Source organism: Actinomadura sp. ATCC 39365 (assembly GCF_054392275.1).
Genome location: NZ_CP184335.1, coordinates 9506543 through 9563195, shown reverse-complemented (window position 1 = coordinate 9563195; position 56653 = coordinate 9506543). Strand labels below are relative to the sequence as shown.

General features: G+C 72.2%; 52 protein-coding genes and 1 riboswitch (2 of these 53 cut by a window edge). Of the genes, 33 read left to right on the top strand and 19 right to left on the bottom strand.

From position 1 onward, the window contains the following. Positions 1-63, top strand: the end of a protein-coding gene (locus ACNF49_RS45755; RefSeq protein ID WP_482941642.1) for an AbeC-like domain-containing protein. Its footprint begins 1716 nt before the window's first position; 63 of the gene's 1779 nt are visible here — the last part of the coding sequence; its start codon lies beyond the left edge, outside the window; the stop codon is at positions 61-63. Beyond that, on the top strand, positions 60-422 hold the full coding sequence (locus tag ACNF49_RS45750) for a hypothetical protein (RefSeq protein WP_357979551.1): 363 nt from the start codon (positions 60-62) through the stop codon (positions 420-422). Before ACNF49_RS45755 ends, ACNF49_RS45750 begins: the two co-directional genes overlap by 4 nt. Before the next feature lie 37 nt (positions 423-459). Here the strand turns inward: ACNF49_RS45750 and ACNF49_RS45745 are convergent, their stop codons facing one another. The 5 genes from ACNF49_RS45745 to ACNF49_RS45725 form a co-directional block, all read right to left on the bottom strand. Then, positions 460-1098 (bottom strand): GOLPH3/VPS74 family protein, encoded by a 639-nt coding sequence (locus tag ACNF49_RS45745; RefSeq protein WP_482941641.1) that lies wholly within the window; start codon positions 1096-1098, stop codon positions 460-462. Continuing rightward, positions 1095-2492 carry an APC family permease gene (locus ACNF49_RS45740; protein ID WP_482941640.1) on the bottom strand — a complete coding sequence of 466 codons (1398 nt, stop codon included), beginning with the start codon at positions 2490-2492 and terminating at the stop codon, positions 1095-1097. The genes ACNF49_RS45745 and ACNF49_RS45740 overlap by 4 nt, the downstream gene beginning before the upstream one ends. A gap of 221 nt (positions 2493-2713) precedes the next feature. Next, complete coding sequence (locus tag ACNF49_RS45735; RefSeq protein WP_482941639.1) at positions 2714-5008, bottom strand: chitinase C-terminal domain-containing protein; 2295 nt, start codon at positions 5006-5008, stop codon at positions 2714-2716. 120 nt (positions 5009-5128) lie between these two features. Continuing rightward, positions 5129-6172, bottom strand: a complete 1044-nt coding sequence (locus ACNF49_RS45730; RefSeq protein WP_357979559.1) for a PP2C family protein-serine/threonine phosphatase — start codon at positions 6170-6172, stop codon at positions 5129-5131. Positions 6173-6332: 160 nt separating this feature from the next. Then, the gene (locus ACNF49_RS45725) at positions 6333-8291 is read right to left on the bottom strand and encodes a glycosyl hydrolase family 18 protein (protein ID WP_357979561.1); all 1959 of its coding nucleotides are present in this window, start codon (positions 8289-8291) and stop codon (positions 6333-6335) included. Positions 8292-8533: 242 nt separating this feature from the next. Between ACNF49_RS45725 and ACNF49_RS45720 the strand changes: the two genes are divergently transcribed. Together ACNF49_RS45720 and ACNF49_RS45715 are read left to right on the top strand one after the other, a co-directional pair. Then, positions 8534-8881 carry a luciferase domain-containing protein gene (locus ACNF49_RS45720; RefSeq protein ID WP_358292351.1) on the top strand — a complete coding sequence of 116 codons (348 nt, stop codon included), beginning with the start codon at positions 8534-8536 and terminating at the stop codon, positions 8879-8881. A 261-nt stretch (positions 8882-9142) separates the two neighbouring features. After that, positions 9143-9281, top strand: a riboswitch (cyclic di-AMP (ydaO/yuaA leader). Positions 9282-9294: 13 nt separating this feature from the next. Next, on the top strand, positions 9295-10008 hold the full coding sequence (locus ACNF49_RS45715) for a CHAP domain-containing protein (RefSeq protein ID WP_357979565.1): 714 nt from the start codon (positions 9295-9297) through the stop codon (positions 10006-10008). Positions 10009-10061: 53 nt separating this feature from the next. On the opposite strand, the gene ACNF49_RS45710 is transcribed toward ACNF49_RS45715, so the two are convergent. Further along, entirely contained in the window at positions 10062-10610 is a 549-nt protein-coding gene (locus ACNF49_RS45710; protein WP_482941638.1) for a TetR/AcrR family transcriptional regulator, read from the bottom strand. Between the two features lie 97 nt (positions 10611-10707). Here ACNF49_RS45710 and ACNF49_RS45705 point away from each other — a divergent pair, with 97 nt between their 5' ends. From ACNF49_RS45705 to ACNF49_RS45670, 8 genes are all read left to right on the top strand, one after another. Next, positions 10708-11205: a nuclear transport factor 2 family protein gene (locus ACNF49_RS45705; RefSeq protein WP_482941637.1), complete on the top strand. Its 498-nt coding sequence runs from the start codon at positions 10708-10710 to the stop codon at positions 11203-11205. Positions 11206-11215: 10 nt separating this feature from the next. Next, positions 11216-12439 carry a Tm-1-like ATP-binding domain-containing protein gene (locus ACNF49_RS45700; protein WP_482941636.1) on the top strand — a complete coding sequence of 408 codons (1224 nt, stop codon included), beginning with the start codon at positions 11216-11218 and terminating at the stop codon, positions 12437-12439. Further along, on the top strand, positions 12439-13254 hold the full coding sequence (locus ACNF49_RS45695) for a phosphoenolpyruvate hydrolase family protein (RefSeq protein WP_482941635.1): 816 nt from the start codon (positions 12439-12441) through the stop codon (positions 13252-13254). Before ACNF49_RS45700 ends, ACNF49_RS45695 begins: the two co-directional genes overlap by 1 nt. 16 nt (positions 13255-13270) lie before the next feature. After that, entirely contained in the window at positions 13271-13684 is a 414-nt protein-coding gene (locus ACNF49_RS45690; RefSeq protein WP_357979575.1) for a cupin domain-containing protein, read from the top strand. Positions 13685-14368: 684 nt separating this feature from the next. Next, positions 14369-15778 carry a hypothetical protein gene (locus ACNF49_RS45685; RefSeq protein ID WP_482941634.1) on the top strand — a complete coding sequence of 470 codons (1410 nt, stop codon included), beginning with the start codon at positions 14369-14371 and terminating at the stop codon, positions 15776-15778. Continuing rightward, entirely contained in the window at positions 15775-17076 is a 1302-nt protein-coding gene (locus ACNF49_RS45680) for a VWA domain-containing protein (RefSeq protein ID WP_357979581.1), read from the top strand. The genes ACNF49_RS45685 and ACNF49_RS45680 overlap by 4 nt, the downstream gene beginning before the upstream one ends. Before the next feature lie 14 nt (positions 17077-17090). After that, the gene (locus tag ACNF49_RS45675; RefSeq protein WP_357693738.1) at positions 17091-18203 is read left to right on the top strand and encodes an ATP-binding protein; all 1113 of its coding nucleotides are present in this window, start codon (positions 17091-17093) and stop codon (positions 18201-18203) included. After that, on the top strand, positions 18200-20953 hold the full coding sequence (locus ACNF49_RS45670; protein WP_482941633.1) for a DUF5682 family protein: 2754 nt from the start codon (positions 18200-18202) through the stop codon (positions 20951-20953). The genes ACNF49_RS45675 and ACNF49_RS45670 overlap by 4 nt, the downstream gene beginning before the upstream one ends. A gap of 163 nt (positions 20954-21116) precedes the next feature. Here the strand turns inward: ACNF49_RS45670 and ACNF49_RS45665 are convergent, their stop codons facing one another. From ACNF49_RS45665 to ACNF49_RS45650, 4 genes are all read right to left on the bottom strand, one after another. After that, the gene (locus ACNF49_RS45665; RefSeq protein ID WP_482941632.1) at positions 21117-22376 is read right to left on the bottom strand and encodes a lamin tail domain-containing protein; all 1260 of its coding nucleotides are present in this window, start codon (positions 22374-22376) and stop codon (positions 21117-21119) included. Positions 22377-22500: 124 nt separating this feature from the next. After that, on the bottom strand, positions 22501-23967 hold the full coding sequence (gene hpaE / locus ACNF49_RS45660; RefSeq protein ID WP_357979587.1) for a 5-carboxymethyl-2-hydroxymuconate semialdehyde dehydrogenase: 1467 nt from the start codon (positions 23965-23967) through the stop codon (positions 22501-22503). A gap of 67 nt (positions 23968-24034) precedes the next feature. Next, entirely contained in the window at positions 24035-24877 is an 843-nt protein-coding gene (dapA, locus tag ACNF49_RS45655; RefSeq protein ID WP_482941631.1) for a 4-hydroxy-tetrahydrodipicolinate synthase, read from the bottom strand. Between the two features lie 20 nt (positions 24878-24897). After that, complete coding sequence (locus tag ACNF49_RS45650; protein ID WP_482941630.1) at positions 24898-26298, bottom strand: fumarylacetoacetate hydrolase family protein; 1401 nt, start codon at positions 26296-26298, stop codon at positions 24898-24900. 162 nt (positions 26299-26460) lie between these two features. Here ACNF49_RS45650 and hpaD point away from each other — a divergent pair, with 162 nt between their 5' ends. The 4 genes from hpaD to ACNF49_RS45630 all read left to right on the top strand — a co-directional run bounded on the left by hpaD (position 26461) and on the right by ACNF49_RS45630 (position 29435). Then, complete coding sequence (gene hpaD / locus ACNF49_RS45645; protein WP_357979593.1) at positions 26461-27321, top strand: 3,4-dihydroxyphenylacetate 2,3-dioxygenase; 861 nt, start codon at positions 26461-26463, stop codon at positions 27319-27321. A 14-nt stretch (positions 27322-27335) separates the two neighbouring features. Continuing rightward, the gene (locus ACNF49_RS45640) at positions 27336-28115 is read left to right on the top strand and encodes an alpha/beta fold hydrolase (RefSeq protein WP_482941629.1); all 780 of its coding nucleotides are present in this window, start codon (positions 27336-27338) and stop codon (positions 28113-28115) included. Beyond that, entirely contained in the window at positions 28112-28777 is a 666-nt protein-coding gene (locus ACNF49_RS45635; RefSeq protein ID WP_482941628.1) for a GntR family transcriptional regulator, read from the top strand. Before ACNF49_RS45640 ends, ACNF49_RS45635 begins: the two co-directional genes overlap by 4 nt. Positions 28778-28847: 70 nt before the next feature. Then, the gene (locus ACNF49_RS45630; protein ID WP_352352627.1) at positions 28848-29435 is read left to right on the top strand and encodes a TetR/AcrR family transcriptional regulator; all 588 of its coding nucleotides are present in this window, start codon (positions 28848-28850) and stop codon (positions 29433-29435) included. 51 nt (positions 29436-29486) lie between these two features. On the opposite strand, the gene ACNF49_RS45625 is transcribed toward ACNF49_RS45630, so the two are convergent. After that, entirely contained in the window at positions 29487-30476 is a 990-nt protein-coding gene (locus tag ACNF49_RS45625; RefSeq protein ID WP_357979609.1) for a methyltransferase, read from the bottom strand. Between the two features lie 214 nt (positions 30477-30690). Here ACNF49_RS45625 and ACNF49_RS45620 point away from each other — a divergent pair, with 214 nt between their 5' ends. The 4 genes from ACNF49_RS45620 to ACNF49_RS45605 are packed head-to-tail and all read left to right on the top strand — an operon-like array spanning position 30691 to position 35951. Further along, complete coding sequence (locus ACNF49_RS45620; protein ID WP_357979611.1) at positions 30691-32427, top strand: dipeptide ABC transporter ATP-binding protein; 1737 nt, start codon at positions 30691-30693, stop codon at positions 32425-32427. A gap of 57 nt (positions 32428-32484) precedes the next feature. Further along, on the top strand, positions 32485-34089 hold the full coding sequence (locus ACNF49_RS45615) for an ABC transporter substrate-binding protein (protein WP_357979613.1): 1605 nt from the start codon (positions 32485-32487) through the stop codon (positions 34087-34089). 9 nt (positions 34090-34098) lie between these two features. Further along, complete coding sequence (locus ACNF49_RS45610) at positions 34099-35043, top strand: ABC transporter permease (RefSeq protein WP_482941627.1); 945 nt, start codon at positions 34099-34101, stop codon at positions 35041-35043. Beyond that, positions 35040-35951: an ABC transporter permease gene (locus ACNF49_RS45605; RefSeq protein WP_357979617.1), complete on the top strand. Its 912-nt coding sequence runs from the start codon at positions 35040-35042 to the stop codon at positions 35949-35951. Before ACNF49_RS45610 ends, ACNF49_RS45605 begins: the two co-directional genes overlap by 4 nt. A gap of 100 nt (positions 35952-36051) precedes the next feature. Here ACNF49_RS45605 and ACNF49_RS45600 read toward each other — a convergent pair whose 3' ends face one another. Then, entirely contained in the window at positions 36052-37023 is a 972-nt protein-coding gene (locus ACNF49_RS45600) for an aldo/keto reductase (protein ID WP_482941626.1), read from the bottom strand. Between the two features lie 114 nt (positions 37024-37137). On the opposite strand from ACNF49_RS45600, the gene ACNF49_RS45595 reads away from it, so the two are divergent. Further along, on the top strand, positions 37138-37884 hold the full coding sequence (locus ACNF49_RS45595) for an SDR family NAD(P)-dependent oxidoreductase (RefSeq protein ID WP_482941625.1): 747 nt from the start codon (positions 37138-37140) through the stop codon (positions 37882-37884). A gap of 41 nt (positions 37885-37925) precedes the next feature. Here ACNF49_RS45595 and ACNF49_RS45590 read toward each other — a convergent pair whose 3' ends face one another. Beyond that, positions 37926-39308, bottom strand: coding sequence for an amidohydrolase (locus ACNF49_RS45590; protein WP_482941624.1), 1383 nt, complete (start codon positions 39306-39308; stop codon positions 37926-37928). Between the two features lie 83 nt (positions 39309-39391). Here ACNF49_RS45590 and ACNF49_RS45585 point away from each other — a divergent pair, with 83 nt between their 5' ends. Genes ACNF49_RS45585 through ACNF49_RS45570 form a run of 4 tightly spaced genes read left to right on the top strand, consistent with a single transcriptional unit; the run spans position 39392 to position 43719 of the window. Next, positions 39392-39817 (top strand): alcohol dehydrogenase catalytic domain-containing protein, encoded by a 426-nt coding sequence (locus ACNF49_RS45585; protein ID WP_482941623.1) that lies wholly within the window; start codon positions 39392-39394, stop codon positions 39815-39817. Then, the gene (locus ACNF49_RS45580) at positions 39814-40494 is read left to right on the top strand and encodes a zinc-binding dehydrogenase (RefSeq protein ID WP_482941622.1); all 681 of its coding nucleotides are present in this window, start codon (positions 39814-39816) and stop codon (positions 40492-40494) included. The genes ACNF49_RS45585 and ACNF49_RS45580 overlap by 4 nt, the downstream gene beginning before the upstream one ends. A gap of 10 nt (positions 40495-40504) precedes the next feature. After that, on the top strand, positions 40505-41458 hold the full coding sequence (locus ACNF49_RS45575) for an aldo/keto reductase (RefSeq protein WP_482941621.1): 954 nt from the start codon (positions 40505-40507) through the stop codon (positions 41456-41458). After that, positions 41455-43719 (top strand): arylsulfatase, encoded by a 2265-nt coding sequence (locus ACNF49_RS45570; protein ID WP_482941620.1) that lies wholly within the window; start codon positions 41455-41457, stop codon positions 43717-43719. Before ACNF49_RS45575 ends, ACNF49_RS45570 begins: the two co-directional genes overlap by 4 nt. 4 nt (positions 43720-43723) lie before the next feature. Here ACNF49_RS45570 and ACNF49_RS45565 read toward each other — a convergent pair whose 3' ends face one another. Next, a complete protein-coding gene (locus tag ACNF49_RS45565) occupies positions 43724-45049 on the bottom strand; it encodes a glutamine synthetase family protein (protein ID WP_357979632.1) in 1326 nt (441 codons plus the stop codon). A gap of 127 nt (positions 45050-45176) precedes the next feature. On the opposite strand from ACNF49_RS45565, the gene ACNF49_RS45560 reads away from it, so the two are divergent. From ACNF49_RS45560 to ACNF49_RS45545, 4 genes are read left to right on the top strand one after another with little or no spacing between them, the layout of a single operon-like run. Continuing rightward, complete coding sequence (locus ACNF49_RS45560; RefSeq protein ID WP_482941619.1) at positions 45177-45983, top strand: acetoacetate decarboxylase family protein; 807 nt, start codon at positions 45177-45179, stop codon at positions 45981-45983. 25 nt (positions 45984-46008) lie between these two features. Beyond that, positions 46009-47469: an aldehyde dehydrogenase gene (locus ACNF49_RS45555; RefSeq protein WP_357979636.1), complete on the top strand. Its 1461-nt coding sequence runs from the start codon at positions 46009-46011 to the stop codon at positions 47467-47469. Further along, positions 47462-48370 (top strand): 3,4-dihydroxyphenylacetate 2,3-dioxygenase, encoded by a 909-nt coding sequence (locus ACNF49_RS45550; RefSeq protein ID WP_482941618.1) that lies wholly within the window; start codon positions 47462-47464, stop codon positions 48368-48370. The genes ACNF49_RS45555 and ACNF49_RS45550 overlap by 8 nt, the downstream gene beginning before the upstream one ends. Next, a complete protein-coding gene (locus tag ACNF49_RS45545) occupies positions 48363-49211 on the top strand; it encodes a fumarylacetoacetate hydrolase family protein (RefSeq protein WP_357979640.1) in 849 nt (282 codons plus the stop codon). Before ACNF49_RS45550 ends, ACNF49_RS45545 begins: the two co-directional genes overlap by 8 nt. Positions 49212-49244: 33 nt before the next feature. On the opposite strand, the gene ACNF49_RS45540 is transcribed toward ACNF49_RS45545, so the two are convergent. The 3 genes from ACNF49_RS45540 to ACNF49_RS45530 are packed head-to-tail and all read right to left on the bottom strand — an operon-like array spanning position 49245 to position 51872. Further along, positions 49245-49685 (bottom strand): GNAT family N-acetyltransferase, encoded by a 441-nt coding sequence (locus ACNF49_RS45540; protein WP_482941617.1) that lies wholly within the window; start codon positions 49683-49685, stop codon positions 49245-49247. After that, complete coding sequence (locus ACNF49_RS45535) at positions 49663-50397, bottom strand: gamma-glutamyl-gamma-aminobutyrate hydrolase family protein (protein ID WP_482941616.1); 735 nt, start codon at positions 50395-50397, stop codon at positions 49663-49665. Before ACNF49_RS45535 ends, ACNF49_RS45540 begins: the two co-directional genes overlap by 23 nt. Beyond that, positions 50394-51872 (bottom strand): aldehyde dehydrogenase, encoded by a 1479-nt coding sequence (locus tag ACNF49_RS45530; protein WP_482941615.1) that lies wholly within the window; start codon positions 51870-51872, stop codon positions 50394-50396. Before ACNF49_RS45530 ends, ACNF49_RS45535 begins: the two co-directional genes overlap by 4 nt. A 227-nt stretch (positions 51873-52099) precedes the next feature. Here ACNF49_RS45530 and ACNF49_RS45525 point away from each other — a divergent pair, with 227 nt between their 5' ends. Further along, entirely contained in the window at positions 52100-52726 is a 627-nt protein-coding gene (locus tag ACNF49_RS45525; protein WP_357979648.1) for a hypothetical protein, read from the top strand. Continuing rightward, a complete protein-coding gene (locus ACNF49_RS45520; protein WP_482941614.1) occupies positions 52723-52971 on the top strand; it encodes a hypothetical protein in 249 nt (82 codons plus the stop codon). Before ACNF49_RS45525 ends, ACNF49_RS45520 begins: the two co-directional genes overlap by 4 nt. Here the strand turns inward: ACNF49_RS45520 and ACNF49_RS45515 are convergent. Then, complete coding sequence (locus tag ACNF49_RS45515; RefSeq protein ID WP_482941613.1) at positions 52935-53780, bottom strand: polysaccharide deacetylase family protein; 846 nt, start codon at positions 53778-53780, stop codon at positions 52935-52937. The two genes, ACNF49_RS45520 and ACNF49_RS45515, sit on opposite strands and share 37 nt — an antisense overlap. A gap of 236 nt (positions 53781-54016) precedes the next feature. Between ACNF49_RS45515 and ACNF49_RS45510 the strand changes: the two genes are divergently transcribed. Next, on the top strand, positions 54017-55195 hold the full coding sequence (locus ACNF49_RS45510) for a L,D-transpeptidase (RefSeq protein WP_482941612.1): 1179 nt from the start codon (positions 54017-54019) through the stop codon (positions 55193-55195). Between the two features lie 81 nt (positions 55196-55276). Continuing rightward, the gene (locus tag ACNF49_RS45505; RefSeq protein ID WP_357979657.1) at positions 55277-55966 is read left to right on the top strand and encodes a hypothetical protein; all 690 of its coding nucleotides are present in this window, start codon (positions 55277-55279) and stop codon (positions 55964-55966) included. Positions 55967-56011: 45 nt separating this feature from the next. Here the strand turns inward: ACNF49_RS45505 and ACNF49_RS45500 are convergent, their stop codons facing one another. Beyond that, positions 56012-56653 carry the 3' end of a glucodextranase DOMON-like domain-containing protein gene (locus ACNF49_RS45500; RefSeq protein ID WP_482941611.1) on the bottom strand. It continues 2628 nt past the right edge of the window, so 642 of the gene's 3270 nt are visible here — the last part of the coding sequence; its start codon lies beyond the right edge, outside the window — the gene reads right to left on this strand; its stop codon occupies positions 56012-56014.

The window sequence follows — 56653 nt, the reverse complement described above, 5'->3', positions numbered from 1 at the left end:
CCGGTCGCCTTCGGGCACCAGGCCGCGGCGACGGTCAACAACCTGGGAGGGCAGGGCGCGTGACGAACGAGGAGACCCCCATGCCGGGCTCGTACGGCGTGCACATCAGCGGCGGCGAGGTGAGCGGCCCGATCGCGGTGGGCCCGCACTCCCGCGCCACGGTCAACAACCTGGGCGGCGCGGCCCCCGGCGAGGCGGCCCGGCTGCTCGACCGGCTCGAACGCCTGCTCGCCGAGCACGAGGCGCACGTGACCGAGCCCGCGCGGGCCCGCCGGGACGTCGCCGACGTGCGGCAGGAGATCGAGCAGGCCGACCCCGACCGCTCCCGCGTCATCGACGCGCTCAAGCGGCTGTCGGCCCGCGCGGCCGAGGTGTCGGTGATCGTGGAGGTCGTCGGCCAGATCCGCGAGCTGTTCGGCTGACCCCGGCGGCCCCGCCCGGAGAGCGGGCCGGGCCGGGTCAGCGGAAGACCGCGACCGCGGCCTCGCCGAGCATGTCGTCGATCAGCTGCACGACCTCCCTGACGACGGGGGAGTGCTCGCCCGCGATCTCCCGGAGGCGTTCGACGAGCCGGGCCGAGGGCTGGTCGAGGTAGAGCTCGGCCTCCAGCCGCAGCGCCCCCACCAGCCCGCACAGCGCCGCGCCGCGCCCGTCGGGCTGCTTCCAGCCCTCCACGGCCGAGCGCACCCCGGCCGAGGCGCGCACCACCGAGGCGATGTCGGCGAGCTGGTAACGCGTGTACGGCAACATGCCCATGCGCCGCCTGGTCACCATGACCAGCACGCCCGCGGTGACCAGGCTCTGCCGGGTGCGGTCGTAGGCGTCCTCGGCCAGCTTCTTGATCCAGAACCTGGCCTCCCCCTCGGCCCGGTCGCGGGCCATCAGCGGGACGAGGGAGTCCACGACCACGTCACCGACCGGGGTGGGGTCGGTGACGGTGATCCGGCCCTGCCCGACCGTGACGCGCCCGCTCAGCGCCAGGTCGAGCAGCACCGCCCCGGCCAGCCCGAGCGCCATCGAGTGCTGGTGCACCAGGGGCTTGCCGGACTGGTCGTGGCCGATGAGGAACAACTCGTGGTGGAGCGGTGGCCGCGTCACGGTGACCGGATCTCGGTCAGGCCGGCCTTCTCGTCGCCGTCCAGCACCGGGCGGCGGCCGCGGGCGTACAGGATGCCGAGGACGACGACGCCGACGGCGAGCCAGATCAGGCCCACCCGCTGGGCCAGGATGTTGGCGTTGACGATCACGAAGATCAGGATCGCCATGCCGATCAGCGGCGCCACCAGGTGCGACCAGAAGTCGGACGAGCGTTGCCTGACCCGGTAATGGACGATCACCGACACGTGCAGCACGACGAACGCGATCAGGCCGCCCATATTGACCAGGCTGCTCAGCAGGCCGACGCCCTCCTTGAGCTGCGAGGCCCACACGCCGATGCCGACGGACAGGGCCGAGACGAGCAGGATGGCGTTGGCCGGGACCGAGTGCTTGATCGACACCTTGGCGAGGAAGGCCGGCAGTTGCCGGTCGCGGGCCATGGCGTACAGCAGGCGGGACACGGCGACCTGGGCGACCAGCGTGTCGGCGAAGCCCCAGGAGATGGCGGTGGCCGTCGAGGTGACGTGCCGCAGCCACTCGCCGCCCGCCGAGGCGGCGGCGTCGTAGAAGGCGGTCTCCGAGCCGGTGTTCAGCAGGCCCGCCGGGTCGGGCACCACCAGCGCCGCCACCCAGACCTGGGCGATGAACAGCAGCCCGGCCAGGATCAGCGCCAGCCGCATGGCCCGGGCCACCTGGGCCGACCCGCCCGCGGACTCCTCGACGAGCATGCTGATGCCGTCGAAGCCGAGGAAGGACAGCACCGCGACGGAGACCGCGGCGAAGATCACCGGCCAGGAGAAGGTGTCGGGGTTGAACAGCGGTGAGAGGCTGAACCCGTGGCCCCTGCCCTGGAGCAGGGCCCAGATCCCGATCAGCACGAACAGGCCGAGCACGATCAGCTCGCAGGTGATCAGCACCTTGGTGAGGGTGATCGTCATTCGGATGCCGCGCAGGTTGACCACCGTGTTGACGGCCACGAAGATGAGCAGCCACCCCCAGACCGGCACCCCCGGCACGCTGTTGTTCATGGCGATCGAGGCGACCAGGTAGAGCAGGCTCGGCACGAGCAGGTAGTCGAGCAGGATCGCCCACCCGGTCATGAAGCCGACCGACGGGGCGATGCCGCGGCCCGCGTAGTTGTAGACCGACCCCGACAGCGGGAAGGCCTTGACCATCTGCGCGTAGGAGGCCGCGGTGAACAACATCGCGACCATGCCCACCAGGTACGCCAGGACGGGCATGCCGCCCGAGGCCTTGAAGACCGGGCCGAAGATCGCGAACGGCGCGATCGGCACCATGAAGATCAGGCCGTAGAACACGAGGTCGGTCAGTCCGACCCCGCGGCGTAATTCCTGACGGTAGCCGAACTGCTCGATGCTCTCCTGAGGTTGCACGACAGCCTCTCCATGTCGTCCATGCGGGGGGTGACGGGCCTCGGTATACGCATGGGGTTACGGATACCGGTGGGGCTCGATCTGGCGATCCTTCCGTAGCCCACGGTCACGTCGCAAGAGGCTGCTCCAGGTGGTTGCGTACCTGACCTCGCCGGAGGGGCCCGCGCCGGCACGCGCGGGCGGGACGCGCGCCGTCCCGCCCGCCGGCCGGCGGCGCCGCCTCAGCAGGCGCCGACGTCCTTCCAGACGCCCCACTCGCCGGTGGTGCCGGGCTCCTGGCCCTGCGTCCACCACTTGGCCTCCCACGTATGGGCCTTGTGCGAGACGCGCTGGCCGCCGGTGTAGACGGCCGTCGCGCTCCAGGCGGGCGCGGTGCAGGCGCCGCCGGTCGGGGTGACGGTCGGGGTCGGGCTCGGGCTGGGCGCGACGCCGCCGCGCGCCAGGTCCTGGACCAGCCCGTACGTCCTGCCGCCGAAGGTCAGCGTGTAGTTCGCCTGGCCGGGGACGGGCAGGTAGTACACGTAGTCGAGGGTCACCGACGCGCCGGGGGCGAGCGTCTGCCAGGAGGGCAGCTTCACCGAGACCCGGTGGAAGTCGCCCTTGAGCCCGCCGATGTTGTTGCCGGTGTGCTCACTGCTGATCACCCGCAGGCCGAAGCCCGACTGGTCCTTGGCGTTGTTCGGGGCGGAGGTCGCGTAGTCCCACTGGAACTCCGCGCCGCCCGGGATGGTGGTCTGCGTCTTGTTGGTGATGACGAGCTTGGGGTTGATCGGGTAGTTGCTGTCGCCGGCGGGGAAGCCGGTGGCCTCGATCGTGACGTCCACCTTCTCGTTGGGGACGGTCACCTTGGCCTTGGCCGCGCCGTACGGGGTGGCGGTCCTGAGCTTGTCGTAGAGCAGGCCGGTCAGGGTCGGGCCCATGAAGTACTCGCCCTTGGCCGCGTCCCAGGCGTAGTCGCCGGCCAGCTCCCAGATCATCACGCCGCCGATGCCCTGGTTCCTGACGTAGTCGGCCTTGGCGCCGAGCGACTGGTCGTCCTCGGTGGACAGGAACACCTTCTTGGTGGCGTTCCACAACCAGGGGGCGGTCAGGGTGGCGTTGTAGTTGCGGGTGTAGGTGCCGGTGAGCCGGTCCTCGGGGTCGCTCGCCGGGTCCAGGCCGTAGGCGGGGCCGTAGGAGCCGGCGATGCCCTTGGCCAGGTTCATGGCGTGCCACATGGGGTTGGAGCCGGCGCCGACCTCCTTGCCGTTCTCCTCGTCGTGCCACAGGTTGTCGATGCCGCGGGCGCCGTCGCCGCAGGTGGTCAGGCCCTGCGGGCAGCTGCCGCTCGGGCCGTTGGAGGTGCCCCACAGGCCGTTGGTGCCGCCGTTGACGTTCTTCCAGCCGCGCGTGTAGTACGGCACGCCGATGTTGATCCGGCCGGCCGGCATCGCGCCGCGGAAGTAGTGGTAGGCCCAGTCGGTGTTGAGGTAGCCGAGGCCGCCGTACTGGGCGGCGGTGTAGACGCCCCACTTGGCCAGCTCGGCGTCCTTGCCGTCGTCGTACAGGGCGGCGTTGGGGCCGACGAACTCGTTCCAGGCGCCGTGCAGGTCGTAGGACATGATGTTGACGTAGTCCAGGTACTGGGTGACCTGGAAGGTCTCCATGCCGCGCAGCAGGTAGCCGGAGGCGGGGGCGGCGACGGTCAGCATGTAGTACCTGCCGTCGGCGGCGGCCGCGGTGTCCAGCTTCTGGCGCAGCGTCTTCATCAGGGCCGCGTAGCCCTTCATCAGGCTCGACCTGCGGGCGTTGGCGATGGTCCAGTCGAGCGGGTTCCCCGCGTCCTTCATCGAGGTCGGGTACTCGTAGTCGATGTCGACGCCGTTGAACCCGTACGCGCGCACGAACGCGACGACCGAGTCGGCGAAGGTGCCGATGCCCGCCTGGTTGACCGAGCCGTCGGCGTTGGTGGTCATCGAGTAGAAGCCGCCGGAGGGCACCCGGGTGCCGTTGGCGTCGAAGTAGCCGCCGGTCTCGGCCCAGCCGCCGACCGACACCAGCGTCTTGGTGCCGGGGAACTGCTTCTTGTACTTGTTCAGCAGGTTGAAGTGGCCCTTGTAGGAGTAGGCCGGGTCCATCTCGGCGCCGGCGACGCCGGGCCACTCGGTCGCGGTGGCGTTGGCGTCCACGGCGATCTTGTTGCTGCCGTCGACGTGGGCGAAGGCGTAGTTGATGTGGGTGACCTTGCCCCACGGGATGTTGCCGGCCAGGTAGGCGGGCTGGCCGTTCTTGCCGGTGCGCCAGCTGGTGAAGTAGCCGATGATGCGGCGGGGGTGGTCGGCCCCCATCTTCTCGCGGCCGTCCTCGTCGTAGGCCAGGCAGTAGGGGACGTCCACGCCGGGGGTCTGGTAGAGGCCGTCCGGGCGGCAGGCGGCGTTGTCGGCCGCGGCGGTGGCCGTACCGGCCAGGGCTCCGGCGATGAGGACCAGTGAGGTGCCGCACGCGGCCAGTGCCGCGCGTAGGCGTGTGGGCTTCAAGGCCACCTCCGATGGGGCATGACTGGGGGGTTGATCGGAAGGTAAGCCTGGTGACCAGGGCCGTCAATGCTCTCTGTTAGGAAACTTTCTTAATAGTTGCCGTTCGGGCGCTCGGGCGGGTCACGATCCGGTCCGGCGCAGGATGAGCACCGCGATGTCGTCGCGCGGGGCGCCGTGCGTGAAGGTGTTCAGGTCGGCGGCCAGGGCCTCGACGGTCCTGGCCGGCGGGTCGCGGGCCCAGGAGCGCAGCCGCTGCTCCAGCGGGTAGAACGAGCCGTCGCGGTCGCGGGCCTCGGTCACGCCGTCGGTGCACAGCAGCAGCGAGGCCCCTCGCGGGAAGGCGAAACGCGCGCCGTGGCGCGGCTCGCCCGCCAGCCCGGCCAGGCCGAGCGGCACCTCCGGCTCGCCGAGCCAGAGCTGCCCGGCGTTCCCGCCGTGGATCAGGTACGGCGCGATGTGCCCGCAGTTGACCGCGTCCACCTCCAGCTCCGGGCCGATGTCCAGCAGCAGCGCGGTGACGAAGCGCTCGGGCTCGCCGGTGTGCGCGGCGAACCTGTTGTGCCTGATCACGGCGTCCTCCAGGGCGTCGGCCACGCCCATGAGGCTGATCTCGCGGTAGGCCGCCTCCCGGAAGGCGCCCAGCACGGCCAGCGCGGCGCCGATCGCGGGCAGCCCCTTGCCCTGCACGTCGGCGATCATCACCCGGGTCCCGTACGGCGACGGCGCCACCTCGTACATGTCGCCGCCCACCATCGTGTCCTCCTCGATGGGCTGGTAGAGGCCGTCCACGACCACGTCGAGCGAGCGCAGCGGCAGCGGCCTGACGAGCTGCCGCTGCAACGCCGCGGCGGCCGAGCGCAACCGGCGGACCTCCTCCTCGCGCTGGATCCGGTAGCTCGCGCCGACCACGCTCATCAGCCCGAACGCCGCGGTGAAGCCGGAGACCTCCAGGTTCGTCCGCAGGTTGCCGCCCAGATAGGCGACCGAGGCCGAGACCACCGCCAGCACCCATACCGACGCGACCGCCGTCTGCCACACCGAGCCCAGCCCCGACACGATCGCGGGCAGGAAGATCAGCACCGGCACGAGCTCCGCGCCCCCGCCGGTGAACCTGTCCAGCCCGACCACCAGCGCCGTGATCCCGATCAGGCCGACCAGGAACACCGGTGTCGTGAAGAAGGGCCGCCTGTGCCCGCCACCCCACAGAATCGTCGTTCACCCCCGGAGACCAGCTTCTCCCAAGGCGTCCGCGTTCCGTCCTGCGGCGCGCCGGAGACGGCGAAGGGCCGGCCCCGGAACCCGGGACCGGCCCTGACGTGCGAACTTACCCGAGGCCGTTCTTCATGGCCGTGAGGAGTTCGGCGTTGGTGGTGTCACCGCTGAGCTCCCAGAAGAACGCGCCGCCGAGGCCCTGGTTCTTCGAGTAGCTCATCTTGCCGCCGATGGTGCTCGGCGTGTCGTAGCTCCACCACTGGTTGCCGCAGTAGGCGTAGGCCGTGCCCGCGACCGTGCCGGTGGACGGGCAGCGGGTCTTGATGACCTTGTAGTCCTCGATGCCCTGCTCGTACGTGCCGGGCGCCGGGCCCGTCGCCGTGCCGCCGGGCGCGGCCTGGGTCACGCCGGTCCAGCCGCGGCCGTAGAAGCCGATGCCGAGCAGCAGCTTGGCGGCCGGGACGCCCTTGCTCTTGAGCTTCTGGATGGCGTTGTCGGTGTAGAAGCCGGGGACCGGGATCTTGTCCCAGGTGGTGAGCGGCGAGTGCGGGGCGGTCGGGCCCTGCGCGTCCCAGCCGCCGAAGAAGTCGTACGTCATGACGTTGTACCAGTCGACGTACTGGGCGGCGCCGCCGTAGTCGGCCGCGTCGATCTTGCCGCCGTCGTTGCCGTCGGCGGTGATGGCCGCGGTGACGAGGTTGTTCGCGCCGAAGCGCGAGCGCAGCGCCGACATCACGTTCTTGAACGCCGCCGCGCCGCTGGTGTCACAGGTCAGGCCGCAGGCGTTCGGGTACTCCCAGTCGATGTCGATGCCGTCGAAGACGTCGGCCCAGCGGGGGTCCTCCACCAGCTTGTAGCAGGAGTCGGCGAAGGCCGTCGGGTTCTGCGCCGCCTGGCCGAAGCCGCCGGACCAGGTCCAGCCGCCGAAGGAGAAGAGCACCTTCAGGTTGGGGTACTTCTTCTTCAACTTGCGCAGCTGGTTGAAGTTGCCGCGCAGCGCGCCGTTGTCCCAGGTGTCGGCGACGCCGTCGACGCTCTCGCCCGCCTGGTAGAAGCGGTCGTAGTCGGCGTAGCTGTCGCCGATCGTGCACTGCCCGTTCTGCACGTTGCCGAACGCGTAGTTGATGTGGGTCAGCTTGGCCGCCGAGCCGCTGGTGTCGATGTTCTTGACGTGGTAGCCGCGCTGGTAGATGCCCCACTGGACGAAGTAGCCCAGCACCTTGTTGCCGCCGCCACCGCCGCCGCCCGTGGTGGTCGCGGTGATCTGGTTGCTGTCGGCCGAGCGGTTGCCCGCCGCGTCACGCGCGCGCACGGTGTAGTTGTACGACGTGTTGGCGCTGAGGCCGGTGTCGGTGTGCGAGGTGCCCGTGACGGTGGTGACCAGGGTGCCGCCGCGGTAGATCTCGTAGCCGGTGACCGCCACGTTGTCGGTGGAGGCGTTCCAGGCCAGCGAGACGCTGCTGTTGCTGACGCCGGTCGAGCGCAGGTTGCCGGGGACCGACGGCGGGGTCTTGTCGTCGCCGCCACCGCCGCCGGTGGTCGTCGCGGAGATCTGGTTGCTGTTGGCCGAGCGGTTGCCCGCCGCGTCACGCGCGCGCACGGTGTAGCTGTAGGCCGTGTTCGCGGTGAGGCCGGTGTCGTTGTACGTGGTGCCCGTGACGGTGGTGACCAAAGTGCCGCCGCGGTAGACCTCGTAGCCGGTCACGGCCACGTTGTCGGTGGAGGCGTTCCAGGCCAGGGCCACGCTCGTGTCCGTGACGCCGGTCGAGCGCAGGTTGCCCGGCACCGACGGCGCGGTCGTGTCGCTGCCGCCGCCACCGGAGACCTTCCACAGCGCCGCCACGTTCGGCGGCTCCCAGCCGGGCTGGGAGGTGTGCGCCTGGAGGCAGACGTAGTCGACGCCGTTGTAGGTGACGACCGTGCCCGCCGTGTAGGCGGTCCACGGGGCCCAGGCCGCCGCGTACGCCACCGTGCTGGCGGAGGCGAGCGCTGGGGCGGCCACGGCCGCGGTGAGGGGCAGGGCCAATGCCGCCATTCCCGCCAGGACCTTGCTCAGAATGGTGTGTTTCATGTCGCTCCGACATCCGTTGGGGGGTGTGTGGGGAGTGGGATGGGAGACTTCTGGGGAAACTATTAGGAAAGTTTCCTTTAAGTTGTGAATCGACGGTAGCCTCTGCCTGGGGGAGCGTCAATACTCATCGGTCAGGTGTCCGTAATCGTGCCGGTCAGACCCTGGACGCGCCCGTTCACGACGGGATAACGGTTCAGGAACGGGGGCTGACGGCGGGGTGAGCCGTGGCTCAGCATTGGAGCGTGGCAGGAATCTCCGCCTGGCGGCGGACGCCCACGCGACGCGGGCCCTACGTGGTCCGCGCGGTCGCGGAGTTACGGTCCTGGCCGTCGCTGAACGTCAGCGGCACCGGTCAGCAGGTCACCTTCGCCGTACACGGAACCGAGATCCTGCGCCTGGCCGGCCGGGACGAGATCCACGTACGGCTCACCGCCCCCGCCATCGGCCGCCTGGAGCCGTACCTGCGGGCGTGCGACCAGGTCCATGCCTGCCGCGACCGCGCCTGGGTCGCCGTGCAGGTCGACGCGGAGCCCGATCTGGAATTGTTGCTGGCCCTCACGAGCGTGGCGATAAAGGCGCACGTGGCGTGAACCGATTCGGTGCGTAGCGTTTCTCCCACGCACCGTCGAATTCAATGCCGCCATTTGCCTGGGAATTACTCGCCGGGTAGCTTGCTTGTACACAGCCGAACGGGGAGTCGTCCCAGGTAGGGATGGCATTGCCTGGGAATTACCCAAGCTCGACCCGTGTTGTACAGAGTCGATGCGGACATCTCCGCATCCGGGCGTCGCACATATACCTTCAGGCCCTTTCCCGGGCCCGGGAAGACGATGCGTCAGCCCTTTCGCCTGACCAAGAGACCGCTGAATCCGCCTGTGCGCGGAACCGGGGACCCATGTGTCCAATGGGGTGAATCGGCACCGTGGTGCCGTAGGGCAGCTTCCCGCCCGAACCCGTCAGCTAACCCGGCAAGCGGCACGGAAGCGCAAGGAGTAACACCCTCATGGCCAAGCACCGTCTTCACCGTGCCTACAAGCTCGACCTCGCCAAGATCGCCCTCGGCGCGACCGCCGTCGCCGGCGTGCTCGGCACGCACGCGGCAGTGAACGCCGACACCACCACCGCCCACACCGCCACCCAGACCGCCAAGGTCGCCGGCGTGGCCGCCCAGCCGCACGTCGCGCAGAACCGCGCCGCCGACGAGAGCGCCAAGGGCAAGGTCAACGTCACCGCCGCCCAGGTGCTGGCGACGGCCCGCGCCCAGGTCGGCACCTCCGAGGACGCCAACGGCGGCGGTACCAAGTTCCAGAAGTGGTACGCCGACTCCCAGCGCGCCGCCGAGACCGCCGCGCGTGACGGCGGCAACCGCGCCATGTACCTGAACGCCCCCTGGTGCTCGATGTTCGTCTCCTGGGTCGGCGAGCAGACCGGCGCCCGCCCGCAGGTCGGCTGGGACGCCTACACCGTGAGCCACGCCAAGTGGTTCGCCGCCAACGACCGCTGGGGCACCGAGGCCAAGCCGGGCGCCGTCGTCTTCTTCTCCTGGAGCGGCAGCAAGAGCCTGAACGACATCCAGCACGTCGGCTTCGTCGTCAAGGACAACGGTGACGGCACGATCTCCACGATCGAGGGCAACACCGGCAACGGCAAGGTCGAGCAGCGCGTCCGCCCGACCTCCCAGGTCGTCGGCTACGGCTACCCGTCGTACGCCGCCTGATCCTGCGACGCGAAAAGAGCGCACTCCCCGCGGGGGGTGCGCTCTTTTCGCGTTCAGGGCCGCCGGTGCCGGTGGACCAGGGTCGCCGCGGCCTGCCCGGCCGAGCGGGCCGCGCCCGGCTGCTGCGAGATCATCGCGGTCACCGTGGCGCCGTCGATCAGGGTGAGCAACTGCTCGGCGAGCAGGGCGGGGTCGCCGGCTCCGGCCTCCTCGGCGAGCGAGCGCAGGTAGGCGCGCAGGCGCTCCTTGTGCTCGCGCACCGCGGTACGGACGTCCGCCGAACCGGCGCCCAGCTCGGCGAAGGCGTTGGCGAACCCGCAGCCGCGGAAGTCGTCCTCGGTGAACCAGCGTTCCAGCCACGTGAAGACCGCCGGGATGCGGTCGCCGGCGTCGGCCACGTACGCGGTGAGTGAGGTCATCCAGCGTTCGTCGCGTCGCCGCAGGTAGGCCACGACCAGCGCCTCCTTCGACGGGAAGCACTGGTAGAGGCGTTTCAGCGAGACGCCGGAGGCGGCCCGGATCTCGTCCATGCCGACCGCCTGCACCCCGCGGCGGTAGAAGAGGTCGCCCGCGGCGTCCAGCAACCGCTGCTCGTGATCCATGACACCCCTCCAGGTGCTTGCCGCGGAGAACGATCGTTCTCTACGCTATCGCACAACCCGGGAGAACGACCGTTCTCTCGATCGGAGAGGACATCTCATGACACGCCCGCCCGTTCCGCCGTTCACCGAGGAGACCGCCCGGATCAAGGTCCAGGCCGCCGAGGACGCCTGGAACACCCGCGACCCCGAGCGCGTCGCGCTCGCCTACACCGAGGACTCCGTGTGGCGCAACCGCGGCGAGTTCGTCACCGGCCGCGCCGAGATCGCCGGGTTCCTGCGCCGCAAGTGGGACCGCGAGCTGGACTACGCCCTGCGCAAGGAGCTGTGGGCGTTCACCGGCGACCGCATCGCCGTCCGTTTCCAGTACGAGTCCCGCGACGCCGCCGGCCAGTGGTGGCGCAGCTACGGCAACGAGCAGTGGGAGTTCGACGAGTCGGGGCTGATGCGCCGCCGGGAGGCCAGCATCAACGACGTCGCCATCACCGAGGAGGAACGCCGCATCTTCGGCTCCCGCCCGCTGTCCGAGCACGGCGTGGACGTCCTCGGCATCCGCCACGCGGAGATCGCCGGGGTAAGGTCGGAAGGCCGATCGTAGGAGGTCTGACATGGCGGTTCTGCTGCTGGGCACCCTCGACACCAAGGGGGAGGAGTACGCCCTCGTCCGCGACCTGATCATCCGGGCCGGCCAGGGCGTCGTCCTCATGGACACCGGCGTCATGGGCGCCCCGGAGCTGACCGCCGACGTCCCCGCCGAGGCCGTGGCGCGGGCCGCGGGCACCGGCCTCGACCGGCTCAGGAGCGCGGGCGACCGCGGCGCCGCGCTGGCGGCGATGGCGGCCGGGGCCACGGCCCTGGCCAAGGACCTGCACGCCCGCGGCGAGCTGAGTGGCGTGCTCGCGCTCGGCGGCAGCGGCGGCTCCTCCATCGCCGCCGCCGTCATGCGGGCGCTGCCCGTCGGCCTGCCCAAACTGCTCGTCTCGACCATGGTCAGCGGCGACGTCTCGGCCTACGTCGGGGAGACCGACGTGACGCTCATGTACAGCGTCGTCGACGTCGCGGGCGTCAACTCCGTCTCCCGCCGCATCCTGACCAACGCCGCCGCCGCGATCAGCGCGATGGCCGCCTCCTACGACGCCGGCGCCGAGCCGTCCGGGGAGGACAAACCACTGGTCGCGGCCACGATGTTCGGCGTCACCACGCCCGCCGTCGACGCCGCGCGGGCCCGCCTGGAGTCCCTGGGCTACGAGGTGCTGGTCTTCCACGCCACCGGCTCGGGCGGCCGGGCCATGGAGGCGCTGGCGGCCGGCGGCCACTTCGCCGGGGTGCTCGACCTCACCACCACCGAGCTGGCCGACGAGCTCGTCGGCGGCGTGTTGTCGGCGGGCCCCGACCGCCTGACCGCCGCGGGGCGGGCCGGAATCGCGCAGGTCGTCAGCCTGGGCGCGGTCGACATGGTCAACTTCGGCCCGATGGAGACCGTGCCGGAACGTTTCCGGTCACGGCAGCTCCTGGTCCACAACCCGACGGTGACGCTCATGCGCACCACTCCCGCCGAGAACGCCGAGATCGGGCGGGCGATCGGCGAGCGGCTGGCCCGCGCGTCGGGGCCGGTCACGCTGTTCGTGCCGCGCGGCGGCGTCTCGGCCGTCGACGTCGAGGGCGGCCCCTTCCACGACCCGGCGGCCGACGCGGCCTGCTTCGACGCCGTGCTCGCGGCCGTCGCGGGCAGCGCCGTCGAGGTCGTGCAGAGTGACCAGGACATCAACAACGCGGAGTTCGCCGTGGCGGCCGCCGACCGGCTGCACCGGCTGATCGAGAAGGGGGCCTGATGCGTCGCGACGAGGCACTGCGGAGGTTGCGCGCCGAGCGGGAGGCGGGCCGGCTGATCATCGGCGGCGGCGCGGGCACCGGGCTGTCGGCCAAGTCCGCCGAGGCGGGCGGGGTCGATCTGCTCATCATCTACAACTCCGGGCGGTTCCGGATGGCCGGCCGCGGCTCGCTCGCCGGCCTGATGCCGTACGGCGACGCCAACGCGATCGTCGTGGAGATGGCGGGGGAGGTCCTGCCGGTCGTCAAGGACACGCCGGTGCTGGCCGGGGTGTGCGGCACCGACCCGTTCCGGCTGATGCCGCGCTTCCTCGACGAGCTGAAGGACATGGGCTTCACCGGCGTCCAGAACTTCCCGACGGTCGGCCTGATCGACGGTGTCTTCCGGGCGAACCTGGAGGAGACCGGCATGGGCTTCGACCTGGAGGTGGAGATGATCAGGCTGGCCGCCGAGCGCGACCTGCTCACCGCCCCCTACGTGTTCACCCCCGAGCAGGCCACGGCCATGGCGCGGGCGGGCGCCGACATCCTCGTCCCGCACATGGGCCTGACCACCAAGGGCAGCATCGGCGCCGTCACCGCGATCGGCCTCGACGAGGCGGCCATCCGCATCCAGGAGATGCGCGACGCCGCCGTCGCCGTCAACCCCGACGTCATCGTGCTGTGCCACGGCGGTCCCATCGCCGAGCCCGACGACGTGCGCCACATCCAGCAGCGCACGGTCGGCGTCGCCGGGTTCTTCGGCGCGTCCTCGATGGAACGCCTGCCCGCCGAGCGGGCCATCGCCGCACAGGTCCGCGCCTTCAAGCAGCTCTGACCAGGAGGAACCCGCCATGCACCGACGACCGGACGCCCTTCCCACGATGCTCTTCGACTGGGGGGCCATCAAATGGCACGTGACGCCCGACGCCGTGCCGGGCGCCTCCTCCACGTTCGGCGAGGTCATCATCAACCCGAACAAGGGCCACGAACGCCACCTGCACCCCGACTCCGACGAGGTCCTCTACGTCATCGAGGGCGAGGGGCGGCAGACCGTCGGCGACGACCCGGAGTTCCCGGTCAGGGCCGGTGAGGCGATCTACATCCCCAAGGGCACGCTGCACTCCACCTTCAACACCGGATGGCGGCCGCTGCGGATCATCGCGACGTACACGCCGGGCGGGGCCGAGCTGGCGCTGCGCGAGCTGCCCGGTTTCGTGGAGCTCGGCCCCGGCGACCACCCGACCTGGACGGCCGTCACGTCCTGAGCGGCGGGGCGCCGTGCGCGGGGTACGAGCCCGCGCACGGCCTCCGGCCCGCTCGACCTCCATGTGAATGATCGTTCACGTCCGGTCTGTCGGTGGCCTCCGGTAGATTTCCGGGTCTGTTGATCAAGCCCATCGGAGTTGGCTGTCGGCGCGAGCATGCCGTCAGACTGGAGGTCGAGACCTTGGACGCGGACGAAACCGCGTGGGAGCAGCGCAGCGTCGTGCGGGTGGTGCCGCCGGTCCAGCCGCGCAAGCTGGCGAAGGTGCCCTTCGTCGAGCTGGCTGATGGCAGGTTGCAGGGGGTCGTGTCGAGCGGGTCCGACATCGAGCGGGTCTACGTCTCGTCGATCGCCGCCGGCACCCACGACCTGAGCTGCAGCACCAACAACAACCGCCCGTGCGGCGCGTTGCACGGCTACGCGTGCAAGCACATCCGCATGCTGGCCGACGAGGCCGTGCTCCAGTACGGCCTCGACCGGGTGGCCCGCTACCTGCGCGTCGAGGTGCCCGAGGGCGGCCACCTGATGAGCGCGCTGAACGGCACCCCCAGCGCACCCCGGCGGCCGTGGTGTTCAGCCGGTTCCTGCGCCATCTGGCCTACCTGGAGGTGCCCGACAGCACCGAGCCGCTGGCCGAGCTCCACTGGTTCCCGGCGATGGGGCCCGAGACGGGAGAGGTGGGCTGATGCTCGACGTACAGCTCGGGGAGCTGGCCGGCGACGGGCCGGCCGGGGTCGAGGAGGCGCTCGCGCTCGCCACGGGGTTCGACGGCGCGCTCGGGCACGGGTTCGCCAGGGTCGCGGAAGAGCCCGCCGCGGCGCTGGCGGCGCTGGCCGGCGCGCTCGCGGGCTCGCCGCTCGGCGACCGGCTGGGCGAGGCGGTGGAGAAGGTGACCGCGGGGTCGGTCGCCGACGAGCATCTGGCGGCGCTGGCCGGCGGGCGGGCCGCGCTGTTCGGCGCGGTGCACGACGCCCTGCTCGCCCGTCTCGACCAGGCTCTGGGCCGCAGCCGCGCACCCTGGCCGCCGGCCGCCGCCACGGACGCCACAACAGGGGCGGCGTCCGTGGGCGGCGTGCCGGAGAACCTGCTGGCCGGGTGCCGGGTGTGGTTGCGGGAGCTGGCGATCACCGGCTGGCGGGGCGTCGACGACGACCTCGTCTCCGGCGCCGACCAGGCGATCGAGGCGCTGCTCGCGGTGCCCGAGCTGCGCGGGCTCGCCGTGCTGCTCGACGGCCTGGCGACCGAGCTGCGGGCCTCGTCCCCGGTGGCGACCATGGACCGGCTGCCGCTCAGGCGGTGGGCCGACCTGTGGACGCGCGGGCTGCTGCTCGCCCAGTCAGGCCCGTGGCACGGCGTGCCCGAGCCGGTGTCGGGGCGGCTGCTGATCCTCGGCGCCGACGTGCACGAGCACGCCACGGTCGTCCGGGTGCAGGTGCACGGCGTCCTGGAGGAGGCCGGCGGCCAGACGCGGCTGGTGCGTACCAGCGTCGCGGCGGCCAAGGTCGACACCATCGTGGGGCCGTCGGTGTGGCGGCTGTTCGGCGGCCGGCCCGTGCTCATGGGCGCGCTGGCCGACCACCGGTCCGTGGAGATCGACGGCATGCCGCTGCTGCCCGGCGGCGACCTGCTGTGGCACGACGACCGCGCCCGCACCGGCGCCGAGGCCGACCCGTTCACCACCGCGCGGGTGCAGCTCGCGGGCGCGCTGGCCCCGGCCACGCCGCCGCTCGACCGCCACCCCGTGCGCATCGCCGAGCCGGTGCTGGTCGAGGGGTACACGGTCGACGGGCACACCCTCGTCCTGGGCGGCAACAAGCTCGCCCTCGATCTCGACCGGCTCCCGGCGAGCTGCCCGCTCACGCCGGAGCTGGTGGCCGCGTCCTCGGCGTGCGTCGGGCTGGTGCGCCGCGACGGCGGCAGGTGGCTGCTGCAGCCGCTCGCCGTCCAGGCCACGGTCAAGAAGAAGCCGGTCACCGTGCACAACGGCGACTGGGCGAACGGCCCGACCGACCCCAAGGTCGTCAAGGCCGAGGCCAAGGCCGGCGACGTGGTCGCCGTGCTGCGCGAACGGGCAGGACGGCTGCTGCGGAAATGACCGACTCGACCACGAGCGCCGACGAGACCCGGCGCCAAGTACTGTACTGGCGGCTCATGTCGCGGCTGTTCTCGGCCGACGAGCAGCCCGCGCTGGAGACGGCCAGCATGGGCATCGTCGGCGACCTGGAGCTGCCGCCCGCGCTGCTCGACCCCGGCGTCTCGGTGGACACGCTCGTCCAGCGGTTCCCCGAGCTGGGCGCCGAGCTCCAGGACCTGATGGCCGACAAGGAGCACGAGGAGGGCGGCGAGGTGCGCCGCGCCGCCCTGGTCTCCAAGCTGCTGCTCAACGTGTTCTCCACCGGCACGGGCGACGTCACGGCGGGCGACCTGGCCCGCTGGAAGCAGGACGCCGCCTGGTTCGAGAAGGGCATGGGCTGCGAGCCCGGCGGCCTGCGGCACGGGCCGGGCAACGAAGAGCTGGCCGCCGTGCTCGCCATGATCGAGGGCGGCCTGGTCAAGCGCATGCGCCTGCGCGAGGTGCTGGCCGACCCGGCCCTGGCCAGGCAGCTCACACCCAGCATGTCGCTCATCGAGCAGCTGCTGCGCGACAAGTCCAACCTGTCGGGCGTCGCCCTGGCCAACGCCAAGGCGCTGATCCGCAGGTTCGTCGACGAGGTCGCCGAGGTGCTGCGCACGCAGGTGGAGAAGACCAGCGTGGGCGTCATCGACCGGTCGGTGCCGCCGAAGCGGGTCTTCCGCAACCTCGACATCGAGCGCACGATCTGGAAGAACCTCACCAACTGGAGCTCCGACGACCAGCGGCTCTACGTCGACCGGCTCTACTACCGGCAGACGGCCCGCCGCACCACGCCGGCCCGGCTCATCGTGGTCGTCGACCAGTCGGGCTCGATGGTCGACGCGATGGTCAACTGCACCATCCTGGCCTCGATCTTCGCCGGCCTGCCCAAGGTCGACGTGCACCTCGTCGCGTACGACACCCGCGCGCTCGACCTGACGCCGTGGGTGCACGACCCGTTCGAGGTGCTGCTGCGCACGACGCTCGGCGGCGGCACCGACGGCACGGCCGCGATGGCCCTGGCCAGGCCGAAGATCGCCGATCCGCGCAACACCGTGATGGTGTGGATCTCCGACTTCTACGACAACCGCTCGCTGATCAACGACTTCGGGTCGATCCACCGCTCGGGGGTCAAGTTCATCCCCGTCGGCTCGGTCAACAGCTCCGGCCACCAGAGCGTCGACCCGTGGTACCGCCAGAAACTCAAGGACCTGGGCACCCCCGTGCTCTCCGGCCACGTCCGCAAGCTCGTCTTCGAGCTCAAGAACTTCCTCACCTAGGAGAACCCCCGACCATGAGTGACATGCTGCGCGCCCCCGCAGAGGTGAAGTACGCCGACGAGCTCGACTGGCTGGAGTCGGTCGACGACGGCCCCAAGCCGTTCTCGTGGCGGCTCAGCCCGCGCATGATCCGCATCTTCATCCTCGGCTCCGAGCGCTCCGACGGGCTCGACCGCGAGATCCCGCAGAAGTGGTTCGGTGACCGCAGCTTCGTCGAGCGCAGCATCGTGACGCTGGCCTCCGACCGCGGCCTGCTGCTGATCGGCGACCCGGGCACGGGCAAGAGCTGGCTGGCCGAGCTGCTGTCCGCGGCGATCTCCCGCAACTCCACGCTGGTCGTGCAGGGCACCGCGGGCACCACCGAAGACCACATCAAATACTCGTGGAACGTCTCGATGGTCATCGCCAAGGGCCAGTCGCGCGAGTCGATGATCCCCTCGCCGATCATGAACGCCATGGAGCAGGGCGTGATCGGCCGCTTCGAGGAGCTGACCCGCTCGACCAGCGACGTCCAGGACGCGCTGATCTCCATCCTGTCGGAGAAGTACGTCTCCATCCCCGAGCTCGACGACGACAACATCGTCTTCGCCCAGCCCGGCTTCTCGATCATCGCCACCGCCAACAGCCGCGACCGGGGCGTCAACGACCTGTCCTCCGCGCTCAAGCGCCGCTTCAACTTCGTCCGCATCCCGGTGGTGACGAACAAGAAGAGCGAGGCGGAGATCGTCCGGTTCCGTACCGAGGAGCTGCTGCGCCGGCACCAGATCGAGCTCGACCTGCCGCCCACGCTGCTGGACATCCTGCTGCAGAGCTTCGCCGACCTGCGGGCCGCGGCCGCCTCGGCGACCAGCGACGACGAGAAGCTGGAGTCCGCGCTGTCCACGGCCGAGCAGATCGGCGTGCTGGAGGACGCCATCCTGCACAGCCACTTCTTCGGCGACCGCACGCTGCGCCCCGATACGCTGGCCGGCTCGCTGGTCGGCTCGCTGGCCCGGCGCAGCCCGGAGGACCTGGCCATCCTCAACAAGTACTGGCACGGTGTGGTCGAGCCGCGCAGCAAGAAGGACGGCGGCCCGTGGCAGGACTTCCTCGAGGGCGGCCGCCAGGCCATCTCCACCCTGTCATGAGCCTCTTCCAACCGCTGAAGGAGCAGCTCAGCGAGGCCGCCTCGGCCTTCGCGGGCGCCGGCGCGGTGTCGTCCATCCTCACCGGCATCGTCGAGGACGTCGACCGGGCGCTGCGCGAGGAGCTGGAGATCTTCCCGGTCTGCCACCATTCGCCGGCCTCGGCGCTGGCCATGGTGCGCCGCCTGCGGGAGAAGCAGCCCAAGGTCATCTACCTGGAGCTCTGCGAAGACCTGGCCCCGCTGCTGACCGAGCTGCGCAACTGCCGGCTCCCGGTGGCGCTCCAGGCGTTCGCGACCGACCTCGACGGTTTCCCCAAGGGATCGGGGCCGCTGAGCGTGGTGGCCCCGATCACCGAGGCGTCGGCCGAGTACCAGGCCATCTCGTACGCGCTGGAGACCCCGGGCGTCGAGCTGGTGCTGGTCGACCGCTCGGCCGACCACGTCTTCCAGTGGCTGCCGCGCGAACGGGAGGAGCCGGCGAAACCGGGGGAGGAGGCCGGCCTGCACGGCGACGCCGTCGGCGTGGAGATCGGCGACCTGCGCCCCCGCTTCGCCGAGCTGGAGGAGCACCTGCTCCACCACGGCAAGGTCCGCCACTGGTCGGAGTGGTGGGACCAGTACGTCGAGCAGCCGCTCTCCGGCGCCGACTACGACACCTACCGCCAGGTCATGGTCCTCATCGGCAGCCTGTTCCGCCGGTTGCGCCCCGACGACGACCGGCTGGCCGGCGACGAGGAGCGCGAGCGCTACATGTGGACCAGGATGCGCGAGCACCTGTCCGCCTCGGGCGCCGACCCGGCCGACTGCCTCTACGTCTGCGGCGCCTTCCACGCCGCCAGCCGCGTCGAGCAGTTCGGCCCGGCCGCCACGGCTCCGTACGAGATCGGCCCCCGCACCGCGACCCGCTGGCTGTACGGGCTGATCCCCTCCAGCCACTCGGCCATCGAGGCGCAGTTCGGGCTGGCCTCGGGGTCGGTGTCGATCGCCGCCGCCACCTGGGCCAAGGCGGTGACGCGGAGCAAGCTGACCCCGTTCCAGCTCAGCGGGCAGAAGGGGGCGCGGAAACGGCCGGTCAAGCTGCCCGCGCCGGCCGCGCCGGCGCAGGTCGCCGACCGGCTGACCGGGTTCCTGTCCAGGCCGCCCACGCTCGACGCGCTCGACGAGGCCGAGCTGCTGGGCTGGAGCGTCGACATCGTCCGGCTGGCCCGGCGCAACGGCTACCTCGCCAGCACCGCCGACGCCATCGCGGTGTTCGAGACGTCGATCCTGCTGGCCGGCATGCGCAACCGGGCCAGGCCCACGCCGTACGACTTCCAGGACGCGGCGGTCACCTGCATCGAGAAGGACGTCGTGCCGGGCCGGCGCGACGTGCGGCGCCTGTGCGAGATCCTGCTCGGCGGCGACCGCATCGGCTCGGTCGGCTACGACGCGCTGCCGCCGCTGGCCCAGAACGTCTACGACCGGCTGCGGCCGCTCGGCGTCGACTTCGACAAGCGCACGATCCAGCGGGCGCTGCTCGACCTGCACTCCGACCCGGAGCTGCGGCCCTGCTCCGACCTGCTGTGGATGCTGCGCTTCCTGCTGCCCGCCGACGCGGCCCGGCCGATCATGGGCGAGCGCAAGCTCGGCGAGCGGCCCATCCAGGAGAGCTGGGACCTCGCGCTCGGCCGCAACCAGCGGGCCATCATCGAGCTCGGCTACGAGGGCGTCACCATCGAGCAGGTGGTCGAACAGCGGCTGCGGCGCGCGGTCTGGGAGCCGGACGCCACCGCCGCCGTGGCCCTGGCCGCCGTCGAGGACGCCATCCTCTACCTGGGTGGCGGGCGCGTCGCCGACGAGCTGGGCGCGCGGGCGGTGGAGCTGCTCGCCACCGAGCGCGGCGTCGACGACGCGCCCGACGTGCTGCGCCGCATCCGCCGCCTGCTGGCCTACTACCGCACCGCCGAACCCACGCTGCCGGCGTGGTGCGAGGCGTTCGTGACCGAGGGGTACGCGCACTACTGCACCCTGCTCCCCACCGCGTTCGTCGAGGACGACACCGGGGTGCGGCAGGTGTCGGCGATGCTCGGGTTCCTGTTCACGATGGAGGGGCTGGCGCTGGCGCTCGGGTGCGACCGGGCGCAGCTGGAGATCGCGGTGCGGCAGTCGCATCCGGAGGCGCCGGCCAAGGTGGCGCTGCTGTGGGCCGCCCAGCACCTGCTGGGGCTGCTGCCGCTGGCCGAGCTGCGGTCGCGGTGCGACGAGCTGCTCGGCAACCCGCTGGTCATCCCGTCGTTCCCGCAGTACATCACCGGGTTCGTGCAGGCGATGGAGCCGGCTCCGGCGCTGTCCGGGTTCGTGGTGGAGGTGATCTCCAAGGCGTTCGGACGGCTGCCCGACCAGGTGCTGCTGCCGTGGTTGCCGAAGCTGATCACGACGCTGCGCGACCAGGCGGGCGAGCTGATGCCGGTCCTCGTCCGGGAGGCCGGGCGCACGTTCCCCGGCAGCCTGACGGCGGTCGACGCCTGGACACCGCCGTGGGCCCGTACGGCGGCTGCCGCGCCGAAGGCGGCCCCCGCGGTCGCGTCCGGGCCGGTCGCCGAGCTGCTGGCGGGTCATCCGGCGACGTGCGACGCGGTGGCGGGGCTGCTGGGCTGCGAAGGCGGCTGGCAGCAGACCACCCCTGCCGCCGGGCCCCGGCACCGCGAGGTCGAAACCCTCCTCACCACCCATCCGGCCACGGCGGACGCCTTGGCAACCCTGCTCACCTGACCACCACCCGCCTGCCCCTCGCCCTGAGCACCGCCGAAACGCGGGCGCTCAGGGCGGGGGTTCCCCCATGCAAGGCGGAAGGCGTTCAGGACGAGGGACGCGGCGGGGCGGGGCTTCCTGTGTGAGGCGGGTTCCTGCGCGGGCGGGTGGGGGGACGGGGTGGTCAGCGGCCGAAGCAGATGGTGTGGCCGGGGCGGACGTGGTCGGGTTTGTAGGTGGCCTGGTCGATCGTGACGCCCTCGGGGGAGACGAGGAGGATGGTTTCGCCCTGGTTGCGGAGCTGTACCCGGCCGTCGAGCACGACCTGCAGCACGCCCCCGCCCGCCAGCACCCCCGTCAGCTCCATGCGCCCGCCCTTCGAGTCCGCCAGCCCCCACCCGCCGAGGTCCACGGACCGGCCGGTGACGTTGAGGAGGGTGACGGTCTCGTGCCCCCGGTCGGCCCCCACCGGGTCGGGCAGCGCGGCCACGATCAGCACGTCCCCGGTGGACGGCGGGCGCGCGACGACGGGCGCGCCGGGCGGCGCCGGGTCGGGGCTGATGACGAAGTCCTCGGGCCAGGCCGTGAGCTGGATCTGGGTGCCCGAGGCCCGGATCACGTCGTGCAGGTTGCCGTGTTCGAGCCGGTCCAGCAGGAACACCGCGTCGTCCCGGTTGACGGGGTCGGCCCGGAGCCAGGCGTCGAAGCCGTCGAGGTTCGCCGCCCCGGTCGCCAGGTAGGGCACCAGCCGACGGAACAGCTTCGGCCACATGACGAGCCCGGTGAGCGCGTCCAGCGAGCCGACCTCGGCGGGCCCGTCGGGGTCGGCGGCCGAACGTGGCCAGATGCCGGTGGGCGACGCCGCCGTCCTGGCCGCACGCGACACGCCGGCCAGGTGCGTGCGCAGCGTCGCGGGCAGCGTGGCGTAGAAGGCCGGGTACGTCAGCCCGGTGGCCAGCAGCCTGGCGTTCGCCGACGTGTCCACCAGTGCCTCGTCGAGGAACACGGCCTGCCCGTCGGGCCCGGGGTGCTCGCCGGTGAACGCGAAGCCGATCAGCCGGCCGTTGGCGTCGATGCCGTTGCTGAGGACGTGCCCGCGCAGCTCGTCCTGGTCGGCAGAGCGGACCTTGTTGGGCAGGTCGTCGTAGAAGTGCACGTTCGTGAAGCCGAGCAGGCGCAGCAGCTCGTCGCGGGCGGCGTTCGCGCCGGTCAGCTCCTGGTGGGTGTCCTGGAAGTGGGTCTCGAGGGCGTCGATGGCCTCCAGGCGGACGGAGATGCCGCGCGCGCTGAGCTCCGGCGGCCGTCCGGACGGCCGGGCCAGCCCTTCGACCAGCGCGGGCGTGTCCGGCCTGAACTTGATCGTGTCGCCGTCGGGCTCGGGGCCCTGCCGGGGAAGGTCCGGGTAACGAATCACGAAGCTGCCGCGCAAAAGTGTGTAGCTCATTGGGTTCCCCCCCAAAGATGGCCATCACCGCCGTATCGGCCACCGGGAGCGTAACTCCGCGCACTTCTCGGCGTCCACGTCCCACGCCGGGCCGAAGGAGCGGCCCGGCGGAGGACGTGCCGGCTCAGGCGGCTCCGAACCGGGGGATCGGCAGGTCCTCGGTGGCCAGGTGCACGATGTGCGACTCGGTGTAGACGTCGATGCTGTGCCTGCCGCCCTCCCGGCCCACGCCGCTGGCCTTCACCCCGCCGAACGGCGTGCGCAGGTCGCGCACGTTCTGGGAGTTGACCCAGACCATGCCCGCCTCGATCGACTGGGCCAGCCGGTGCGTCCGGCGCAGGTCGTTGGTCCACAGGTACGCCGCCAGGCCGTACCGGGTCGCGTTGGCCAGCTCCACCGCCTCCGTCTCGGTGGAGAAGGGCGTCACGCAGACGACCGGTCCGAAGATCTCCTCCTGGAAGATCCGCATGGTCGGGGCCACGTCGGCGAACACCGTCGCGGCCAGGAAGTTGCCCGCCGTCAGGTGCTCGGGCCGGGAACCGCCGGCGACCAGGCGGGCGCCCTCGCGCGAGCCGAGCTCGACGTACTCCATGACCCGCTCGTAGTGCTCGGGATGGATGAGCGCGCCCAGCTCGGTGGCGGGGTCGCCGGGCGCGCCGACGCGTACCCGCGCGGCCCGCTCGGCCAGCCTGGCCACGAACTCCTCGTACACGGTGTCCTGGACGAGGATCCGCGAGCTGGCCGTGCAGCGCTCGCCGTTCAGCGAGAACACGCCGAAGACGGCCGCGTCGAGCGCCCGCTCCAGGTCGGCGTCCGCGAAGACGAGCAGCGGCGACTTGCCGCCCAGCTCCATCGACAACGTCTTCAGCGACGACGCGGCGTTGCGCATGATGGTCTGCCCGGTGCCGCTCTCGCCGGTGAAGGAGATCACCGGCACGTCGGGGTGGGCCACCAGGGCCGCGCCCGCGTCCTCGCCGATGCCGTGGACCAGGTTGAACACGCCCTCGGGCAGCCCGGCCTCCTCCATGATCTCCGGCAGCAGGCTCGCCGACGCCGGTGACCACTCGGCCGGCTTGAGCACCACCGGGCACCCGGCCGCCAGCGCCGGGGCCAGCTTCCAGGTCTCCAGCATGAACGGCGTGTTCCACGGCGTGATCAGCCCGGCCACGCCGACCGGCTTGCGCACGACGTAGTTGAGCTGCGCGGAGCCGACGCGGTAGACGTCCTCGCCCATGGTGGTGATCACGTCGGCGAAGAAGCGGAAGTTGTGCGCCGCGCGGCGGGCCTGGCCGCGGGCCTGGGTGATCGGCAGGCCGGTGTCCCGGCACTCCAGCGCGGCGATCTCGTCGTCCCTGGACTCGATGGCCGCCGCGACCGCGCGCAGCGTCCCGGCCCGCTGCTCGGCGGGCATCGTGCTCCACGGGCCGTCGGTGAACGCCTTCTGGGCGGCGGCGACGGCCGCGTCCACGTCGGCCGCGCCGCCCGCGGCCACCTCCAGGTACGGCTCGTTCGTGGTCGGGTCGAGCGCGGTGAAGGTCGCACCGGACTGGCTCGGGACGTGCCGGCCGCCGATGTAGTGCTCCAGTTTCATCAGGCGACTCCCTCGCTCTGTGCCAGTAGTTCGTTGATCCGGGCGATGCCGGGCTCGGTGGGGGTGATCAGGGGGCCCGTACGTGGCCGGAGGCGATCAGGCCGCGCTGCTCCAGCACCCACTTGGCGGGCGCCGGGTTCGTCTCCACGAACAGCAGCTCGACCAGCGGGTGCAGCGAGTAGTGCAGCTCCAGCGCGGTCGCGTGGTCGCCGGACGTGTACGCCTCGTACATGCGGGCCACGGTCTTCGGCGCGAGGTTGGCCGCCGCGCTGACGAAGCCGACGCCGCCGATGGCCAGCAGCGGCAGGCAGAGCAGCTCGATGCCGGACCACATGAGGAAGTCGCGCCCGCACAGGTTGAGCACGTGCGAGAAGTGCTCGAAGTCCTTGGTGGTCTCCTTGATGCCGACGATGTTGTCGTGGTCGCGGCGCAGCCTGGCCACGGTCGCGGGGGCGATGTCGACGGCGGTGCGCGAGGGCACGTTGTAGATCACGATCGGCAGCGCGGGGAACTCGGCGGCGACCGTGGCGTACCACCGGTAGAGGGCTTCCTGGGTGGGACGGGCGTAGTAGGGCGTGATGACCAGCGCGGCGTCGGCGCCCGGGCGCTCGGCCTCGGCGGTCAGCCGCAGGGTCTCGTCGAGCTTGGCCGAGCCGGTGCCGGGCAGGAAGGGCACCCGGTCGGCGGTCTCCTCGGCCACCACGGCCATCGCCGCGACGCGCTCCTCGACGGACTGGGCGCCTGGCTCGCCGGTGGACCCGCCGGTCGAGACGCCGTGCGAGCCCTGGTCGAGCTGCCAGCGCACCAGCGAGCGCAACGAGTCGAGGTCCAGCGACCCGTCGGCGGCGAACGGCGTCACCACGGGGGCGATGGATCCGCGAATGGTCGACGGATCCGAGCGGAACTTCATGGGTTCTCCTTCTTGGGGGGTCAGCGCTGCTGCTCGTACGCCTCGCGCCAGGCGCCCTTCAGCGGGTAGAGGCCGTCGATCGAGGCTCCCTCGCAGACGCGATCGAGGATGAAACGCTCCTCGTCCTCCTGCCGGGCGGCGTCGCCGGCGACCTCGGCGACCAGCGCGGGCGGGATGACGACGACTCCTTCGGCGTCGCCCACCAGCACGTCGCCGGGGCACACCAGCACGCCGCCGCAGTCCACCGGCACCTGGGAGTCCATCGGGACGTGGCGGCGGCCGAGCACGGCGGCGTGCGCGGCGCCGTAGTAGGCGGGCAGGTCGAGCGAGGCGAAGGAGGGGCTGTCGCGCAGGCCGCCGTCGGTGACGACGCCGGCCGCGCCGCGGCGCAGGGCGCGCATGGCCAGGATGTCGCCCAGCGTGCCCGCGCCGTGCTCGCCGCGGGCGGAGATGACCAGCACCTCGCCCGGCTGGAGCTCCTCGACGGTGCGCTTCTGGGCGTTCATGCCGCCGCCGCGCTCGGCGAAGACGTCCTCGCGCAGCGGCAGGTAGCGCAGGGTGCGTGCGACGCCGACCATGCGCAGGTCGGGACGGGCGGGGCGGACGCCCTCGATGAAGTGGTGGTCGATGCCGCGCGCGCGGAGCTGGGAGGAGAGCGTCGCGGTCGAGACCGAGCGCAGCGCGGCGACGACCTCCGGGGTCAGGGGGCCGGGGGCGGGGTGGGCGGCGCCGTACGCGGCGGCCCTGGTCGCCTCGGTGACCTGGGGCTGGACGCCGTACGCCGCGGGTGGCCCCTGGCCGGCGACGACCTCGTTGCGCAGCCGGGCCGTGCCCTCCAGCTCGACCTCCACCACGTCGCCGGGCCGTACGACGGTCGAGCCCGCCGGGGTGCCGGCCAGGATCAGGTCGCCGGGCTCCAGCGTCATGTACCGGGACAGGTCGGCGATGAGCAGGTCGAAACCGAACAGCAGCTCGTCGGTGCACGCTTCCTGGGCGAGCTTCCCGTTGACGTACGTGCGCAGCCACAACCGTCCGGGATCGGCGCCGGTGAGCAGTTCGGAGCCGACCGGGGTGAACCCGTCCTGGCCCTTGGCCCGCAGGTTGGAGCCGAGGTCGGCGTGCTTGAAGTCGTAGACGCCGAAGTCGTTGGTCGCCACGTACCCGGCCACGTGCTCCAGCGCGTGCTCGGGGGAGACGCGATGGGCGCGGCTGCCGATCAGGACGCCGATCTCGCCCTCGAACGCCAGCAGCTCGCACCCCTCGGGACGTACCACGGGCCGTCCGGACCAGGACAGGGACGTCGGCGGCTTGAGGAAGTAGGAGGGGACGGCAGGGGTGCGACCGCGCTCGGCGGCCCGGCCGCGGTAGTTCAGATGGACCGCGACGATCTTCCCTGGTGACAGTCCGAGAGGGTGTCCCACCTCGTCTCCTTCCAAATCATATACGACATCATTTATGTTATGACATGTGGAAGAATATCGACATACCCCCTCAGATGCCTACATGATGCTCATCACGTCATCAGTGGAGAGGAGAGTGCGGATGATGGTTCAGACCGCCCAAGCAGGCCGGGGAGTGGCGTGATGGGTGAGATCGTGCTGGCCGCCAAGATCACGCACGTGCCGTCGATCTGGCTGTCGATCCAGCCCGGCAAACACTTCGGCATCCGCCGGCCCGCGGAGCTCGCCCTCACCGAGGTCGGCAGGCGGGCGCGCGAGCGCGGCGCGGACACGTTCCTGATCGCCGACACCCATTGGATGAACAGCATCGGCTTCCACCTCAACGGCAAGCCGCGCCACCAGGCCACGTACGTCAGCCATGAGTTGCCGCACTTCATCCACGACCTCGCCTACGACTACGCGGGCGATCCCGAGCTGGCCGAGCTGATCCGCGAGGAGATCGTCGCGGGCGGCCAGAAGGCCCGCGTGCACACCTACCAGGACCTGGGCCTGGAGTACGCCACACTCGTGCCGATGTACTTCATGAACCAGGACTCCGACATCCGGGTCCTGCCCATCGGCTGCAACATCTACTCGACCGTCGAGGAGAACCGGCGGATCGGCGAGGCGCTGCTGCGGGCCGTGCTTCGCAGCGACAGGAAGGTGGCCTTCCTGGCCAGCGGGTCCCTCTCGCACGCCTTCCCGCCCAACGAGATCGCCGAGTCGCTGCTCGACGACGTGAGCAGCGAGCTGAACCGCAAGGTGGACCACGCGGTGCTGGAGATGTGGGACGAAGGGCGCATCCCGGAGTTCCTCGACATGTTGCCCGACTACAACGAGCGTTGCACCGGCGAGGGGGCGATGGCCGACACCGCCATGCTGTTCGGGCTGCTGGGCTGGCGCGAGTACACCGGTCGGGGCGAGCAGCTCTGCCCGTACTTCGGCAGCAGCGGCACCGGCCAGGTGGTCGTCGACTTCCCCGTACCCGCGTACCAGACGAGATGAAGGAGCCGGCGCACATGACGGCCGTACAGACGTTCACGCCCGACCGGCCCGCCGGGGCGCCGCCCGTGCTGCTGCTGCACGGGTTCGCCTCCAGCGGGCGGCAGGACTGGGTGGAGACCGGGATCGCGGCGGAGCTGGCCGCGGCCGGGCGCGTGGTCGTCGTGCCCGACCTGCCCGGTCACGGCGAGAGCCCGGTCCCGGCCGGGCCGGCGGGCGCATCCGAGATCGCGGCCGCGCTGCTCGCCCTGACCGGCGACGGGCCGGTCGACGTGGTGGGGTACTCGCTCGGCGCTCGGCTCGCCTGGGAGCTGCCGGAGCTGGCGCCCGACCGGGTGCGCGCGGTCGTGCTGGGCGGGCTCAGCCCGTTCGAGCCGTTCGCCGCGCTCGACGTGGCGGCGCTGCGCTCGGCCGTCGCGGGCGGCGAGCCGGGCGACCCGATGACCGGCATGATCGCGGCGATGATCGCGGGCGCCTCCGGCGGCGACCCGGAGCGGGCCGCCGGGCTGGTGCGGCTGGTCGAGGGCCTGCGCGGCACGCCGTTCGAGCCCAAGGGCTGGGCCGGGCGCACGCCGCCGGTGTTCGTGGCGGGCGCGCAGGACATGATGACCTCCGGCATCGAGAACGTCGTCGCGCTGGCCCCCGGCGCCCGGCTGGTCACCGTCCCCGGCGACCACCGCGGCGCGCTGGCCGGCCCCGAGTTCCGCGCCGTGCTCCGCGAGGCGCTCGGCACGGCGTCGGGCACGGCGTCGGGCACGGCCTCCGACGCGGCGTCCGGCCCGGTGCTCGGCACGTGACGAGCACCGGCGGAGTCGCGTCGAAGGCGGAGCTCAGCTACGAGATCCTGCGTTCGCGCATCCTGGACGGCACCTACAGCCCCGGTTACCAGCTCGTCATGGACCGCCTCGCGCGGGAGATCGGCGTGAGCACGATCCCCCTGCGCGAGGCGCTGCGCCGCCTGCAGTCCGACGGGCTCGTGGAGGTCGTGCGCAACGTCGGCGCCCGCGTCGCGGTCTTCGACGCGGCGCAGGTGCGGCACACGCTGGAGGTGCTGGCCCGCCTGGAGGGGTACGCGACCGCCGTCGCGGCCCCGCGCATGGGCCCGGCGGACGTGGCGCGCTCCCGCGAGATCAACGCCCGGCTGTTCCAGGCGCTCGACTCCTTCGACCCCGCCGCGTTCACCGCGCTCAACCGCGCCTTCCACTTCTCGGTCTACGAGCACTGCGACGACGAGCACCTGAACTTCCTGCTGGAGGCCGAATGGACCAGGCTGGACCACATGCGGCGCTCGGTGTTCGGCTATCTGCCGGGCCGGGCCCGCCGTTCGGTCGAGGAGCACGAGCACCTGCTCGATCTCATCGCCGGGGGAGCCGACCCCGCCGAGATCGAACGGCTGGCCTGCGCGCACAAGACGAACACCGCCGGCGCCCTCTATGACGTCCGGGTCACCCGCGGCTAACGATCGGGTCATGCCCTCCCGGCATTTTGTCCTACACTGGTAGACGAAACGCCGTACAGAGGGGTGCCGCATGCCCAAGATCATCGACCACGACCAGCGTCGCAGCGACATCATCGACGTCACGTGGGACCTGATCACGAAGGGGGGCATCGAGGCGGCCACCATGCGCGAGATCGCGAACGCGGCGGGCTTCGCCAACGGCGCGCTCAAGCACTACTTCCCCGGCAAGGAAGACATCATCGAGGCGACGTACGAGCGCGCCCTGGCCATCGTGACCAGCTACGTCAAGCTCGACGGCCGCCGCGGGCTGGGCGCGCTGCGCGAGATGTGCGAGGCCGCGATGCCGATCGACGAGGAGCGCATCACGGCCGGCCGGGTGCTGCTGATCTTCTGGCAGACCTCGCTGACCAACCCCAAGCTGTACGACAAGTACCTGGAGCACCTGCGTGCCTGGCGCGGCATGCTGCACCGGCTGATCGAGGAGGGCCGCGCCGACGGCGACATCCACACCTCGATCCCCGACGAGCAGCTGGTGGACGAGCTCGTGCTGCTCAACGCGGGCGCCAACGTGATGAGCCTGGTCGGCCCGCAGTTCTCCACGGTCGAGCTGCAGAAGCGGCACCTGGAGTCGTTCTTCGACCGCATTTCCCGGCCCTGACCCGCGCGCTCCGGCCCGCGCCGCCGATCGGCGGCGCGGGCCGCGTCGTGCTCAGACCGCTTCTGCCACGATGACGCGCGGGCTGCCCGGCAGGGCCAGCTTGTCCACCGGCTTCCAGGCGGCCTCGTCGAGCCAGGCGCGCACCTGCGACTCCTCGTAGACGACGGTCCCGTCGATCACCAGGTACTCCCCGGCGTGCAGCGCGTCGATGGCCCGCTGCTCGGCGTCGTCGTCGAGGAAGAAGTCGAGCAGCAGCAGCCGCGCCCCCGGCGCCGCCGCCGCGCGGGCGTTGCGCAGGATGGCCCGGTTCTGCTCGACGCCGAAGCGGTGGATGACGTGGTTGACCATGACCAGGTCGTACGGGCCGGCGGGCGTGGCCGTGTCGGTCGGGACGCCGGTCACCTCCGCCCGGTCGGCGAACCCGGCCTCGGCCACCTGCGCGGTGATGGAGTCGGCGAAGGTCGGGTCGTACACGAAGGAGGCCCGCAGCCCCGGGTTGGCGCGCAGGGCCTCGAAGGCGAAGGCGCTGGACAGGCCGCCCAGGTCCAGCAGGCTGCGGAAGCCGGAGAAGTCGAACGCGCCGCCCAGCATCCTGGCGTGCAGGCTGTTGTACGTCATCACCCCGGCCATGAACGTGCCCCACCGGTCGCCGGAGGTGTCCAGGACGCCCGGCTCGGTGGTGTCCACGGTCGTGTCGAACTGCAGCCAGTGGCCGTAGCTGATCTGGTTGAGGAAGGTGAGGAACGGCCCGAGGTCGAGCTCGGACGACTTCTGCCCGGCCAGGTAGCCGGCCGCGTCGGCGCCGAGGGCGTACCGGCCGTCGGTCCTGGTCAGCAGGCCGAGCCCGGCCATGCTGTCGGCCAGGATGCGGGCCATGCGGGGGGTGACGCCGGTGGCCGCCGCGATCTCCCCGGCGCTGCGCTCGCCGTCCGCGAGCGCCTCGAACAGCCCGATGCGGCTGGCCGCGAACAGCTGCTTGGCGCCCATGTAACCGGTGGCGATGGCGACGATCGGATCCGGCGTGGGGGAAGGCGTGGACATGGTCAAGGCCCTGCCCTTTCTGTATTGTCTACGAATGTAGACGTTCACCATAGACCCTCTGTCTACGAACGTGGAATAACCGTTGACAGTAGGGGGACCCTCTGTCAACCTTTGTAGAACTATCTGGCTCGAACATGGCTTTTCGGCAGCTCAGTGTGGGTTTGCGTGCCCCACTTCGAGCACGGGACCGGTGCCTGGAATGGAGCTCTCGCGCATGTCGCTGCTCAACCTGACGGATCTGACCATCGGCGTCACCCGGGAGGACGCCGAGCCCCAGGAACTCGTCCACCGGCTCACCCTCGACGTCGCCTCCGGGCAGACGCTCTGCGTGGTGGGGGAGTCGGGCAGCGGCAAGACCGTGACGGCGCTGTCGATCATCCGCCTGCTGGAGTTCGTCGCCCCGGCCTACACCGAGGGCACGATCGAGGTCGGCGGCGTGGACGTCACGCGACTGAGCGCCGAGGGCATGCGCGCCTACCGGGGCGCCCGGATCGGGATGATCTTCCAGGAGGCCCTGGACTCGCTCAACCCCGCCCAGCGCGTCGGCGTGCAGCTCATCGAGGGCTACCGGCCCGAGGGCGCGCTGCCCCGGCAGGCGCTGCGCCGGGGCAGCCGACTGCGCCGCGAGGCCGAGGCCAAGGCCAGAAGCCTGCTCACCGAGGTAGGGCTGGCCGACACCGACCGGATCATGGCGCTCTATCCGCACCAGATGTCCGGCGGCATGCAGCAGCGCGTGATGATCGCCATGGCGTTGATGTCCGACCCCGACGTCCTCATCGCCGACGAGCCGACCACCGCGCTCGACGTGACGACGCAGGCCGAGATCCTGGCGCTGTTCCGCCGCGTGCAGCGTGAGCATCGGACCGCCTGCGTCTTCATCACCCATGACATGGGCGTCGCCGCCGAGATCGCCGACCGGATCGCCGTCATGTACCGGGGCAGGCTGGTGGAGGTCGGCGACAAGATGGACATCCTCCTCAAGCCTACGCATCCGTACACCAAGGCGCTGCTGGAATGCGTGCCCCAGCTCGGCGTCAGCCGCCGTACGGGATTCCCGACGATCTCGGAGGCGAAGCTGCGGGCCGCCACCGAGGCCACCTCGGGGGGCTCCGGCGGGACCGTGACCGAGACGCCGGCGCTCGGCGACGAGCCGGCGCCGGTGACCGGCACCCCGCCCCTGGTCATCGAGAACGTCACCAAGGTCTACCGGACCGGTCGCAGAGCGAGCGTGCGCGCGGTCGGCGGCGTCTCGCTGGAGATCGCGCCCGGTGAGTTCTTCGGCCTGGTCGGCGAGTCCGGCTCGGGCAAGACGACGCTCGGCCGCATGGTCAGCGCCCTGGAACGGCCGACCTCGGGCAGCATCTCCTTCGGCGAGCACCGCATCACCGAAGCGGGGCTGCGCGGCGACGAGCGCGCCTTCCGCCGCGCCACCCAGCTGATCTTCCAGGACCCGCAGAGCTCGCTCGACCCCCGGCACACCGTGGCCCGCATCATCGCCGAGCCGCTGCGCGAGCTGACCCCGCTGCGCGGCGCGGACCTCGACCGGCGGGTGGCCGAGCTGATCGACGAGGTCGGCCTGCCCGCCGACTGCGCCCGCAAGCTGCCCTCACAACTGTCCGGCGGCATGCGCCAGCGCGTGTCCATCGCGCGCGCGGTCGCCGCCGAGCCCAGGCTCATCGTCGCCGACGAGCCCACCTCCGCCCTCGACGTCTCCGTCCAGGGCCAGGTCATGAACCTCCTCCTGCAGCTGCGCCGCTCGCACGGCATCAGCTTCCTGTTCATCACCCACAACCTCAGCCTGGTGCTGTCGGTGGCCGACCGCGTCGGCGTGATGTACAAGGGCGACCTCATCGAGGTCGGCGCCCCGGAAACCATCGCCTCCTCCTCCACCCACGAGTACACGCGACGGCTCCTCGCCGCGAACCCCGACTTGTCGGCATACGTGGGATAGCCCCGGGCCGACCTTCTCCTTCTGTCCCCCCTTTTAGAGCAAGAGCGAGAACCCACCATGAACGTGCTCAAGAGCCTGAGGGCCGGGGTCGTCTCCGCCGCCGCGGCGAGCGCCCTGCTGCTCTCCGGCTGCGCGGGCGGCGCGACGTCGTCCTCCTCGTCCTCCTCCGCCGACGCCGGCACCCCCGTACGCGGCGGCGACCTCGTGGTCGCGGTGCCGACCGACCCGCAGTCGCTGGACATGGTCGCCAACCCGGGCCAGGTCACCGCCCACATCGGCAACATGCTGTACGAGAAGCTCTTCGAGGTCGACAAGACCTTCGCGGCCAGGCCGATGCTGGTCGACACCTACAAGCGCAGCGACGACCGGCTCACCTACACCTTCGAGCTGCGCGCCGGTGTCACGTTCCAAGACGGCGCCCCGCTCACCGCCGCCGACGTGGTCGCCAGCCTGGAGCGCTGGCTGAAGAGCCACGTCACCGGCCAGCAGGTCGCCGCCGACGTCAAGAGCCTCAAGGCCACCGGCGACCGCACGGTCACGCTGGAGCTGAAGAAGCCGCGCTACCCGCTGATCGACGAGCTGGCCAGCCCCGGCGCGGAGATCTACGAGGCCAGGAACCTCAAGGACGTGCCGGCCACCGGCTTCGCCAAGGAGGGTGCGGTCGGCACCGGGCCGTACAAGCTGAAGAGCTGGGACATCGGGCAGCAGGTCGTGCTGGAGCGCTACGACGGCTACAAGTCGCGCGCCGAGGAGGACTGGGGCGGCCAGGCCGGCGCCAAGCACGCCTACCTCGACACGGTCACCTACAAGGTCGTCGCCGACCAGGACGCCGTGGTCAACGGCCTGCAGACCGGCCAGTGGGCGCACGCCATGCCCGGCGACGACCAGTACACCCCGCTGAAGAACAACCCCGCCGTGGTCGTGTCGAACCTGGCGGGCGCCAACCAGAACGTGCTGATCCCCAACTTCAACAAGGGCTCCAAGTTCTCCGACGTGCGCGCCCGGCAGGCGCTCAACCTGCTGATGGACAAGCCCGCGCTGAACGCCGCCACCGGCGGCGGCCCCGATCTCACCGTCGAGGTGGGCGCGCTGGTCTCGCAGGACAACAAGGGCCTGTACTCCACCGCCGGCGACGACGTCTACAAGCAGCACGACCCGAACCAGGCCAAGGAGCTGTTCGCGCAGGCCGGCGTCAACGCCGGTGACACCGTGCGCATCCTGACCTCCAGCAGCTACCCGCAGTTCAGCCAGTGGGCGGTGCTGCTGCAGGACCAGCTCTCCAAGATCGGCATCAAGACGAAGATCGACACCTACGACTTCCCGACGATGCTCGGCACGATCACCAAGGACCCCGGCGGCTGGGACATCACCACCCTGTTCTTCAACGCCGCGCTCACCTCGCCCTCGCAGATGCCCGCGCTGACCCTCGGGGCGTTCAACGGTTCCGGCTCGCCAGAGATGGCCAAGCTGATCGAGGACTACAACGCCGCGACCTCCCCCGAGACGGCCAGGACGCTGATGGACCAGCTCCAGTCGTTCGTGTGGCAGCAGTTCCCGGTCATCACGATCAGCCAGTCGAAGCTGTACGCCGCCTACTCGCCCAATCTCAAGGGGTACGACACGTTCTACCGCGTGTTCTGGAACTCCTGGCTGCAGAAGTGAGGGGGGAACATGGCGGGACTCCTGCTCCGGCGGCTGCGTGACCTGGTCGTCATCCTGCTGATCGTGGGCACGATGATGTTCTTCGTCATCCGCCTGATCCCGGGCGACCCGGCCATCGCCATCCTCGGCCCGACGGCCAGGCCGCAGGACGTCGAGGCGCTCCGGCAGAGCATGGGCCTGACGGGCTCGCTGTGGGAGCAGTACCTGAGCTGGCTCGGCAACGTGGCGGGCGGCGACTTCGGCTCGTCGATCACCTACCACGCGCCGGTGGTGGGGGTCGTGGCCGAGCACTTCGTCCCGACGCTGACCCTGGCGGTGATCAGCACCGTCCTCAGCTTCGTCGTCGCGGTGCTGGTCACCTCGTGGAACGCGGTCTCGCCGCGCAACCCCGTGGCCCGCGCGCTCAACCTGCTCTCCTCGCTCGGCATGGCGATCCCCGACTTCTGGATCGCGCTGATCCTGGTGCTGGTGTTCGCCGTGTCGCTGCGCTGGTTCCCCTCCAGTGGGTACGCCGACCTCTTCGCCGATCCGGTCGCCGGGGTGCCGATGCTGGTGCTGCCGGTGGTGTGCCTGGTCATCGGGCAGTCGGCGCTGTTCACCCTGACCCTGCGGGAGAGCGTGCTCGGCGAGTTGCCGCAGACGTACCTGCGCACCGCGCGGGTCAAGGGCCTGTCGGAGCGGCAGGTCATGCTCAGGCACGTGCTGCCGAACGCGCTCATGCCGCTGATCACCCAGCTCGGCAGCAACTTCGCGATGATGGTCGGCGGCATCGTGATCATCGAGTCGATCTTCGTCATCCCCGGACTGGGCTCGTTGCTCATGGGCGCGGTCTCGACCCGGGACTTCCCGCTCGTCCAGGGCGTGACGCTGTTCGTCGCGCTGATGTTCGTGGTCGTCAACCTGGTCGTCGACCTGTCCTACGCCCTCCTCGACCCCAAGGTGCGTGTTTCGTGACTTCCGAGGCCGTCGCCGGGCGCGTCGGGACGGCCGGGCGGCCCTCCGCGGCCTCCCGCGTCTGGCGCCGCAACCGGGTGCTGATCACCGCCACCACGCTGCTCGTCCTCGTCGTGCTGGCCGTCGTGCTGCTGCCGGTGTTCCTGCCGGACGCGAACGCGACCGACCCGGTGCACCGGCTGCTGCCGCCCTCGGCCGACCACCTGCTCGGCACCGACTCCTACGGCCGGGACGTGCTGAGCCGCCTGGTCTCCGGCGGCCGGGCCTCGCTCGGCCTCTCGGCGCTCATCACGCTCTGCGCGGCGTTCACCGGCATGGTGATCGGCCTGGTCAGCGGCTTCTACCGGACCGTGGACGCGATCGTCATGCGGATCATGGACGCCTGGATGTCGTTCCCGGCGATCATCCTGGCCATGGCGCTGGCCATCGGGCTCGGCGCCAGCATCTGGACCGAGCTGATCGCGCTGACGGTCATCTTCACGCCGTTCACGGCCCGGGTGATCCGCAGCCGGGTGCTCGGCGTGGCGGCGCGGCAGTACATCGGGGCCGCGCGGGTGTCCGGCATGCGGCCGGCGAAGATCCTGTTCGTGCATGTGCTGCCCAACGTGCTGCCGCTGGCGCTGGTGCAGGTCGTGATCCTGTCGGCCTCGGCGATGCTGGTGGACGGGGCGATGAGCTTCCTCGGGCTGGGCATCGCGCCGCCCACGCCGACGTGGGGCAACATGATCGCCGAGGGGCGGTCGTACCTGACGCAGGCGCCGTGGCTGATCGTGCTGCCGGGTGCGGCGATCATGTCCTGCGTGCTGCTGCTGAACCTCATCGGGTCGAGCATGCGCAACGTGGTGGACGCGCGTGCCCGGTCGATGAGCGAGCTGGCGAAGCTGCGCACCCGCCGTCCGGCCCGGTGACGGCCCGGTGACGGCCCGGTGACGGCCCGGTGACGGCCCGGTGACGGCGGGCGCGCGCGGGGACCCCCGGCGATCGTCGCCGGGCGTCCCCGCGGCCGGGTCAGGGGGCCCAGACGCCGTCGGGGCGGACCTCGCGGTCCAGCCACAGGTCGGCCAGGGCCGCGCGCACCTGCGGGCCGTGCTCGCGCCACAGCCGCAACGCGCCCAGGTTGTCCTCCAGCTGGGCCATCCTGCTCACCCCGAACAGCACGTTGGCCACCGCCGGATGCTCCAGGCAGAACACGATCGCCACCTGGGCGGGCGTCGCGCCGAACTCGCCCGCGACCCGCGCGACGGCGTCCGCGGCCTGCCTGACGGCCTCCCGGATGCCGCCCGGGTCCGCGCCGATCTTCCGTTCGGGGAACTTCCTGCCCACCAGGATGCCGCCCTCGAAGACGTCGCTGGCCTGGAGCGCCAGCGCCCCGGACGCGAAGTGCCTGCCGTAGAAGTCGCCCTCGGCCATCGAACGGCGGGCGATGCTGTACTTGAGCTGGGCGAAGCTCGGCGGCGTCAGCCCCTCCTCGGCGGCGAAGCTCAGCGCGAGGTCGACGTCCTCGGCGATCCAGTTGTTGACGCCCCAGCTCGTGAAGCGGCCGGCCGCGATCTGCTCGGCGACGTCGGTCACGATCTGCCGGATGTCGGGCCGCTGCAGGTAGTCGCCGACCACGACGGTCTCGGCGCTCTCGACGCCGACGCGGTCGAAGCTGACGTCGAGCTGCTCGCGGAAGCCCGTGCGCGGGTACTCCCACAACCACAGCTTGCCGCAGAGCTGCCAGTCGTCCCGGCTCGCGCCCGCCTCGCGCACCGCCCGGCCGAAGATGAGGTCCGTACGGGCCTGCTCGGCGTGCGGGCCCATGTTGTAGTGGGCGACGTCGAAGAGGGTCACCCCGGCGTCGAGTGCCGCCCTGATCAGGGACACCGCGTCGCCGAAGTCCATGCGGTCCCAGGTGTTCCAGGAGCCCAGCCCGAGCAGGGACGTCGTGGTGCCGCCCGGTCCGAGGCGCCGTACCGGAACCCGCTGTGTGTCGCTCACGTCGATCCACTCCCTGCCGGACGAGGTCTTTTTTGTCTACGCTTGTATAATAATAAATCCAGGACGCCCCCGCAGCCCCGTCTGCGAAGGCCCGCACCGAACAGGAACCCCCACATGAGCGAACCTGTCGTTCCCAGGACCGTCCTCGTCACCGGCGGCGCGAGCGGCATCGGCCGCGGCGTCGCCGAAGCCTTCGCCGCGGCGGGCGATCGGGTCGTCATCGCCGACCTCGACGAGGCGCGGGCCAGGACGGTCGCCGCCGAGCTCGGCGCCCACCACGTCCAGGTGGACGTCGGGGACGCCGCCTCCGTCGAGTCCGCCGTCGCGGCCGTCGCCGCCGAGCACGGCGACATCGGCGTGCTGGTGAACAACGCCGGGCACACCGCGGGCGGCGGCCCGCTCATCGGGCTCGACGTGGACGTCTTCGACGCCTGCGCCCGGGTCAACTTCCGCGGCACGTTCCTGATGACCCGGGCCGTCGGGGCGCACATGGTGGAGCGGGGCGTACGCGGCTGCATGGTCAACATCTCCTCCATCGGCGCCCGCCAGCCCACGCCCGGCCTCGGCCACTACGAGGCCACCAAGGCCGCCATCGACGCCCTGACCCGCTCGGCCGGCATCGAGCTGGCCCCCCACGGCATCCGCGTGAACGGCGTCGCCCCCGGCCCGGTGCTCACCCCGATGACGGCCATGTTCGCCACCGACGACGCGGCCAGGAAGGCGTGGGAGGCCCGGATCCCGCTGGGCTCGATCGCCCAGGTGGCCGACATCGCGCCCGCCGTGCTCTTCCTGGCCTCCGACGGCGCCCGCCACATCACGGGCGTCAGCCTCCAGGTGGACGGCGGCCAGCTCCTGGTCTGACCCGCCGCCGGCGGGGCCGGGCCGCCACCCGGCCCCGCCGGTCAGTCCAGGGACACCCCGTCACGCAGGTGGACGATCCGGCCCGCGGTCACGGTGGCGTCGACCGCCACCTCCGGCAGGTCCGCCGGCGCGACCTCCAGGGGGTCGCGGTCCAGCACGCAGAAGTCGGCGGCCTTGCCCCACTCCAGCGACCCCTTCCACGTCTCCGCGCCGTCCTGGACGGCGGGCGCGGTGGTGTAGCAGCGCAGCAGGCGGGCCATCAGCCGGGGGCGGGGCGCCCGTTCGCCCAGCAGCCCGCACGCCGCCGCCACCTGCGCCCGCCAGTCCGGCGTGGTCACCGGCCCGTCGCTGCTCAGGGTGAACGTCACCCCACTGGCCAGCAGCTCCTGCAGCGGCCAGGCCGCCCCGGCGACCTCCGGGCCGAGCGCGCCGGCCACCCAGTCGGCGGTGGCGGTCGCGATCACCGGCTGCGTGGTGAGACCCATGCCGAGCCCGGCCATGCGGGCGATCTGGGCGGGGTTCACCAGGTCGCCGTGGATGACGTAGTGCCGCCTCGCGGCCCCGCGCCCCGGCCCGTCCGGGGTCGGCTCTCCCGCCAGCTCGGCCACGGTGTCCACGAACGCGTCGATGGACCGGTCGCCGGTGGCGTGCACGCCCACCTGGAGGCCCGCCCGGTGCGCCAGCCGGATCATCGTGCGCAGGTTGTGCTCGCGCGTGGCGTCGTCCGCCCCCGCCACCAGCAGGGATCCGTGGCCGCCCGAGGTGTAGTGGTGGCAGGTCCAGGCCGAGCCCATGGGCGGGATGCCGTCGGCGAAGATCTTGAGCCCGGTCACGTTGAGCCAGGCGGGGTCGGTGCGGGGGAGGGGCGCGTCCAGGCCGGCGGCGACGTCCTCCAGGGTGCTGGGGCCGTCGAGGGTGCCGAACAGCCGCAACGCGGTCACCCGCGCCCGCAGCTCGCCCTCCTTCGCCAGCGTCGCGTAGGTGTCCAGGACGGCCTGCGAGAAGCAGCCGGTCTCGCCGTCGTCCTCGCCGGGGCCGAGGCCGGGCTCGGTGTAGCTGGTGATGCCGAGCGAGGCGCAGATCCGCCCGGCGCGCAGGATGGCGGCCCGCCTGGACTCCTCGTCGGCCAGCAGCCGGCCCTGGTGGGCGGACAGGCCGTTCTCGCTGATCAGCGTGTCCGGCCAGACCGCTCCGAGCCAGGCGGCGTGCAGGTGCGAGTCGTTGATGCCGGGCAGGACCGTCCGGCCGGCCAGGGAGAGCACCCGGGTGCCGGGCCCGGCGTGCGCCAGGGCCTCCTCGTCCGTCCCGACCGCCACCAGGCGGCCGGCGCGCGCCGCCAGGCCGCTCGCCCGTCCGTCGCGGGCGTCGAAGGTGAGCACGTTGCCGCCGACCGCCACGAGGTCCGCGTACTCGTCCGCTGACACCGGGTTCCTCCTGAGGGGCTGTAATTGTTTGTCAACGAGTGTAGATTAACCACACTTAACGGTCGAAAGCCACGAAGGTGACCATGCCTACGAGAACCGCCGCCGCCGTCCTCACCGAGCACGGCAAGCCCCTCAGCCTTCAGGACGTCCCGCTGCCCGACGCCGTCGAGCCCGGCGCCGCCCTGGTGCGCATCACGTGCACCACCCTGTGCGGAACCGACGTGCACCTGTGGGCCGGCCAGATGACGTTCCCCGGGATGCTGCCGATGATCCTCGGCCACGAGATGGTCGGCGAGGTCGTCGAGGCCGGGCCGGGCACCACCGACGCCCTCGGCCGCCCGATCGGCGCGGGCGACCGCATCGGCTGGTCGGAGTCCACCTGCGGCCACTGCTACGGCTGCGCCGTGCTGCGCCAGCCGGTCGCCTGCGCCAACCGCGGCTACGGCTTCACGCAGCGCGCCGACCGCCCCCGTACGCCACGGGCGGCCTGGTCGAGTACTGCTACGTGACCCCCGGCGCGGCCAAGCTGCTGCTGCCCGCCGACGTCAAGGACACCTGGGCCTCGATGTCGGGCTGCGCGGCCAAGACCGTGCTGCGCGCCGTGGACCGGGCCGGCGGCATCAGGACCGGCTCCACCGTGGTGGTGCAGGGCGCGGGCGCGCTCGGAATCTTCGCCACGGCCGTCGCCAGGATCGCCGGCGCGGGCACCGTCATCACCGTGGGCGGCCCGGACGACCGGCTGGCCGCCGCCCGGCGCTTCGGCGCCGACGCGACCGTCTCGACCGACCTGGGCAAGGACGAGCGCGTCGCCCGGATCAGGGAGCTGGCCGGGGAGCGCGGCGCGGACTACGTGTTCGACCTGGCCGGAGCGCCGACCGTGGCCGAGGAGGCCGTCGCGGTGGCCGCCCAGCGCGGCACCGTGGTGATCGTCGGCTCCACCGGGTTCGAGCTCGCGCCCGTGCCGCTCGGCGCGGTCATGGGCAAGGAGCTGACCGTGGTCGGCTCGCTCAACGGCGACATCGCCGACTACCACCGCTCGATCGAGTTCTTCCAGACGTTCGCCGCCCGCATGCCGTGGGACGAGCTGTTCAGCGAGCCCGTCGGCCTGGCGCGGGCCACCGCCTGCGTCGAGTCGATGTCCAGGCTCGGCCAGATCAAGGCCGTCATCGACCCCCGCCTGCCCTAGGAGACCTGCTGTGCAGACCATCCCCCGCCGCCGCATCGGGCGCACCGGACCGGAGACGGGCGTGCTCGCGCTCGGCTCCTGGCACACCTACGACCGCATGGACTTCCACGACGCGGTCGCCATGATCCGTGAGGCCGTGGACCACGGCATCGACCTGTTCGACGTCGGCGTGTACGGCTTCCCCGGCATGCCGCCCGTGTTCACCGACGTGATCTTCTCGGCCCTGGTGCGCGCGGCCGGCCTGCGCCGGGAGGACTACCTGCTCTCCTCCAAGCTGTGGCTGGAGGGCTACCCGGAGCACAGCCTGCGCGACCAGCTGATCAACGCCCTGTTCCGGGCCGGCGCCGAGCACGCCGACCTCGTGGTGCTGGGCGACCTGCGGCACGACGGCGTGGACCTGCACCGGCTCGTCGTCGACCTGGCCGGCCTGGCGAAGGAAGGGCTGATCCGGAGCTGGGGCGTCAACAACTGGTCGGCGGCGAACGTGCAGACGCTCATCGACGCCGCCGCCGGCGAGGGCGTCGAGGGCCCGGCCATCGCGCAGCTGAAGTACAGCGTCTCGCGCCGCTCGATCCCCGACGGCGCGCCGTTCGCCCGCATCTTCGCCCAGGGCGTCACACTGCAGTCCTCCGACGTGCTGGAGGGCGGCGTGCTGCTGGGCAAGGGCGTGGACCGGCAGGTCGGCCGCGACCCCGGCGGCATCAGGGAGCGCATCGCGGCCTCGGCGGCCGAGCTGGCCGCGATCGCCGCCGACCTGGGCGCCACCCCGGCGCAGGTGTGCGTGGCCTTCACGCTCACCCACCCGGCCAACACCACGACGCTGTTCGGCGCGACCGGCCTGGACCAGCTGCGCGACAACCTGGCGGCCGTGGAGCTGGTCGAGCGGGTCGGCGCCGAGGAGCTGCGGGCCCGGGTGGCGCCGCTGTGGGCCGACAAGGACGCCGTCGATCCCGAGGGCCCGTGAGCACGCCGCCGAGCAGGGGGTACGAGGGCTTCGGCGGCACGGCCGGCGAGCTGGCCTCGCAGTCCACGCCCTGGTGGCCGCAGCCGCGGCGGGCGCGTCCCGGGGCGCCCAACGTGGTGGTCGTGCTGGTGGACGACCTGGGGTTCAGCGACCTGTCGCCGTTCGGGTCGGAGATCGACACGCCGCACGTGCAGGCGCTGGCCGAGTCGGGCTACCGGTTCACCAACTACCACAGCACCCCGCTCTGCTCGCCCTCCAGGGCCGCCCTGATGACCGGGCTCAACCCCCATCGGGCCGGGTTCGCGATGGTGGCCCACGTGGACCCGGGCTATCCCGGCTACCGGATGGAGATCCCGCCGGAGGTGCCCACGCTGGCCGAGTCGTTCCGGGCCGGCGGGTACGCGACGTTCATGGTCGGCAAGTGGCACCTGACCATCGAGTCGAAGCTGCACGACGGCGCCGACAAGAGCTCCTGGCCGCTCCAGCGCGGCTTCGACCGCTACTACGGCTCCATGGACGGCTTCACGTCCCTGTTCCACCCGCACCGCCTGATCAGCGACAACGGCCCGATCCCCGACGAGGGCTTCCCGGACGACTTCTACCTGACCGACGCCCTCACCGACCGCGCCATCGGCATGATCAACGGCCTGCGCGCCAACGACGCCGACAAGCCGTTCTTCCTCTACTTCGCCCACCAGGCCGTGCACGGCCCGGTGCAGGCCAAGCCGGCCGACGTCGCCAAGTACCGCGGCCGCTACGACGCGGGCTGGGCCAGGATCCGCGAGGAGCGCTTCGCCCGCCAGCTCCGCGACGGCCTCTTCCCCGAGGGCACCCGGCCGTCGGACCCTGACCTCGCGCCGTGGGAGGAGCGCACCGAGCTGTACGCCCGCCACATGGAGGTCTACGCCGCCGCCGTGGACGCCGTGGACCAGAGCCTCGGCCGGCTGGTCGAGCACCTCAGGCGCATCGGCGAGTACGACAACACCGTCATCGTCGTCACCAGCGACAACGGCGCGACCGCCGAGGGCGGCCCCGAGGGCACCCGCAGCTACCTCAGCCGCTTCGTGCACCTGGCCGGCCTGCCCGACGACTGGTGCCACGACGTGCCGCGCGACCTCGGCCTCGTCGGCGGCCCCCAGGTCCACGGCCACTACCCGCGCGGCTGGGGGAACGTCTCCAACACCCCGTTTCGCCGCTACAAGGGCCACGCCTACGCGGGCGGCATCCACGTGCCGTTCGTGTTGTCGTGGCCGGCCGGGCTGCCCAGGGAGGCCGGCGACCCGGGCGTGCGCGACCAGTACGCCTACGTCACCGACGTCGCGCCAACCCTCCTCACGCTGGCCGGCCTGGACCATCCGCAGGACGTGGACGGCGTGCCGTTCGACCACTTCCTGCGCGAGCGCGACCGGCCGAGCCGGCACCGCTCGCAGTACGTCGAGAGCGGCGGGCAGCGCGGCTACTTCGAGGACCACTACAAGCTCATCGCCCCGCACCTGCCCGGCACGCCGTTCACCGACGACGGCTGGGAGCTGTACGACATCGCCCGCGACCCGGCCGAGACCACCGACCTGGCCGCCGAGCAGCCGGAACGGGTGGCCGACCTGGCCGCGAAGTGGCGGGCGGCGGCCTGGCTCAACACGGTCTTCCCGCTGGCCGACACGCCGGACATGCTCAACACCCGGCCGCCGGCCGAGCTGGCGCTGTCGGAGCCGGTCACGATCCACCCGGGCACGCCGGTGCTGGAACGGTTCCGGTCGAGCAGGCTCACCTCCATGCGGTCGTTCACGATCGAGGCGTGGCTGGAGCGGCGGCCGGGCGACGAGGGCGTGATCGTGGCCCACGGCGACCAGGGCGGCGGCTACGTCCTGTACGTCGAGGACGGCGAGGTGCGGCTGACGTACAACGCCTACGGCGTGCCGGTGCGGGCGGCCGGCCCGCTCCCGGCGGCGGGGCCGGTGACCGTCACGGCCCGCTTCACGGCGCTGCCGGAGGTGCGCTGGGACATCGAGGTGCTGGTGGACGACAAGCCGGTACTGGCCGTCGAGCGGGTCCCGCAGCTGCTCGGCATGGCCCCCTTCACCGGCATCAGCGTCGGCTTCGACTACGGCGGCCCGGTGGACTGGGAGCTGCACGAGCGCAGGGGCGTGTTCCGCTACCGGCGCGGCCTGGACCGGGTGCGGTACGTCCCGGGGGAGAAGGCGCCCTACAACCCGGAGATCATCGCGCTGGCCGAGGACCTGGCGCAGCGCGCGATCGAATGACGGGTCACAGGTGGTAGGCGTACTCGCCGAACTCCCAGTCGGTGACGTGCCGCTGGAAGCGGGCGACCTCGTCGCGCTTGTAGGCCAGGAAGGCGGCGGTGAAGTCCTTGCCGAGCAGCTCGGTGAGCTCGCCGTCGGCCTCCAGGGCGTCCAGGGCCTCGGGCAGGGTCATCGGCAGCACCGGGGCCTTGGAGGCGTCGTAGCCGTACCCGACGAGCGGCGCGGGTGGCTCCTCGGCCGCCCGCACCCCCAGCAGCGCGGCGGCCGCGGTCCCGGCGACCAGCAGGTACGGGTTGGCGCTGGCGTCACCGAGCCGCAGCTCGAAGCGGGCGCCCGCGCCGCGCTCCGGCGGGACGCGGAGCATCGCGCTGCGGTTGTCGAGCCCCCAGTCGACGAGCCAGGGGGCCAGCGTGTCGGGGCCGAACCGCTTGTAGGAGTTGACCGTCGGGTTGGCCAGCGCCGCCAGCGCGGGGGCGTGGGCCAGCACGCCCGCGATGGCGTGCCGCGCGGTCGCCGACAGCCCGTACGGCGCGGCCGGGTCGTCGAAGGCGTTGCCGCCGTCCTCGCCCAGGCACGACAGGTGCAGGTGGAAGCCCGACCCGCCCTCGTCGTTGAACGGCTTGGCCATGAACGTCGCCAGCCTGCCCTCCACCCGCGCCAGCTCCTTGACCGCGGCCTTGAACCAGAAGGCCCGGTCGGCCGCGTCGAGCGCCTCGGAGTGCCGCAGGTTGATCTCGAACTGGCCGCTGCTGAACTCGTGGTTGCCCGCCGAGACGCGCAGGCCGAGGTCGCGCAGGTGCCGCAGCGTGCGGGTGAGGTGGCCGTCGGGGTCGCCGCGGCGGCCGGCGGTGTAGACGTTGCCGGTGGCCTCGGCGTAGCGCTGCCAGCCGCCCGCCGGGGCCGGGTCGCACAGGAAGTACTCCAGCTCGGGCCCGACGACCGGGCGCAGGCCCTGCTCGGCGCACCGGGCCAGGACGGCGCGCAGCAGGTCGCGGGGCGACTCGGGGGCCGGGGCGCCGGTGGCGGGGTCGACGACGTCGCCGTGGCACCAGGCGACGCCGGGCTCCCACGGCAGCGGGGCGAGCGTGGCCAGGTCGGGTATGACGGCGATGTCGGGCAGCCCCGCGTCCAGGCCGCCGCTGATGTCGGCGGTGCCGCCGCGCGGGGTGGAGTGGTAGACAGCGCGGCAGAAGGCGAGGCCGTGACCGAGGGCGTCGGGCAGCGCCTCCAGCAGGACGTCGCGGGCGCGGTCGGTCCCGGTCAGGTCGGGGTAGGTCACGCGGACCACGTCGACGCCCCGCTCGGTCAGGCGGTCGATGTGCTGCTGCACCGGTCTCTCCTAGGGTCGTTTGACGCCAAACGTAACGGGCCCGTATTGGCTGCCGCAAGGGCTGTTGACCGATCGGCCTGGATGTTCATATTTTATTTGGAACCAAACGAGTTCCAGGAGGACCATCTTGGCCGGCGTCCGCGGCTACTTCCACCCCAAGACGGCCACGGGCCGCTCGTCCCTCGTCCCGGAGCCGCCGTGGCACTACTCCGGCGACCTGCTCACGATCGAGTACCGCACCGACCCCGCCCGGGTGCGTGAGCTGCTGCCCGAGCCGCTGGAGCTCGCCGCGGAGGACCCGGGCGCGGTCGCGCTCATCTGGGCCGACTGGCAGTCCTGCGCCGGTTCCCGCGAGGAGCTGCTGGACCCGGTGCGCTCGCAGTACAAGGAGGCGTTCGCCGTCGTCCGGTGCTCCTACCGGGGGCGGACCTACTCCAGGTGCGTCTACATCTGGGTGGACAAGGACTTCGCCGTCGCCAGGGGGTTGCACCAGGGCTATCCGAAGAAGCTGGGGTCGATCCACCAGACCAGGCCGCACCCGTACGGCCCCGCGCCCCGCATCGAGGCGGGCGCCCGGTTCGGCGCGACGCTGGCCGCCGCCGACCGCCGCCTGGCCCAGGCCGTGGTGACCCTGCGCGAGCCGTCGCCGCACAACGGGTTCGTCAACGGCCATCCCATGGCCCACCACCGCTGGCTGCCGGCCATCGGCAAGGGCGGCGGGCTGGCGCTCGACGAGCTGGTCGAGTCCGGCGCCGCCGCCTTCGAGGCCGGCCAGGCGTGGGCCGGCGACGCCGAGCTGGAGCTGTTCGACGCCCCCACCGAGGAGCTGTCCCGGCTGGCCGTCCGCGAGCCCATCGGCGCCTACTTCCGCCAGGTCGGCGTGGTGTGGGACGGCGGCACGCTGCTGGAATCCGGCACCTCCGGCGCGCACTAGCCCCTTGAGATTGGAAGCACCCGACATGTCCGAACAGATCACCGTCGCCGGGGTCACCGTCGACACCCGCCACTGGATCGGCGGCCGGCGCGTCGCCTCCGCGCGCACGTTCACCGACCTCTCGCCCATCGACGGCACCGCGCTCGGGGAGATCGCCCGCGGCGGCCCCGCCGAGGTGCACGCCGCCGTCACCGCCGCCCAGGACGCCTTCCCCGGCTGGGCCGCCACCCCGCGCGCCGGCCGGGCCGCCGTGCTGCGGGCGATCGCCGACGGCGTCGAGAAGCGGCTGGAGGAGCTGGCCGCCGTCGAGACCCGCGACAACGGCGCCCTGCTGCGCTCACACCGCCGTGGCGTCATGCCCCGCGTCGCGCACAACTTCCGGTTCTTCGCCGACTGGCTGGAGGGCCTCGGCCACGACGACTTCGACACCCGCGGCCACGCCAACCACGTCTCCTGGGACCCGGCCGGCCCCTGCGCCCTGATCACGCCGTGGAACGCGCCCCTCATGCTGGCCACCTGGAAGATCGCCCCGGCGCTCGCCGCCGGGAACACGGTGGTGCTCAAGCCCGCCGAGTGGTCGCCGCTCACCGCCTCCCTGCTGGCCGACGTCGCCGCCGCGGCCGGGCTGCCGGACGGCGTGCTCAACGTCGTCCAGGGGTTCGGCGAGGAGGCCGGGCAGGCCCTGGTCGAGCACCACGGCGTGCGCCGCGTCAGCTTCACCGGCTCGGTGCCGACCGCGCGGCGCATCGCCCGTTCGGCCGCCGCCAACCTCACCCCGCTCAGCCTGGAGCTGGGCGGCAAGTCGCCGCTGCTGGTCTTCGCCGACGCCGACCTCGACCTCGCCGTGGACCTGGCCGTCGAGCAGTACGACAACGCCGGGCAGGTGTGCCTGGCCGCCACCCGGCTGCTGGTCGAGGCGCCGATCGCCGAGGAGTTCACCCGCCGCTTCACCGAGCGGGCCGCGGCCCTGGTCCAGGGCGACCCGCGGGACGAGGCCACCGACGTCGGCCCCAACATCCACCCGCGCCAGGTGGAGAAGATCGACGGGTTCGTCCGGCGGGCCCTCGCGGCCGGGGCGCGCGCCGTCCTCGGCGGCGAGCGCGGGGACGGCCTGTACTACCGGCCCACCCTGCTCACCGACGTGGCCCAGGACAGCGAGATCGTCCAGGAGGAGGTCTTCGGCCCGGTGCTCACGCTGCAGACGTTCGACACCGAGGAGGAGGCCGTTCGGCTGGCCAACGACACCCGCTTCGGCCTGGCCGCCACCGTCGCGACCGGCGACCGCGAGCGCGCCCGCCGGGTCACCGAGCGGCTGGTCGCGGGCACGGTCTGGGTCAACTGCTTCTTCGTGCGCGACCTGCGCGCGCCCTTCGGCGGCTCCCGCGAGTCCGGCGTCGGCCGCGAGGGCGGCACCTGGAGCTTCGACTTCTACTGCGACCTGAAGAACACCGTCACCGCGCCGAAGGGCTGGAGCGACCATGGGTGAGATCGTCGGGGCGGGCCTGCTCGCGCACGTCCCCACCATCGTGCTGCCCGAACGCACCCGGCTGGAGCTGAACGAGGGCAAGGAGATCACCCTGGTCACCGGCCTGCGCGAGCTGCGCCGGGACGTCTTCGAGCGCGACGACTACGACACCGTCGTGGTGCTGGACTCCCACTGGGCCACCACGGTCGAGTTCGTGGTCACCGCCCAGGCGCGCCGGGCCGGGCTGTACACTTCCGAGGAGCTGCCGCGCGGCATGTGCCGGATGCCGTACGACTTCCCCGGCGACCCCGAGCTGGCCCGCAACGTGGCCTCCTTCGCCGACCGGCACGGCACCTGGATCACCCCCATCGACGACGACCACCTGCCGATCTACTACGCCACCACCAACCTGTGGAAGTACCTCGGCGAGGGCCTGCCCGGCAAGCGCTGGGTGAGCATCGGCGTCTGCCAGACCGGCGACATGGAGGACCACCTGCGACTCGGCCGCGCGCTGGCCGACGGCGTCGCGGCCACCGACCGCCGGGTGCTGGTGATCGCCTCCGGCGCGCTGTCGCACACCTTCTGGCCGCTGCGCGAGCTGCGCGACCACGAGTCCAGCGACCCGCGCCACGTCTTCACCCCCGAGGCCCGCGCCGCCGACCTGCGGCGCATCGAATGGTTCCGGCAGGGCCGGCACGACGAGGTCCTGCGCACGATGCCGGAGTTCCGGACGTACAAGCCCGAGGCCCGCTTCCACCACTACGTCATGCTGGCCGGCGCCCTCGGCGAGGAGCGCTGCACGGCCCCCGCCCGCCAGTACGGCGAGTACGAGAACTCCGTCGGCACCGGCCAGGCCCTGCTCTGGTTCGACCGCCCGTCCGGCGGCTGGACCGCCCCCCGACAGGAGAACGCCCATGCCTGAGTACCGCCGCGTCCTGCTGGACGGCGCCGTCACCGAGACCGTCCGCGACGGGGACGAGCTCGTCGCCGCGGACGGCCGCCGGATCCGCGCCGACGAGGCCGCGCACCTGCCGCCGGTCGTCCCCACGAAGATCATCGCAGTGCACCTCAACCACCGCAGCCGGGTCGAGGAGTTCCGGACCCGGCTGCCGGACGCGCCGACCTACTTCCACAAGCCCACCTCCTCGCTCAACTCCCACCGGGGCGCGGTCGTGCGGCCCGAGGGCTGCAAGTGGCTCAACTACGAGGGCGAGATCGCCATCGTCATCGGCCGGACCTGCCGCAACATCGCCCCCTCCGAGGCCGGCGCGCACATCGCGGGCTACACCGTGGCCAACGACTTCGGGCTGCACGACTTCCGCGACACCGACGCCGGATCGATGCTGCGCGTCAAGGGCTCCGACACCCTCTGCCCGCTCGGCCCCGGCCTGGTGACCGGCTGGGACTTCCGCGGCAAACGCCTGCGCACGTACGTCAACGGCGAGGTCGTCCAGGACGGCAACACCGACGAGATGACGTGGGACATGCACTACCTGGTCGCCGACATCGCCCGGACGATCACCCTCTTCCCCGGCGACGTGCTGCTGTCGGGCACCCCGGCGGGCTCGCGGCCCGTCCGGCCGGGGGACGTGGTCGAGGTCGAGGCAGAAGGGCTCGGCCGGCTGACCAACCACGTCGTGACCGGGCCGGTGCCGATCCGCTCCGACGTCGGCGCGCAGCCGACGGAGTCGGAGGAGGTGCGCTCGACCGCGCTCGGCGGCGACTGGGAGTTCCGGGGCGTCCGCCCGCCGCGCCGCCCGTGAGCCGCGGGGGCGGCGGCCCGCCGCCCCGGACGCTCACAGGGGGTGGTTGAGTATGCGGCGGCCCTCGTCGCGGAAGCCGCGCTTGCCGTAGTAGGCGAACAGGTGGCTCACGTCGGCGCCGTTCGGGGCGATCACGATCTCCAGGGTCGTGCAGCCCCGGCCGGCGGCCCACCGGCGGCTGTCCTCGATCAGCCGCTCCGCCTCGCCCCGCCGTCGCGCCTCCGGCGCGACGAACAGGTCCTCCAGCTCGGCGTACAGCCCCTGCTCCAGCCCGAACGTGGTCGTGGTGATGCCGAACGCGACCAGCCGGCCCTCGCTCTCGCTCACCGCGACCCGGACGTCGGGCGCGGCGATCAGCCTGGCGAGGTTGGCCTTCAGCGTCCGCGCCGGGGTGGTGAAGCCGTCCTCGGCGTAGAAGGCGACGGCGAGGTCGTGGAGTGCGGGCAGGTCGTCAGGGACGGCGGCGCGGATCATGACAGCCATGATGCCCCGACTCGCGGACGAGCGCGTCGAACAGGGCCTGCTGGGCCGGGTCGCGATGGGCGGTGTCCTCGGGATGCCACTGCACGGCGGTGAACCAGCCGGGCGCGCCGTCGTGCTCGAGGGCCTCCACCGTGCCGTCGGCGGCGTGGGCGGCGGGGGACAGGCCGTCGCCGAGCCGCTCGACGCGCTGGTGGTGGAAGCAGGACGCCTCCACCTTCGCCGTCCCGGCCGCGCGTTCCAGCAGGGTGCCGGGGCGCAGCGACACCGGGTGCACGACGTGCCGGTGGCCGCCCTCCGGGCCGCCCATGTCCTGCTCCAGCGTGCCGCCGAGGGCCACGTTGACGACCTGGAGACCGCGGCAGATCGCCAGCGTGGGCAGCCCGGCGGCCAGGGCGTGGCGGGCCAGGGCCAGGTCGAAGGCGTCCTGGTCGTCGTCCACGTCGTAGACGTCCTCGTGGGTGTCGGGGGCGCCGTAGCGGTGGGGGGCCACGTCGCCGCCGCCGGGCAGGAGCAGGCCGTCGAACCTGGCCATCCGGCCCGCCACGTCGTGCGGGCCGTCCGTGCCCGCCGGGTGGATCGTGGCCGGCTCGCCGCCCGCCCGCCACACGGCCTCCACCAGGGCGCGGGCGCTCACCTCGGCGGCGTGGCGCAGGGCCGAGGCGGTGGCGGAGAAGCGGGCGGGGATCGCGATCAGGGGTCTCACAGCCGGATCCAGGTGGTCTTGAGCTCGGTGTACTTCTCCAGCGCGTGCGCCGACTTGTCGCGGCCGTTGCCCGACTGCCGCATGCCGCCGAAGGGCACGGTCAGGTCGCCCTCCTCGTAGCAGTTGACCCAGACGGTGCCCGCCCTCAGCGCGCGGGCGACGCGGTGCGCGGTGCCCAGGTCGGAGGTCCACAGGCCGGCCGCGAGACCGTACTCGGTGTCGTTGGCCAGGCGGACGGCCTCCTCGACGTCGTCGAAGGCCAGCACGGACAGCACCGGGCCGAAGATCTCCTCCCTGGCCAGCCGGGAGCCGGGGTCCACCCGGTCGAAGACGGTGGGTTCGAGGTAGGAGCCGCCGGTGCCGGCCAGGATCCGGCCGCCGCCCGTACGCAGCCGCGCGCCCTCGGCGAGACCGGCCTCGACGTGGCCGCGCACCCGGTCCAGGTGCGCCTCGCCGACCAGGGCGCCCATCTCCGTGGCCGGGTCGAGCGGGTCGCCGACGCGCAGCGCGCGGGCGCGGGCGACCACGGCCTCCGTCACCCGTTCGGCGACCGACCGGTGGACCAGCAGGCGGGACGGCGCCGTGCACATCTCGCCCTGGTTGAAGAAGATGCCCCAGGCGGCGGTGGCCGCGGCGGCCTCCAGGTCGGGGGCGTCGGGAAGGATAATGTTGGGCGACTTGCCGCCCAGCTCCAGCCACACCCGCTTGAGGTTGGAGTCGGCCGAGTAGCGCAGGAAGTGCCGCCCGACGGCGGTGGAGCCGGTGAAGGCCAGCACGTCCACGCCGGGGTGCAGGCCGAGCGCCCGCCCGGCGGTGGGGCCGTCGCCGGCGACCACGTTGAGCACGCCCGGCGGCAGCCCGGCCTCGGTGGCCAGCCGCCCCAGCTCCAGGGCCGACAGCGGCGACAGCTCCGACGGCTTCAGCACGACCGTGCACCCCGCGGCCAGGGCGGGGGCCACCTTCCACGAGGCCAGCGTGAGCGGGAAGTTCCACGGCACGACCGCGCCGACGACCCCGGCGGGCTCGCGGGTGACCAGGGCGAGGGCGTCGGGGGGCACGTGCGGGGCCTCGTCGGCCAGCTTGCCGGCCAGCTCGCCGTACCAGCGGAAGGTGGTGATCGCGGCGCGCAGCTCGATGTCGTGCGCGTCGGTGATCGGCTTGCCCATCTCCAGGCTGACGAGCAGCGCCAGGTGCGCGCGCCGCTCCTCGATCAGGGACGCCAGCCGCACCAGCGCCCGCCCGCGCTCGGCGGGCGCCATCCGCGGCCACGGGCCGGAGTCGAATGCCCGGCGCGCGGCCGACACGGCGAGCCCGACCTCCGCCTCGCCGCCGTCGGCCACCTCGGCCAGCACCCGGCCGTCGCGTGGCGAGCGCACGGTGAAGGACGCGCCGCCGGGCTCGTCGGCGCCGTCGATGTGGTGCCCGGACGGCGGCGCGACCGCCGCGGCCCGGCTCAGCCATTCCTCGTGGGTCACGACGCGCCTCGCTCGCAGGCGGTCACTTGTTGTTCGGTGGCGAACGTCTGGACGAGCGTCGGCATGTCGCCGTTGACCGGCATCGTCGGCCCTTCTGTCGCGGACGGGTGCGCCAAAAATGTACGGTCCCAAACGATCGGCAGTCAATGGCCTGTCGCCCCGGGCCGGGAACCGGGCCCGGCGGCCCGCTCGTTGGCCGGTCGTCACCCCGACTCCGTGGAGGATCCTTGTTACGACTCGCCTGCCTCGCGCTCGTCGCCGTCCTGACCGCCGGATGCGCGGTCGCCGACACCGGTCAGCCGGTGGCGCCGGAGGAGACCGAAGAGGTCATCGACGACGAGCCCGACGGCGGGTCCGACGCCGCGGCGCAGGACGAGTCCGCCCGGATCGCCGTCTGCGTGGACACCGGTACGCAGACCAGGGCCGACTACCGCCCGTGCGAGGACGAACGCCGGGGCTACGACTGGTACTTCTACGCCGGCGACGACACCGTCCCCGCGGTGGGCGAGCGGGCCGACGGCGGCACGTACGAGGACCCCGGGGGCGACGAGCTCACCAAGGCGTCGCCGCAGGGCGGCCCCGGCGCGGAGGCCGCCATCGAGACGCCCTCGGAGTGGGTCGAGGTGTGCGTCAGGAAGCCCTCCCGGCAGCGCGTGGTCAACAACTTCTGCGAGGACCGGCAGGGCGGCTACGGCTGGTACTACGTCGCCATCGACGGCCGCGTGCCGCCCGTCGGCGAACGGGCCGACAACGGCGCCTTCAGGTTCTACGGCGGCGACAGCTACCGGGCCCGCGAGTCGGGCGGCGACGCGGCGGACGCCGCGATCGGCTACGAGGAGACCGCCGAGGAGTGATCCCGACGGCCGGGAGGGTCGTGCCGGGCGGGGCGAACGACACGACCATGAACCGCCAGTGGGAGCGCGACACCTCCGACAACGTCAACGAGACCACGACCGTGCACACGGTCACGGCTCCGGGCAGGCACGTGCTGAAGTTCTGGACGGTGGACCCGACCGTCGTCCTGCAGCGGCTCGTGGTGGACACCGGCGGGCGCCTGCCCAGCTACCTGGGACCGCCGGAGAGCCGCCGGGCGTTGTAGACGACCTTCGGCGGCTCGCCGCCGAACAGCTCGCTGACCGTGACGAAGCGGTAGCCGCGGGCGGACAGGCCCTTCAGCACCCGCGGGACGGCCTTGACCGTGGTCGGGTGGATGTCGTGGAACAGGATGACGCTGCCGGGGCGGACCCGCTTGAGCGAGACGCGGGCCACCCTGGCGCTGTCGCGGTACCGCCAGTCGAGGGTGTCCACGCTCCACAGGACCAGCGGCCGGTGCGCCTGCCGCCGCACGTCGCGGTCCGTCGCGCCGTACGGGGGGCGCACCAGGCCGGGCACGACGCCCGCGGCCGACTTCACGGCCCGGTCGGTGCGGGCGAGCTGGGACCTGATCGCGGCCGGCGACAGCCTGGTCAGGTCGGGGTGGGACCAGGTGTGGTTGCCGAGCTCGTGCCCCGCCTCGACCGTGCGGCGCACCACGTCGGGGTGGGCGCCGACGTTCCGGCCGACGACGAAGAACGTGGCGTGGGCCCGGTACTTCGCCAGGTGGCGCAGCAGCGTCCCGGTGTAGGGCCCCGGGCCGTCGTCGAACGTGAGCGCCACGCACTTGACCTTGCGGCAGTCGGGCTTGTCCGGGCCCACGGCGGGCTCGCCGGGCTCGGTCCCGTCGGGCCTGTGGACGCCGTTGCGGTCGGGCTTGTGGTCGGGCCTGTGGTCGGGCTTCGGCTCGGGGGAGGCCGACGGCGCCGGGTGGGTGGGGGAGGGCGTGGGGCGGGCGGGGGTGGCCCCCGTGAGCGCGGTCGTGACGGCCAGTGTCGCCGCGGTCATCCCGATACCGGACAGGTATCGCTTCATGCCGCCGTTCATGACGTTCCCCCTCATGCACCGCCCCCGGTGCGTCATCCCCTGAGACCGGCCCAGAAGGACCGTTCCAGAGAGTTGGACACCAGATTCGCCCGCAAGGTTCGCAAGAGCGTTCATCCGCGGATGAAGGTTTCTCCCATGCTCAATGGGCAGAGGTGTCCGCACGTGACAGCACAGACCGTTCAATGAAGAAAATGACGCCTTGTCAGGCACGGGAGGCATCGACGATGCGGAACGGCCGGACCAGCACGACGCTCGCCCTCGCGGGGCTCCTCCTCGCCGGATGTGCCTCCGGCGGCGGCGGCGCCCAGCCGGCGGGCGGCCCGCGGCAGGCCGAGGGCCCGGTGGCCAAGCTCGCGATCACCCCGGCGGACGGCACCAGGAAGGTCGCCCCCGACACCGGGATCAGCGTGCGGGTCACCGGCGGCAAGGTCACCAAGGTGACCGTCGCCGACGCCAAGGGCCGTCAGGTGACCGGCTCGACGGCGGCCGACGGCACCTGGCGGCCACGGTGGCCGCTGCGGCCGGCGACGTCGTACACGGTGAGCGCGCAGGCCACGGGCACCGACGGCAAGGCCGTCACCGGCCGGTCGTCCTTCACCACGCTCAAGCCCAGGCGGGCCCTGCAGAGCGGCATGTCGCCGCTGGACGGCGAGAAGGTCGGCGTCGGGATGCCGGTCCAGCTCCTGCTGTCCCACCCGGTCACCTCCCGGCAGGCCCGCGCGGCGGTCGAGCGCTCGCTGGTGGTGGAGATGTCCGAGCCGGTCGAGGGCGCGTGGAGCTGGGTGAGCGACCGCGAGGTGCAGTTCAGGCCGCGCGAGTACTGGCCGGTGGGGGAGCGGGTCAAGGTCGTCGCCCACCTGGCAGGGCTGCGCGCGGGCGAGGACCTGTGGGGGACCAGGGACCGCAGCCTGTCCTTCACCGTCGGCCCCCGGCACGTCACCAAGGTCGACGCCGACCGCCACCGGGCCGTCGTCACCGCGGACGGCAAGGTCGTCCGGACGATCCCCGTCAGCCTGGGCAAACCCGGCGACGACAGCTACTCCGGCACCATGATCGCCCAGGAGAAGGCCGCGGAGACCGTCATGGACTCGGCCACCATCGGGGAGCCGGGCGAGTACCGGATCAAGACCAAGTGGAACGTCCGGATGACCTACAGCGGCACCTTCTTCCACGCCGCGCCCTGGTCGACGGGCGCACAGGGCAACTCCAACGTCAGCCACGGCTGCGTCAACGCCGGTCCCGCGGACGCCCGCTGGTTCTACGACTTCACCCAGCGCGGCGACGTCATCCAGGTCAAGGGCACCTCGCGCAAGCTCCGGTTCGGCAACGGCCCGACCCCGTGGGCCAAGTCGTGGGCGGAATGGCTCGCCGGCAGCGCCACGGGCAAGCCCGTAACCGGCTAGACCGTCATCTGACGGCAGGACCTGCGAGAACATCAGAATGTCGCCTTGCCCGCGGGGGCCCGCACCACGATCATGTCGCCAATGGACGCCGACGTACCCCTGGACTACTACCTGATCTACGCCGCCGACCGTGGCCGCGGAACACTTCCCCTGGGCATCCTGGTCGAGGAGTTCGTGCTCTGCGACGACTACACCGCCGCGGGCATCGACTGCGCGGAATGGACCGCCGAGTGCGGCGAGTGGCGCGAGTCGCCCGGATCAAGCCGGGCCATCCGCGCCGACCCCGCGCTGCGCGAGCGGGTGCTGCCCGTGACCAGGCGCGACGCCCGCGAGACCTACTCGATGCTCGGCGGCGGCGCGCTGCCGGAGGAGGCCGAGCTGCGGGCCTTCTTCCAGTACCGCCAGGCGCTCCCCGCCGCCGCCCCGCTCGACCTGGGCGGCTCCCGTTCGGCGCAGACCCGGCGCTACCGCATCCTGTTCGCGGGCGAGCTCGGCGAGCGCGGCCTGGCGAACGTGAGCACGGTCCTGCGCCTGGAGCCGCCGCGGGAGAACCCGCGGGCCAGGATCGCCGGCACCGCCACGGCGACCGCCGACGGACACACCTTCACCTGGGAGCTGCGGCGCATCGGCCCCGGCATCGCCTGGTGCCTGGACGTCACCGTACGCCTGAGCGCCGGCCCGCTGGCCGCCATCGGCGCGCTGCTCCACCACCACCGGCAGGCGATCCGCGGGCAGGGCCTGATCCCGGTCACCATCGAACGCTTCGCCTGACCACCCGGCCGCCCCATCGCGGCCGGGCCGGGCGGGCGCAGCCGGTCAGGGCACGGTGACCGCGCGGAGCGTGACCGGGCCGAGCAGCGGGTTCAGCTCGTCGGCCTGGGAGACTCCGTCGGGGGTGAGCACGTCCAGAGCCTTGGGCACCGTGCCGGGGTCGGCCGCGCACAGGGGCGCGCCGCCGCCCTCGGGGCACACCCCGAACCGGTACGGCTCCGGCGTCGCCGCGAACCCCCTGGCCTGGTCGGCGGCGTAGCCGTCCTGGCCGGTCAGGACGACCGCGAACCGCCAGCCGGGCCCCGGCGTGCCGAACGTCGACCGGGGCAGCGCGACGGTGATCGTCCTGGTGGCGCCGGACACGCGCACCGCCGCGCCGCCACGCCCGCGCCCGTCCGCGCCGACCAGCACCGGAGCGGCGAAACCCTGCGCCTCGACGCGCTGCGACCAGGCGTCCTCCTCGGCGATGCGGTAGTTGCGCTGCGGGAACGCCGCCTGCGCCGACCACCCGGCGGCGGCCGGGTCGCGCACGTAGACGTCGAGCAGTTGCGCGCCCATCGGGCTGCCGAACGTGGGGGTCAGGTCGCGCAGACCGGCCCGCAGGTAGACGGTGGTCGCGTCGGTGATCACCTGGAACCGCCGCAGGTCGAACGCGCCGGGACGGAAGTCGGCGGCCGTCGGGTAGGC

Excerpts from the sequence above, each read along its gene's own strand:
- ACNF49_RS45505 (WP_357979657.1), top strand. The coding sequence starts at position 55,277 with ATGGACGCCGACGTACCCCTGGACTACTACCTGATCTACGCCGCCGAC.
- dapA (WP_482941631.1), bottom strand. The coding sequence starts at position 24,877 with ATGAAGTTCCGCTCGGATCCGTCGACCATTCGCGGATCCATCGCCCCC.
- ACNF49_RS45665 (WP_482941632.1), bottom strand. The coding sequence starts at position 22,376 with ATGAGCTACACACTTTTGCGCGGCAGCTTCGTGATTCGTTACCCGGAC.
- ACNF49_RS45545 (WP_357979640.1), top strand. The coding sequence starts at position 48,363 with ATGCCTGAGTACCGCCGCGTCCTGCTGGACGGCGCCGTCACCGAGACC.
- ACNF49_RS45690 (WP_357979575.1), top strand. The coding sequence starts at position 13,271 with ATGCACCGACGACCGGACGCCCTTCCCACGATGCTCTTCGACTGGGGG.
- ACNF49_RS45675 (WP_357693738.1), top strand. The coding sequence starts at position 17,091 with ATGAGTGACATGCTGCGCGCCCCCGCAGAGGTGAAGTACGCCGACGAG.
- ACNF49_RS45585 (WP_482941623.1), top strand. The coding sequence starts at position 39,392 with ATGCCTACGAGAACCGCCGCCGCCGTCCTCACCGAGCACGGCAAGCCC.
- ACNF49_RS45640 (WP_482941629.1), top strand. The coding sequence starts at position 27,336 with ATGACGGCCGTACAGACGTTCACGCCCGACCGGCCCGCCGGGGCGCCG.
- ACNF49_RS45695 (WP_482941635.1), top strand. The coding sequence starts at position 12,439 with ATGCGTCGCGACGAGGCACTGCGGAGGTTGCGCGCCGAGCGGGAGGCG.
- ACNF49_RS45540 (WP_482941617.1), bottom strand. The coding sequence starts at position 49,685 with ATGATCCGCGCCGCCGTCCCTGACGACCTGCCCGCACTCCACGACCTC.
- ACNF49_RS45625 (WP_357979609.1), bottom strand. The coding sequence starts at position 30,476 with ATGTCCACGCCTTCCCCCACGCCGGATCCGATCGTCGCCATCGCCACC.
- ACNF49_RS45700 (WP_482941636.1), top strand. The coding sequence starts at position 11,216 with ATGGCGGTTCTGCTGCTGGGCACCCTCGACACCAAGGGGGAGGAGTAC.
- ACNF49_RS45515 (WP_482941613.1), bottom strand. The coding sequence starts at position 53,780 with ATGAAGCGATACCTGTCCGGTATCGGGATGACCGCGGCGACACTGGCC.
- ACNF49_RS45550 (WP_482941618.1), top strand. The coding sequence starts at position 47,462 with ATGGGTGAGATCGTCGGGGCGGGCCTGCTCGCGCACGTCCCCACCATC.
- ACNF49_RS45715 (WP_357979565.1), top strand. The coding sequence starts at position 9,295 with ATGGCCAAGCACCGTCTTCACCGTGCCTACAAGCTCGACCTCGCCAAG.
- hpaD (WP_357979593.1), top strand. The coding sequence starts at position 26,461 with ATGGGTGAGATCGTGCTGGCCGCCAAGATCACGCACGTGCCGTCGATC.
- ACNF49_RS45630 (WP_352352627.1), top strand. The coding sequence starts at position 28,848 with ATGCCCAAGATCATCGACCACGACCAGCGTCGCAGCGACATCATCGAC.
- ACNF49_RS45680 (WP_357979581.1), top strand. The coding sequence starts at position 15,775 with ATGACCGACTCGACCACGAGCGCCGACGAGACCCGGCGCCAAGTACTG.
- ACNF49_RS45510 (WP_482941612.1), top strand. The coding sequence starts at position 54,017 with ATGCGGAACGGCCGGACCAGCACGACGCTCGCCCTCGCGGGGCTCCTC.
- ACNF49_RS45555 (WP_357979636.1), top strand. The coding sequence starts at position 46,009 with ATGTCCGAACAGATCACCGTCGCCGGGGTCACCGTCGACACCCGCCAC.
- ACNF49_RS45685 (WP_482941634.1), top strand. The coding sequence starts at position 14,369 with ATGCTCGACGTACAGCTCGGGGAGCTGGCCGGCGACGGGCCGGCCGGG.
- ACNF49_RS45615 (WP_357979613.1), top strand. The coding sequence starts at position 32,485 with ATGAACGTGCTCAAGAGCCTGAGGGCCGGGGTCGTCTCCGCCGCCGCG.
- ACNF49_RS45710 (WP_482941638.1), bottom strand. The coding sequence starts at position 10,610 with ATGGATCACGAGCAGCGGTTGCTGGACGCCGCGGGCGACCTCTTCTAC.
- ACNF49_RS45670 (WP_482941633.1), top strand. The coding sequence starts at position 18,200 with ATGAGCCTCTTCCAACCGCTGAAGGAGCAGCTCAGCGAGGCCGCCTCG.
- ACNF49_RS45610 (WP_482941627.1), top strand. The coding sequence starts at position 34,099 with ATGGCGGGACTCCTGCTCCGGCGGCTGCGTGACCTGGTCGTCATCCTG.
- hpaE (WP_357979587.1), bottom strand. The coding sequence starts at position 23,967 with ATGAAACTGGAGCACTACATCGGCGGCCGGCACGTCCCGAGCCAGTCC.
- ACNF49_RS45725 (WP_357979561.1), bottom strand. The coding sequence starts at position 8,291 with ATGAAACACACCATTCTGAGCAAGGTCCTGGCGGGAATGGCGGCATTG.
- ACNF49_RS45595 (WP_482941625.1), top strand. The coding sequence starts at position 37,138 with ATGAGCGAACCTGTCGTTCCCAGGACCGTCCTCGTCACCGGCGGCGCG.
- ACNF49_RS45705 (WP_482941637.1), top strand. The coding sequence starts at position 10,708 with ATGACACGCCCGCCCGTTCCGCCGTTCACCGAGGAGACCGCCCGGATC.
- ACNF49_RS45620 (WP_357979611.1), top strand. The coding sequence starts at position 30,691 with ATGTCGCTGCTCAACCTGACGGATCTGACCATCGGCGTCACCCGGGAG.